Consider the following 56289-nt stretch of genomic DNA (forward strand, 5'->3'; position numbering starts at 1 on the left):
GGTTGAGGTAGAAGAGGCTCCAGCAGGCGATGTCCAAGAACGCCCAGGAGTACCCTTACGTCCCCAATGAACTCTTTCATGGCATCCTGGTCTGCTCGAGGTAGGCTTGCCTCTTGTGGGGTATTGGAATTTTGGATGGCATAACGTCCTGCCTTGCAGGCCATGTCATGCAGCAGTGATTCCAAGTACCTCACATGTGCTTTTGTGAGGTTGTCATCTTTGCTTGTGAATGCGACTAACTCGTTCCAGAACTCCTTCTCTTGTACGTGACTCTTGATTCGGTCGAAGACGTCTTCTGCTTCCCCGATGTACGCAGCGTCACGGCCATCGCTGTCAGACCCAAACAGGAAGTACACGCCAGGTCGTCTTGTCTCAGCCCATGCCTTCAACTCGGGAAATCGCACACGGGGGCAAGCGATCCCTTGTCCGGACCAGTTCACGATTTCACCATGTCGAATGCCAGTGGCAACCCCATCTGCCAGATAGATTCGTATACTCTTGCCCAAAGTGTTCAGCCTTTTGAAGATTCTTGCATTTGAATTTCTAGGATGCGTCCTAATATGGTAATTGTAACTGTTGAGGCCTGCGGACGTTGCTTTATCGTAGTCATTTGGGTCGCTGGGATCCCAGTCGGAGGCGCGCAAGACGCTAGCAGTAAGCTGGGTTTGTCAGCGGCATGAAGGGTCGCCAGATGCGGCCATTTTTTAGAAAAGATAGCGGTAAGGGACGAACAGCAGTTTTGTCTAGTGGAGGAGTAGCTTTGAGGAAAGCTGCTCTCTGATACGTCTAGAGCCTAAGTCCGTAAGCCTATATCGCCCATTTCCTAGTTGGACAATTTGCCGACATTCCGGTGACGCGAGTTTCTTGAGAGAATTTGTGATGGTTGAGGGGGCGCGTTTTGCGTGCTTTCCTAGTTCGGTGCGATCAAATCCTTCTTCGCCGCCGTAATGTAAGAGGATAAGGAGTTCTTCCTCTGCGCTCAGATCGGTGCGCTGCACTAGCAGCATACCCTCAAAGTCTCCGACGCTAGGGACATCAAACTGAAGCAATTCTCGGATAGTCCGCGCAACTGTTTCACGGTCGCCTTTCCAGAATAACCGTAGCGTTTCGTTCATTGCCCAGCGAACACATTCGATGACTAGTTTGGAGTCCATGTGGTTGGGCTGGTAGCTCGGGGAAATGTGTACTGCCCCACGCTGGCTGCGAAACTTGTAGATGGTTCGGAGTACATGAACTACGTGGATTACGTCGCGCCGGGGTTGAAGTTTGTGCTTATTTTGCTCATTTTCCAAATACTTGCAGCAGTCATCAAACTCCTTGTTCTGACTAAGGGTTCCAGAGTCAAGGTGGTAGTAAATGCGGGCAAGGATCTCGCAGAACTGCCCACCGTCGAGTTCCGCGGGTTCCCAGTCTCGTTGAATGTAGCGGCGCTCCGCCGAGACAAATTCGTCGAACAGTTGGGAACAGAGCAGATGGTCGAGTGGTGGGCTTAGTTCAGAGAGAAGGCGTGTCTTGTCGATCAAAGCCATTGCGTTGACTATACGTTACGTCCCAACGCATCTGCGATAAGCGTCTGAACGTGCTTGTTTCCCTCTTCGGTTAGGTACCATGCGGCCGGAGTCTTCGTCGTATCCTCGGACACGACCGACGGCCTCTTGAGTTTGAGGCGCCCCAAGTCTCGATTCACATTGGTGACAGTCACCGACTTTGCTTGACGAAAATGCTTGTTGAACGTCGCCGCTATACGCCGGCCAGAGAGTTCTTTCTCCGCAGTTTCTTGGGTGACAACGTAGAGTGTCCAGAGCGACTTATTGGCGGTGTTCCACGACTGGCTTGGAACACCGTACTTCGAAGAATCATGGCGCCAATCGACGGCGCCTCCATCGTCAACATCAATTACTCCGGGTACCACAGTTGTCCGGCGCTTCTTCGGTTTTTTGCGCACAGTGGGGTCGCTACTAACCTCCTGGGCGGTAAGGACAGTTGACGTCAGCGGCAACTCACTGTGAGATTCTCCATTGAGGATTGTTTCCGGTGGTTGCAGTAGGCCCTGCAACTGCCGCCCGAGGCTCTGGCTGATAGCTGGAACATCCTCCTTCGATCCCTCAATTTCCAACTCGAAACCCGTCAGCTTCATCTTGATCTTAATCTTCGACATAGTCCTGTCCCTTGAGTTGAGATAGATGTACCCGAGTATCGGAAAGCATACATCAAAATGACATGGGACCTTGCCAATCGAAATGAAGCGTACCTACGATGGGGAGCCGCGGATGATGTGGGGCTTATGTACCGGCTGGCTTAGACGCCCAAAGTCATGCGTGAACTTAATGAAAGGCCGCGGGAGCGGGCGGCAAGCTATCTATTTGAGGCAGTGGTGCAGTGATCCGACTATCTTTCATGAATGGCATACCCGGGATGTCGGCGAGCATCATAGTTGCCGTTCACGGCTACCGTAGGCGGCACAGCAGCGCAACCGTATGCCGGGAGGTGTGGCGGTGACCATCTCTATGCTGTTTTGCCCGACCGCCCCTCGCCGCCCACCATCCTGTCGAGCTGGTCGATGATGGCGGCCGCGGTGATCTCGCCCTTGGCCTTGTGCAGGGCCGCGTACAGCGGGCCGCGCAGCGCGGCGAGTTCGGCCGTGCCGGCGGCTTTCTCGACCTTGACCTGCAGCATGTAGCCGCGCAGGCCGAGATGATGGCCGATGACGTCCGTGTAGAAGTGATAGAGCTGCTGGTAGGTCGCGGGGCCGGCGTCGTCATTGCCGCCTACGCCGCGCGCGGCGTAGGCCGGGAACACGCTGCCGGCTGCTTCCGGTCCGGCGCGGCGCGCGGCGGCCGGGGCGGCCGGTGCGGCGATATCCGGCGGCGCGGTGGCGCCCGCGTGGATCAGCCCGGCCTCCAGCAGTGCCTCGATGGCTTCCGGGCCTACGCCCATGCCGCTGGTCTGCGCCAGCAGTTCGCTGCGCCGGCGCTCGCCGTTGACGATCAGCAGCAGCGCGCGCGTCCTGTGGTCCAGCTTGCGCGCGCGCGTGCGGATTTCGTCCTGGCCCTGCTCGGTCTTGTGGAACACCGGGTCGGTCATGTCTGCTCCCTTGTTATGCGCCGGCAGCGGCGAGCGGCGCGCTGTTCCCGGATTCGGCTCATGCTCGGCCGATTATCGCCACGTTGTTCGGGTGGCTGGCGCACCGCAAAAAAACGAGGCGCCAAACCGCTCTACAATGTGGAGCACCATAAAAGTAACAAAAATTTTGCAATCGCCTGTTCAACAACTGAAAACTGTGGCCATGCAACAACGAGACAAGCTCTTCATCAACGGTAAGTGGGTCGTGCCCCACGGCACCGGCCAGATCGACGTCATCCACTCCACCACCGAAGCCGTCATGGGCCGCATCCCCGAAGGGCATGCGCGCGACGCCGAGGACGCCATCCAGGCCGCCCGCGCCGCCTTCGACGCCTGGTCGGCCACGCCGCCGGCGGTGCGCGCCGGCTATATCCGCAAGATCGCGGACGGGCTCAAGGCGCGCAGCGAGGAACTGGCGCAACTGATCGCCGGCGAAGTCGGCATGCCGATCAAGCTCGCCCGCGCCATCCAGGTCGGCGGCCCGGTCTACAACTGGGCGCAGGCGGCCAAGCTGGTGGAGAACTTCACGTTCGAGGAAGAGGTCGGCAATTCGCTGGTGGTGCGCGAGCCGGTGGGCGTGGTGGGCGCCATCACGCCGTGGAACTACCCGCTCAACCAGATCACGCTGAAGGTGGCGCCGGCGCTGGCCGCCGGCTGCACCGTGGTGCTCAAGCCGTCCGAGGTGGCGCCGCTCAACGCCTTCGTGCTGGCCGAGGTGATCGAGGCCGCCGGCCTGCCGCCGGGCGTGTTCAACCTCGTGACCGGCTACGGCCCGGTGGTGGGCGAGGTGCTGGCCAGCCATCCGGAAGTGGACATGGTGTCGTTTACCGGCTCCACGCGCGCCGGCAAGCGCGTCTCCGAGCTGGGCGCGCAGAGCGTCAAGCGCGTGGCGCTGGAGCTCGGCGGCAAGTCGGCCTCGGTGATCCTCGACGACGCGGACCTGCCGGCCGCGGTCAAGGGCACCGTCAGTGCCTGTTTCCTCAACTCCGGGCAGACCTGCTCGGCCCATACCCGCATGCTGGTGCCGCGCGGCCGCTACGAGGAGGCCAAGGCCATCGCCAAGCAGGTGGCCGATGCCTTCACCGTGGGCGACCCGCTGCAGGAAACCACCCGCCTGGGCCCGCTGATCTCCGCCGCGCAGCGCGAGCGCGTGACCAGCTACATCCAGCGCGGCCTGAACGAGGGCGCCGAACTGGTGACGGGCGGCCCGGAAGCGCCCGCGGGGCTGGACAAGGGCTTCTTCGTCAAGCCGACCGTGCTCGGCAACGTCGACCCCCGGGCCACCGTGGCGCAGGAAGAGATCTTCGGCCCGGTGCTGTCGATCATCTGCTACGACACCGAGGAAGACGCCGTGCGCATCGCCAACGACAGCATCTACGGGCTGGGCGGCGGCGTGTGGTCGGGCGACGAAGCGCGCGCCATCCGCGTGGCGCGCCGCATCCGCACCGGCCAGGTCGACATCAACGGCGGGCCGTTCAACATGCAGGCGCCGTTCGGCGGCTACAAGCAGTCCGGCAACGGGCGCGAGGCCGGCAAGTACGGGCTCGAGGAATTCCTCGAGTACAAGGCGCTGCAGCTGAAGAAGCCGGCCGCCTGACGCGCGGCGGGCGTGGCGGCGGCGGGCGGGGTGGATCGTTCCGCGCGCCGCCGCTCGCCGCACCGCGGTCACGCAGGATGCCCGGCAAGCCCGGGCATTTTTCATGCGCGGGCGCTTCGGCGATAATGCGCAATCCCGCCGGCCCGCGCCGCGCGGAACCGGTCCGGTGCGGCGCGGGCCGGCCAGGAGCAAGCAGTACCGAGACAGCAGTACCGAGACAGCAGTACGGGACAAAAAACAGACAACACCGCGGGCGCATGCCGCCACGCGGGGGAGAGCGATCGATGCGCTGGTTCAAACGGCTGGCCTGGCTGGTACTGACGCTGGTGGCGCTGCTGCTGGCGGGCGCGCTGGGCGGGTATGCGTGGTACCGGCAGGCGTCGCAGCCGCAGACGGCGGGCACGCTGAGCCTGCCGGGGCTGCGCGAGCGCGTCTCCATCGTCCGCGATCGCCACGACGTGCCGCACATCAAGGCGGCCAATCCGCTCGACGCCTATTTCGCGCTTGGCTTCGTGCACGGGCAGGACCGCCTGTGGCAGTTGCAGATGAACAAACGCATCGCCTCGGGCCGGCTGGCCGAGATCCTCGGGCCGCCGGCGCTCGATACCGACCGCTTCCTGCGCACGCTCGGCGTGCGGCGCAACGCCGAGGCGATCCTGGCGCAGGCCACGCCCGAGACGCGCGCCGCGCTGCAGGCCTACGCGGACGGCGTCAACGCCTACATCGACACGCGCAAGGGCCCGCTGCCGCCCGAGTTCCTGCTCCTGCGCACCAGGCCGGAGCACTGGGAGCCGGCCGATACGCTGGCCTGGCAGACCATGATGGCCTGGGACCTGAGCGCCAACTGGACGCAGGAGACGCTGCGCATGCGGCTGGCGCAGGTGCTGCCGGTGGCGCGCATCAACGAGCTGCTGGCGCCGTATCCGGGCGAGCGCTCGCCGCGCACGATGGACTACGGCAGCCTCTACCGGCATCTCGCCCCGCTGGCCACGGCGATGGCGCGCGTCGAGCGGCAGGCGCCGCCCGGCTACGTGGAGGGCATGGGATCGAACAACTGGGTGGTGTCCGGCGCCCGCACGCGCTCGGGCAAGCCGCTGCTGGCCAACGATCCGCACCTGGGCCTGCAGGCGCCGGCGCTCTGGTACTTCGTCCACATGCAGGCGCCCGGGCTGGACGTGGCCGGCGCCTCGCTGCCGGGCATGCCGCTGGTGGTGCTGGGGCACAACCAGCGCATCGCGTGGGGTTTCACCAATACCGCGCCCGACGTGCAGGACCTGTACATCGAGCGCCTGCAGCCGGGCAGCGCGCAGCGCTACCAGACCCCGGACGGCTGGGCCGAGTTCAGGACCCGCAGCGAGACCATCCACGTGAAGGGCGCGCCCGACGTGACCCTGACCGTGCGCGAGACCCGCCACGGCCCGGTGATCTCCGACGCCGCCGAGCCCGTCGCCACGGCCGCCGCGCCGCTCGGCGCGCGGTACGTGGTGGCCTTCCAGTGGACCGCGCTGCGCGCCGACGACCGCACCTTCCAGGCCGGGCTCTTGCTCAACCGCGCCACCGACTGGGCCACGTTCCTGGCGGCCATGCGCGATTTCCACTCGCCCCAGCAGAGCATCGTCTATGCGGACGTGGACGGCAACATCGGCTTCATCGCCCCCGGCCGCGTGCCGCTGCGGCGCGCCGACAACGACCTCAAGGGGCTGGCGCCGGCGCCGGGCTGGGATGCGCGCTACGACTGGAACGGCTTCATCCCGTTCGAGCAGTTGCCGCGCAGCTTCAACCCGCCGGAGGGCGTCATCGCCACCGCCAACCAGAAGATCGTCGGCGACGACTACCCGTATTTCCTGACCAGCGAATGGACCGTGCCGTACCGCTACCAGCGCATCCGCACCATGCTGGACGCCACCGCGCGGCACACCCCGGACAGCTTCGGCGCGATCCAGAAGGACACGCTCTCGCTGGCCGTGCGCGACGCGCTGCCGCTGCTGCTGGCGGCCCCGGTCGCCAGCGATCCGGCGCTGCCCGAGCGCGAGCGCGCGCTGATCGCCGCGCTGCGCAAGTGGGATGGCGACATGCAGCCCCGGCTGGCCGAGCCGCTGGTGGCGACGGCGTGGCTGCGCGAACTGTCGCGCGTGCTGTTCGAGGACAAGGTGGGCGAGCCGCTGTTTGGCCGCATGTGGGAGCAGCGCAACGTGCAGCAGCCCATGCTCAACGTGCTGCGCAATCCGCGCGGCCTCGGCGCGTTCTGGTGCGACGACAGCACCACGCCGGCGCGGGAAGACTGCGACGACGCCATCGCCACGGCCTGGCGCCGCGCCATTGCCGACCTCGGCCAGCGCTACGGCGACAAGCCGGAGCGCTGGCGCTGGGGCAGCGCCCATGCCGCGCGCATGGAGCACAAGCCGTTCGGCAGGCAGCCCTACCTGGCCAGCCTGTTCAACGTCAAGGTGCCCAGCGGCGGCGACACCTACACCGTCAACGCGGGGCGCCACAACCTGCGCGACGAGGCGGCACCGTTCGAAAGCGTGCACGCGGCCAGCCTGCGCGCCATCTACGACCTCTCCGACCTGGCCGGCTCGCGTTTCATGGATTCGACCGGGCAGTCGGGCAACGTGATGTCCACGCACTACCGCGACTGGACCGACAAATGGGTCGCGGTGCAGTACATCACCCTGGCGCCGACGCGCCGGCAGGGCAACGAGGCATTCGACACGCTGGTGCTCAAGCCCGCCGGCGCGCGCTGACGGTGCGGTGCGGCGCGCGGAATATGTCATGGCGTGACCGTTTGCCCGGCATGCCCGGATGCCAGTAAGATCGAAGCTTTGCATCGACCGGACAGGCACGCCATGACCCAAGCCAGGTTCACCACCCATGTGATCCAGCACGTTGCGTTCGAGGACGCTGGCGTGCTGGGCGACGTCCTGCGCGAGCGCGGCCACGCGCTGTACGTGCTGCGCGCCGGCATCGACGACCTGAGCGTGGTCGGCGCGCATCCCGCCGACCTGCTGGTCGTGCTCGGCGGCCCGATCGGCGTGTACGAGAACGAGACCTATCCGTGGCTCGACGCCGAGATCGACGTCATCCGCGCGCGGCTCGCGGCGCGCCGGCCGGTGATCGGCGTCTGCCTGGGCGCGCAGCTGATCGCCCGCGCCAGCGGCGCGCGCGTCTATCCCGGCACGCGCGAGATCGGCTGGGCGCCGATCCGGCCCACCGAGGCAGGCCGCGCCTCCGCGCTGGCCGAGCTGGAGAGCGCCGACTGGAACGTGCTGCACTGGCACGGCGACACCTTCGACCTGCCCGCCGGCGCGCAACTGCTGGCTTCCACGGCGGCCGTGCCGCACCAGGCCTACGCCATCGACCGCCACGTGCTGGCGCTGCAGTTCCATCCCGAGGTGCGTCCGGCCGAGCTGGAAGGCTGGCTGGTCGGGCATACGGTCGAGCTTGGCAAGGCCGGCATCGACCCGCGCGAGATCCGCGCGCGCACGGCGCAGATCGGCACGGCGGTGGCCGCGGCCGGCCGCCGCATGTTCGCGCGCTGGCTGGAGGCGGCCGGGCTGTGAGCAGCGGGTTTGCCACGGCCATCGACAGCGTGCTGCTCGGCGCCGTGCGCCCGTTCGGGCCCGGGGCCGTGCCCAGCGGCATCGACAAGCAGCCGGCGCGCCGCGAGGTGGAGGACATGGAGCGCCGGCTGGCCGGCGGCTGAGCGGCGCGGCCTGTATGGCCAGTGTGGTCGGTGCGGCCGGCTCCGGGGCTACTCCGGGCGGAAGCGCCGCGCCGTGCCCTCGCGCGTGATGCGCTCCCACACCGCCTGCTTTTCCGCGTCGTCCATGAAGACCCAGTTGCTGACCTCCATCGCGGTGCGGCCGCAGCCCTGGCAGATTTCGTCGAACAAGGTCGAGCAGATGCCGATGCAGGGGCTGTCGGGCCGGTCGAACAGGCCTTCGTCGCGCTGGCCCTCGTCGCGCTGCGGCGTGGCGGCGGGGGAGCGCGCGGAAAGCGGGTTGGTGTCTGGCGGGTCTGACAGGTCTGACGGCATGCGGCGGCGAGGCGGGGCGGACGGGCGCACATTATAAACGGCGACCGGCCCGGCCCCGGCCCGCCCGGTGCCTGCGGCGCAACATCGCCGCGCGGAAGTTTGCCGCGCGGAAGTCCGCCGATTACCCGTCAGGTAATTGAGCGCCGGCGGCGCGCGGGTCTACGCTGCTCCTGTTGCCACGATCCCGATCCAGGAGAACACGATGCCGATTCTCGTTGCCGCCTTGTCCGGCGCGGGCGCCGCTGCCGCTGCCGGCTCCCATGCCGCCGCACCCGTCGACCCGCGTATCCGCCAGACCGTCGAGCAGGTCCTGATGGGCTCGCCCGTGGCCCGCGCGCTGGGCATCGCGCTGGACGTGCTGGCGGTGGACCACGTCGAGCTGCTGCTGCCGTTCAGCCCCGCCAACGTCACGGTCGGCGAGATCGTCCACGGCGGCGTGATCGCCACGCTGATCGACGTGGCCGGCGCGGCCGCGGCGGCCTCGGGCTGCGAGGCCGGCAGCATGCGCGGCGGCGCCACCGGTTCGCTCAACATCCAGTATCTCGAAGCGGCCAGGGCGGCCAGCCTGCGCGCGGTGGCCAGCGTGCTCCGGCGCGGGCGCCGGCAGGTGGTGAGCGAGGTGTCGGTCTACGCGGAAAGCGCCGACGAGGCCGAGCTCGTGGCCAGGGCGCTGATGAGCAGCGTGCTGTTCTAGCACGGCGCGCCGGCCGGCCGCGCCGCCTTCAATCCGGCCGCATGAGCGGGAATGCCTTGTAACGCAATTAACGGCCGATCTTTGCCGCCACCAATCCATGTTCCGCCGAGGCCTGGCGGCATGGCGGCCGCATCGGCTTCGAGGACTACCTGGCTTGCAAGGGGAGGGCTGGCATGAAGTGAAAAAACGGCTGGCGAGGTCGCGTGCGGCCAGCCAGCCGCGAGGGCGGGGCGTGCTCCGCCGCCGCCCGGAATGCCCGCGGCTACGCCGCGGCCGTCAATATTTCCACAGGATCTTCTGCAGTTCCTTGCTGTCGCTGGTCTTGGTCAGCGCCAGCGCCATCAGGATGCGGGCCTTCTGCGGCAGCTGGTCGTCCGTCACCAGCCAGTCGTACTTGTCGTCGGGCTGCTCGGCGTTGCGGATCACCACGCCGCTGCCGGTGCGCGACGCGCGCACGATCTGCACGCCCTTGGCGCGCGCGGCCTTGAGCGGCTCGACCATGTAGTCGCCCACGCTGCCGTTGCCGGTGGCGGCGTACACGATGGCCTTGGCGCCGTTCTTCACGGCGGCGTCGACCGCGCCCGGGTTCACGTTGCCGTAGGCGTAGACCACCGCCACTTCGGGCAGCTTGTCGAGCTTGTCGATGTCCCACTCGGTCTGCGTGGTATGCGGGCGCGCCGGCAGGCGGAAGTACAGCGTGCGGCCTTCCACCACGTAGCCCAGCGGGCCGAACGGCGAGCGGAAGGTTTCGGTCTTGAAGGTGTTGGTCTTGGTGACGTCGCGGCCGGTGTGGATCTCGTCGTTGAGCACGGCCAGCGTGCCCTTGCCGCGCGATTCGGGGCTGGACGCCACCAGCACCGCGTCGTACAGGTTGAGCGCGCCGTCGGCGCCGAGCGCGGTGCCCGGGCGCATCGAGCCGACCACCACCACGGGCTTGTCGCTCTTGAGCGTGAGGTTGAGGAAATAGCTGGTTTCCTCGATGGTGTCGGTGCCGTGCGTGATCACGATGCCGTCCACGTCCGGCTGCTTGAGCAGTTCGGAGACCCGCTTGCCGAGCTTGAGCAGGCGCTCGTTGTTGAAGCTCTCGGAGCCGATCTGGAACACCTGCTCGCCCTTGACGTTGGCGATCTTCGAGATCTCCGGCACCGAGGCGATGATCTTGTCCACCGGCACCACGGCCGACTGGTAAGCCGCGGTGTTGGTGGCCGCCGCGCCGGCGCCGGCAATGGTGCCGCCGGTGCCGATGATGACGATGTTGGCCTTGCGGGCCTCGGCCGGCGCGCTGGCCTGGGCCGGCGTGGCGGCGGACGGGGCGAGCTGGGCGTGGGCGGCGCCAGTGGTCAGGCTGGCGGCGAGCAGCAGGGTGCTGAGCGTGGTGAGACGGGCGAAACGCTTCATGATGTTCCTCATATAGGCACGACTGGGCAGCCCCTTTTGGGTGGCTGCGTCGTCTATCGGTCTACGCAATCCGCGCGGCGGCGCCTGTCTTACAGGCGGGGCCGCGGCGGACGAGAACTATACGAGAGGGGTCCTGAATGTGTCGACATTTACCGCTTTGGGGTTTTCCCGGGGGGTGTCTGGCGGGGAGGGCCGGCCAGACGGCATTGAGTCATCGCCTCGTTCCTGCCATGACGGCTACCCGCCTTGGCCGCGCGCGCATCGATGACCTCGACGCCTTGCTGCGGCAGCGGCCTTCGAGGGGCCGTGCGCCGGGGAAGAAGGCCGGCGCCAGCGAATGGCAAAGGCTCTCGCTTCGTGGCGAATCCTGCCTTCTCCCGCAAGCGGGAGAGGGGAGACCACAATCGGCAAGTTGACTCGTTGCCGGCAGCCTTTTGTCATTGATGGTTTGCTCCCCTCTCCCGCGAAGTGGGAGAGGGGCCGGGGGAGAGGGCAAGCGCCAGCAAATGGCGAAAGCCGTCCCCTCATCGAGCCCACCGGCGGCAGGCAGGACCTCCATGCCGCCGCAACCGGAACCGAGTCCCGCTGCGCCGTGCCGCCGGTTCCTCAGAACGTGTCGCCCGGCACGCGCACCCAGCCTTCCATCAGCACGCGCGCGCTGCGGCTCATGATGGCCTTGGTCACGGCCCATTCGCCGTCGACGAGGTTGGCTTCGGCGCCCACGCGCAGCGTGCCCGAGGGGTGGCCGAAGCGCACCGCGTTGCGTTCGCCGCCGCCGGCGGCGAGGTTGACCAGCGTGCCGGGGATCGCCGCGGCGGTGCCGATGGCCACGGCGGCGGTGCCCATCATGGCGTGGTGCAGCTTGCCCATCGACAGCGCGCGCACCAGCAGGTCGACGTCGCCGGCGCCGACCGGCTTGCCGCTGGAGGCAACGTAGCCGGCCGGCTTCGCCACGAAGGCCACCTTCGGCGTGTGCTGGCGCTTGGCCGCTTCGTCGACGTTCTTGATCAGGCCCATGCGCAGCGCGCCGTAGGCGCGGATGGTCTCGAACCTGGCCAGCGCGGCGGGGTCGCCGTTGATGTCGTCCTGCAGCTCGGTGCCGGTGTAGCCGATCTCTTCCGCGTTGAGGAAGATGGTCGGGATGCCGGCGTTGATCATGGTGGCCTTGAAGGTGCCCACGCCCGGCACCTCGAGGTCGTCGACGAGGTGGCCGGTCGGGAACATGGCGCCGCCGGCGCCTTCTTCCTCGGCGGCCGGGTCCATGAACTCGAGCTGGACTTCGGCGGCGGGGAAGGTCACGCCGTCGAGCTCGAAGTCGCCGGTTTCCTGCACGGCGCCATCGGTGATGGGCACGTGGCCGATGATGGTCTTGCCGATGTTGGCCTGCCAGATGCGCACGGTGGCCACGCCGTTTTGCGGGATGCGGCTCGGGTCGACCAGCCCGGCGCCGATGGCGAACGGGCCGACGGCGGCGGACAGGTTGCCGCAGTTGCCGCTCCAGTCGATGAACGGCTGGTCGATGGAGACCTGGCCGAACAGGTAGTCGACGTCGTGGCCGGGCCGGCTGCTTTTCGAGATGATGACGGTCTTGCTGGTGCTGGACGTTGCCGCGCCCATGCCGTCGATCTGCTTGCCGTAGGGGTCGGGGCTGCCGATCACGCGCATCAGCAGCTTGTCGCGCGCCGCGCCGGGGACCTGCGCGGCCGCGGGCAGGTCCTGCAGGCGGAAGAACACGCCTTTGCTGGTGCCGCCACGCAGGTAGGTGGCGGGAATCTTGATCTGGGGTACGTGGGCCATGAGATTTCGTCCTGGTGAGGCCGGGCGGCATGCCGCCCGGCGCGCGCTTATTGCCTCAGGCCGCGGCCTTAGACGATTCGAGGAAGTCCTGCGCGAAGCGCTGCAGCACGCCGCCGGCGTCGTAGATGGAGACTTCTTCCGCGGTGTCGAGGCGGCAGGTCACGGGCACTTCCACGCGCTCGCCGCTCTTGCGGCGGATGACCAGCGTAAGCTCCGCGCGCGGCTTGCGCGCGCCGATCACGTCGAAGGTCTCGGTGCCGTCGATGCCGAGCGTCAGGCGGTTGGTGCCGGGCTTGAACTCCAGCGGCAGCACGCCCATGCCGATCAGGTTGGTGCGGTGGATGCGCTCGAAGCCTTCGGCCACGATGACTTCCACGCCCGCCAGCCGCACGCCCTTGGCCGCCCAGTCGCGCGAGGAGCCCTGGCCGTAGTCCGCGCCGGCCACGATGATCAGCGGCTGCTTGCGGTCCATGTAGGTCTCGATCGCTTCCCACATGCGCACCACCTTGCCCTCGGGCTCGATGCGCGCCAGCGAACCCTTCTTGACCTTGCCGTCCACCACGGCCATCTCGTTGACCAGCGTGGGGTTGGCGAAGGTGGCGCGCTGCGCGGTGAGGTGGTCGCCGCGGTGCGTGGCGTAGGAGTTGAAGTCTTCCTCGGGCAGGCCCATCCTGGCCAGGTATTCGCCGGCCGCGCTGTCGAGCATGATGGCGTTCGACGGCGACAGGTGGTCGGTGGTGATGTTGTCGCCGAGCACCGCCAGCGGACGCAGGCCCTGGAGCGTGCGCTCGCCGGCCAGCGCGCCTTCCCAGTACGGCGGGCGGCGGATGTAGGTGCTCTGCGGGCGCCAGTCGTACAGCGGGCTGATCTGCTCGCCGCTGTCCACGGCGAAGTTGAACATCGGCTCGTAGACCTTGCGGAACTGCTCGGGCTTGACGCTCCTGGCCACGATGGCGTCGATTTCCTCGTCGCTCGGCCAGATGTCCTTGAGCCGCACCGGCTTGCCGTCGGCGTCGGTGCCCAGCACGTCCTGTTCGATGTCGAAGCGGATGGTGCCGGCGATGGCGTAGGCCACCACCAGCGGCGGCGAGGCCAGGAAGGCCTGCTTGGCGTACGGGTGGATGCGGCCGTCGAAGTTGCGGTTGCCCGAGAGCACGGCGGTGGCGTACAGGTCGCGCTCGATGATCTCCTTCTGGATCACCGGGTCGAGCGCGCCGGACATGCCGTTGCAGGTGGTGCAGGCGAACGCCACGATGCCGAAGCCGAGCCGCTCCAGGTCCGGCAGCAGGCCGGCTTCTTCCAGGTACAGCTGCACGGCCTTGGAGCCGGGCGCGAGCGAGCTCTTCACCCACGGCTTGCGGGTCAGCCCGCGCGCGTTGGCGTTGCGCGCCAGCAGCGCCGCGGCGATCACGTTGCGCGGGTTGCTGGTGTTGGTGCAACTGGTGATGGCGGCGATGATGACGGCGCCGTCGGGCATCTGGCCCGGCGTGTCTTCCCACTTGCCGGCGATGCCGCGCGCGGCCAGGTCGGAGGTCGGCAGCCGCTTGTGCGGGTTGGACGGGCCGGCCATGTTGCGCACCACGGTGGACAGGTCGAAGCGCAGCACGCGCTCGTATTCGGCGTGCTGCAGCGTGTCGGCCCACAGGCCCGCGGCCTTGGCGTAGGTTTCCACCAGCCTGACCTGCGCGTCGTCGCGGCCGGTCAGCTTCAGGTAGTCGATGGTCTGTCCGTCGATGAAGAACATCGCCGCGGTGGCGCCGTATTCGGGCGCCATGTTGGAGATGGTGGCGCGGTCGCCGAGCGTCAGGCTCGCGGCGCCTTCGCCGCGGAACTCCAGGTAGGCGCCGACCACCTTTTCCTTGCGCAGGAACTCGGTCAGCGCCAGCACGATGTCGGTGGCGGTGATGCCGGGCTGGCGCTTGCCGGAAAGCTCCACGCCGACGATGTCGGGCAGGCGCATCCACGAGGCGCGCCCCAGCATCACGTTCTCGGCTTCCAGCCCGCCCACGCCGACGGCGATCACGCCGAGCGCGTCGACGTGCGGCGTGTGGCTGTCGGTGCCGACCAGCGTGTCGGGGTAGGCCACGCCGTCCACGGCGTGGATCACCGGCGACATCCGCTCCAGGTTGATCTGGTGCATGATGCCGTTGCCCGGCGGGATCACCTCGACGTTCTTGAACGCCTTCTTGGTCCAGTTGATGAAGTCGAAGCGGTCTTCGTTGCGGCGGTCCTCGATGGCGCGGTTCTTGGCGAACGCATCGGGGTCGAAGCCGCCGCATTCCACGGCCAGCGAGTGGTCCACGATCAGCTGCACCGGCACCACCGGGTTGACCTTGGCCGGGTCGCCGCCCTGGGCGGTGATCGCGTCGCGCAGGCCGGCCAGGTCCACCAGCGCGGTCTGGCCGAGGATGTCATGGCAAACCACGCGCGCCGGGAACCACGGGAAATCGAGGTCGCGCCGGCGCTCGATGAGCTGCGCCAGCGAGGCGTCCAGCGTGGCCGGGTCGCAGCGGCGCACCAGGTTCTCGGCCAGCACGCGCGACGTGTACGGCAATTTGTCATAGGCGCCCGGCTGGATCGCCTCGACGGCGGCGCGCGCGTCGAAGAAATCCAGCTTGGTGCCCGGCAGCGGCTTGCGGTTTGCAGTGTTCATTTCGTAGGGAATAGAGAAAGTCATGATCCGGGGGCGGCGGCCGTGCTTTGCGGCCGCCGGCCCCCGCTCCCGCGGGCCGCGCTGCGCGCGGTCCCGGGAGCAGGCCGGCGGGCCGGTATTACTTGCGGTCCTTGATCGGCACGAACTTCAGGTTCTCCGGCCCGGTGTAGTTGGCGCTGGGGCGGATGATCTTGTTGTCGATGCGCTGCTCGATGATGTGCGCGGCCCAGCCGGAGGTACGCGCGATCACGAACAGCGGCGTGAACATGGCCGTGGGCACGCCCATCATGTGGTAGCTCACCGCGCTGAACCAGTCCAGGTTCGGGAACATCTTCTTGGCGTCCCACATGACCGTCTCCAGCCGCTCGGCGATGTCGAACATCTTCAGCGAGCCGGCGTCCTTCGACAGGCGCTTGGCCACGTCCTTGATGACCTGGTTGCGCGGGTCGCCCGTGGTGTACACCGGGTGGCCGAAGCCGATCACCACTTCCTTGTTCTCCACGCGGCGCTTGATGTCGGCCTCGGCCTCGGCCGGGTTGTCGTAGCGCTTCTGGATCTCGAAGGCCACCTCGTTGGCGCCGCCGTGCTTGGGGCCGCGCAGCGCGCCGATGGCGCCGGCGATCGACGAGTACATGTCCGAGCCGGTGCCGGCGATCACGCGCGCGGTGAAGGTCGAGGCGTTGAACTCGTGCTCGGCGTACAGGTTGAGCGAGGTCTGCATGGCGCGCTCCCACAGCGCCGAGGGCTTCTGGCCGTGCAGCAGGTGCAGGAAGTGGGCGCCGATGGAGTCGTCGTCGGTCTCGACCTCGATGCGGCGGCCGTTCTGGCTGTAGTGGTACCAGTACAGCAGCATGGAGCCGAGGCTGGCCATGAGGCGGTCGGCGATGTCGCGCGCGCCCGGGGTGTTGTGGTCGTCCTTCTCGGGCAGCACGGTGCCGAGCACGGACACGCCGGTGCGCATCACGTCCATCGGGTGGGCGCTGGCGGGCACCCATTCGAGGGCGGCCTTGACGTTGGCGGGCAGGCCGCGCAAGGCCTTGAGCTTGGCCTTGTAGGCGGCCAGTTCGGCGCGGGTGGGCAGCTTGCCGTGCACCAGCAGGTGGGCGATTTCCTCGAATTCGCAGGTCTCGGCGATGTCGAGGATGTCGTAGCCGCGGTAATGCAGGTCGTTGCCGGTGCGGCCGACCGTGCACAGCGCGGTGTTGCCGGCGGCCACGCCCGACAGGGCGACGGATTTCTTCGGTTTCGGGGTGGCGAGCGGTTGCGCTTCGGACATGTTGGAGGTCTCCTTGGGGAATGCCGTGTGCTGACTGACTGCGTATTGACGTTGCTGACGTTGCCGGCGCTGGCCGTGGCGGCGCGCACGCGGTGCGCGCGCCGCGGGGGCGGCCCGCGCGGCTTACTTGGACTTGCCTTGCGCGAACAGCGCGTCGAGCTTCTGCTCGAAGGCGTGGTAGCCGATGCTCTCATAGAGTTCGGCGCGCGTCTGCATGGTGTCGACCACGTTCTTCTGCGTGCCGTCGCGGCGGATCGCCGCGTAGACGTTCTCGGCGGCCTTGTTCATGGCGCGGAAGGCCGACAGCGGGTACAGCACCATCGCCACGCCGGTGCCGCCGAGTTCTTCGGTGGTGAACAGCGGGGTGGCGCCGAATTCGGTGATGTTGGCCAGCACCGGCACCTTCACCGCGTCGACGAACTTGCGGTACATGCCGAGGTCGGTCATGGCTTCCGGGAAGATCGCGTCGGCGCCGGCTTCCACGCAGGCCACGGCGCGTTCGATGGCCTTGTCCAGGCCTTCCACGGCGAGGGCGTCGGTGCGCGCCATGATGACGAAGTGCTCGTCGGTGCGCGCGTCCACGGCGGCCTTGATGCGGTCGACCATCTCGCCCTGCGAGACGATTTCCTTGCCCGGGCGGTGGCCGCAGCGCTTGGCGCCGACCTGGTCCTCGATGTGCATGGCGCCGGCGCCGAACTTGATCAGCGAGCGGGTGGTGCGCGCCACGTTGAAGGCCGAGGCGCCGAAGCCGGTGTCGACGTCGACCAGCAGCGGCACGTCGCACACGTCGGTGATGCGGCGGATGTCGGTCAGGACGTCGTCGAGGTTGGAGATGCCCAGGTCGGGCAGGCCCAGCGAGCCGGCGGCCACGCCGCCGCCCGACAGGTAGATCGCGCGGTAGCCGGCGCGCTTGGCCAGCAGGGCGTGGTTGGCGTTGATGGTGCCGACCACCTGCAGCGGGTGTTCGTCGGCCAGGGCCTGGCGGAAGCGGGCGCCGGCGGAGCGGGCGAGGTCGGAAGTCGAAAAGGTCATGATCTTCGCTTGTGAAGTGGACGGATACCCAGCGCAAGGGGTGTGCCAGGCGGATCGCCGCCGCGCGCCGCGCCGGCCCCGGCTCCGGCGCGCGGCGGCCAGCCCTTGATCCGCCTGACCTGGCGGCGCATGGCGGGCATCCTGCGCGGCGATTGTGATGCGGGCGCTATCTCCGTTGCATTTCAATAGTGAAATTGTTGCATTTCAATATTGAAATGCACGCCGGCCGCGCGCACAATCCCAAGATTAGTCCGCCCGCGGCGTTCTTGCTGCTTTCCCGCGCCGTTTTCCTTCACCAGTGTTTCCGCCGGATTTCCGCCGTCCATGAGTACCGTCCTCGCCGCGCCCGTCAACCCGCCCGCCGCCGGCACCGCGCGCCCGCGCATCTGGGCGGTCGGCATCAGCCGCCTGTCGCGCGCGTTCGCCGACCTGATTCCCGGCTACGCCGCGCAGGCGGACTTCCGCATCGTCGGCAAGGGTTTCGCCGCGGCCGCCAGCGCGATCGCGCGCGAGGCGCGCGAGGGCCGGCTCGACGCCGTGGTGGCGGGCGGCTCCAACGGCGCCTACCTGCGCCAGCACGTGGACGTGCCGGTGGTGCTGGTCAAGGTGACGGGCTTCGACGTGATGAGCGCGCTGTCGACCGCGCGCCGCATCTCGCCGCGCGTGGCGCTGGTCACGCACGCCGCGACCTATCCCGAGGTGGACGAGTTCGTGCGCACCTTCTCGCTGTCGATCCCGGCCTACACCTACCTGACCGAGGACGACGCCGCGGCGCGCGTGAAGGCGCTCAAGCAGGAGGGCGTGCAGGTGGTGGTGGGGCCGGGGCTGGTGACGGACCTGGCCGACCGCATCGGCCTGATCGGCGTGTTCCTGTACTCGGGCGTGTCGGTGCGCGGCGCGCTGGAGGACGTGATCGAGGCGGCCCGGCTGCGGCGCATCGAGTCCGGCCGGCGCGACTACGTCAACACCATCCTCGCGCATCTCAACGAGGGCGTGGCGGCGGTGGACGCGGAAGGGCGCATCCAGACCTACAACCCGGCGATGGAGCGCTTTCTCGGCATCGCGCCGCCGGCCGCGCTGGGGCGCAAGCTGCAGGCGCTGGCGCCCGCGCTGGCGCTGGACCACGTGATGCAGAGCGGCAGCAAGGAGCTCGAGGCCATCCACAAGCTCGGCGACAAGATGGTGGTGGTCAACCGCATCCCCATCGTCACCGACGCCGGCACCACCGGCGCGGTGCTGACGCTGCAGGACGCCAACGCCATCCACCGCGTGGACCGCAACCTGCGCTCGCGCAGCCGCGCGCGGCCGGCCGGGGTGCGCTACAGCCTGGACGACCTCGCCGGCGCCTCGCCCGTCATGCACAACCTGCGCGAGCTGGCGCGGCGCTATGCCGCGGTGGATTCCACCGTGCTGGTGGGCGGCGAGAGCGGCACCGGCAAGGAAGTGCTGGCGCAGGGCATGCACGACGCCAGCCCGCGCCGGGTGTTCCCGTTCGTTGCCGTCAATTGCGCGGCGTTCCCGGAAAGCCTGCTGGAAAGCGAGCTGTTCGGCTACGAGGAGGGCGCCTTCACCGGCGCGCGCCGCGGCGGCAAGGCCGGCCTGTTCGAGTCGGCCCACAACGGCACGCTGTTCCTCGACGAGGTGGGCGACATGCCGCCGGCGCTGCAGACCCGCCTGCTGCGCGTGCTGCAGGAAAAGCAGGTGCTGCCGATCGGCGGGCTCGACGCGGTGCCGGTCAACGTGCGCGTGATCGCCGCCACGCACCGCGACCTGGGCGAGCTGGTGCGGCAGGGCAGCTTCCGCCAGGACCTGTATTACCGCCTCAACATCCTGCGCATCGAGATGCCGCCGCTGCGCGAGCGCGCCGGCGACCTGCCCGAGCTGGCCGAGCTGCTGTACCGGCGCGCCCAGGAGCGCCTGGGCCAGGCCCGGCCGCAGCCGCTGCCGCAGGCGGTGCGCGAGCGGCTGTCGGGTTATGCGTGGCCGGGCAATATCCGCGAGCTGGAGAACGTGACCGAGCGCATCGCGGTGCTGGTGGTGGGCCGCACGCTGGCGCCGCGCGACCTGCTGGAAGAGCTGCAGGCGGCCGCGCCGGAGCTGTTCGGCGTGGCCGAGGCGCCCGCGCCGGATGGGGCGCCGCCGGCGCCGGGCAGCCAGTCGCTCGCCGGCGTGGCGCGCGCCAGCCAGGCCGGGCATATCCGCCACGTGCTGGCGCAATGCGGCGGCAACCGCGCCGAAGCCTGCCATCTGCTGGGGATCAGCGCCACGACCTTGTGGCGGCGCCTGAAGGAAGGCGGGAAATGACCGAGGCCGGCGCAATCTCGCGGCCGATATAGCCGCGGCCGACATAATCGCCGCCGACACAGTCGCGGCCCGCGCCCGGCCGCGCGCCTAGGCCGCGTTCAGCCAGCGCAGTTGGAGGTCGCCCTCGAGGAAATCCTGCCGGCTGGCATGGAAGTCGCGCACGTATTCGCTGTTCAGGTGCGATTCCAGCGCATGGCGGGAATTCCACTCCATGTAGAGCACGAACACCTCGGCATCCTCGGCGTCCTCGCCCACGTGGTAGCGCAGGCAGCCCGGCTCCTTGGCGCCGCGCGTGCGCAGCGCGTCGAGCCTGGCGCCGAGGACCTCGCGGCGCTCGGCCTTGGCGCGCGCGATACCGACAAGCGTGTACGTTCTGGACATGGTGTGACGGGCGAACAGGTGGCCGCGTATTGTAGCTTTGCGGCCCCCGCCAGGGCCGAATGCCTGAGGCGCAGGGGCGGATATTCGGGGTGCGCGGTTGACAAGGGGGCGGCTTTGGGTCTTGCCGCTCCTAAAGTTTTCCGGCGCGCCGCCGTTAAGCGGCCACGCCCCCATTTACCCTTCACCCGGAGAGCCGGCATGCTGAAACGCATCAAGACTCAACAGCTTCAAGTCGGCATGTTCGTCGCCAGGGTGGGCGGGCCGTGGCTGGAGCATCCTTTCTGGCGTTCGCGCTTCCCGGTGACGAGCCAGGAGCAGATCGACCAGATGATCGCCTCCAAGGTCGAGGAAGTGTGGATCGACCTGCTCAAGGGCAAGAGCGTGCCGCCGCCGTCGGCGGCGACCGGCTCGCTGACCGTCAACCCGGTGGCCGACGAGCCGCCGGGCGCGGTGCCGCAGTCGGGCGTGCCGCTGGAGGTGGAGCTGGTGCTGGCGCGCGACGTGATGCGCAACGGCAAGGCGGTGGTGGGCTCGATGTTTACCGACGCGCGCATGGGCCGCGCGCTGGAAGTGGAGGGCGCGCTGCTGCTGGTGGACTCGGTCTCCAATTCGCTGACCCGCCATTCGCAGGCGCTGATCGCGCTGGCGCGGCTCAAGGTGCGCGACGACTACACCTACCTGCATTCGTTCGCCGTCTGCGCGCTGATGATCGCGCTCGGGCGCACGCTCGGGCTGGACGCCGGCGAGGTGCAGCAGCTCGGCCTGGCGGGGCTGGTGCACGACATCGGCAAGGTCGCCATTCCCACCCACGTCCTGCACCGGGACGGCCCGCTGACCACGGCGGAGATGGAGGTCGTGCAGCGCCACCCCTCGATGGGCTACCGCATCCTCAACGAGGCCAGGCTCTACCGCAACATCCCGCTGGACGTCTGCATCCACCATCACGAGCGCATCGACGGGCGCGGTTATCCGTTCGGGCTGCGCGCCAGCGAGATCAGCGTGCACGCGAAGATCGCCGGGGTATGCGACACCTACGACGCGCTGACCTCCAACCGGCCCGGCCACCAGGCGTGGACGCCGGCGCGGGCGCTCGAATACATGGCGGTGCGGGTGGACACCCTGTTCGACCGCACCGTGTTCCAGGCCTTCACGCGCTCGATCGGCATCTACCCGCTGGGCACGGTGCTGCGCATGCGCTCGGGCCGGCTGGGCGTGGTCTGCGCGCAGAACGACAACGACCCGCTGCATCCGCGCGTCAAGCTGTTCTACTCGGTGAGCGAGGCCGCGCACATCGGCCCCGAAGAGATGGACCTGCGCGACACCGAGGACACCATCGTCAGCTTCGAGGACCCGGCGCAATGGGGCTTCCGCGACGAGCAGCTGCTGGAGCTGTGCGCGGTGGCCTCGGCCTGAGGCCGCGTCCGCCCGCCGCGCCCGCCCTGGCCGCCGCCGTCAGTCCGGCCACGCCGCCGCGACGATGCGCGCGGCATCTGCCGCGCCCGCGCTGATGCCCATCACCGCGCCCCATTCGGGGTCGAAGCGGCTGGCCAGGAAGGCCTGCGCGCTGGCCGCGCCGGCGTGCCGGAGCATCAGGCAGGCCTGGGCGGTCAGCACCAGCCGGGTGGTGGTGCGGCGCGCCTCGGCCTGCTGTTCTTCCGCCGGCAGGCGCAGCGCCTCGCGCAGCGCGGCCACGCTGGCCTCGATGCGCGGCTCGCCGGCGCCCATCGCGCTCATCTGCTCCAGCACGCGCAGGTAGTCGTCCGGGTTGCGGCCGATGGCGCGCAGCACGTCCAGGCACATCACGTTGCCCGAGCCTTCCCAGATCGAGTTGACCGGCGCATCGCGGAACAGGCGTCCCATCGGGCCGTCCTCGACGTAGCCGTTGCCGCCGAACACCTCCATCGCCTCGCCGGTCAGCTCTACCGCGCGCTTGCAGATCCAGAACTTCGAGGCCGGCGTGAGGATGCGGCGCCAGGCCAGCCGGGCGGGGTCGTCGGTGGCTTCGAACGCGGTGGCCAGGTCCATCGCCAGCAGCATCGCCGCCTCGGCCTCCAGCGCCATGTCGGCCAGCAGGCGGACCATCAGCGGCTGGCGCGCCAGCGGCCTGCCGAAGGCGCTGCGATGGCGCGCGTAGTGCAGCGCCTGCACGAAGGCCTGGCGCATGAAGCCGGCGCTGGACAGCGCGCAGTTCAGGCGGCTGTAGGTGGCCATCTCCAGGATGGTCGGAATGCCGCGGCCTTCCTCGCCCACCATGATGCCCCACGCATCGCGGAATTCCACCTCGCTGCTCGAGTTGGAGCGGTTGCCGACCTTGTCCTTCAGGCGCTGGATCTCGACCGGGTTCTTGCTGCCGTCGGGCCGCCAGCGCGGCACGAAGAAGCACGACGAGCCGGCTTCGGTATTGGCCAGCACGAGGTGGGCATCCGACATCGGCGACGAGAAGAACCACTTGTGCCCGGTGATCAGGTATTCGGCGCCGCGCCCCTCGCCGCGCGCGGGCAGCGCGCGCGTGGTGTTGGTGCGCACGTCGGAGCCGCCTTGCTTCTCGGTCATGCCCATGCCCACGTTGATCGACGGCTTGTCTCCGAGCGGGATGTCGCGCGGATCGTAGCCGCGCGCGAGCAGCTTGTCGCCGAGTTGCGCGAACAGCGCCGGCTCCTTGCGCAGCACCGGAATGCAGGCCTGCGTCATGTTGGTCGGGCACAGCGAGCCGGATTCGATCTGGCTGTGCATGTAGAGCGAGGCGGCGTAGGCGGTCCAGGCCGAGGGGCGCGTGTCGGCGAACGGCAGGTTGGCCAGCCCGCTGGCGCGCGCGATGGCCATGATCGCGTGCCAGCCCGGATGGAAGCGCACCTGGTCGATGCGCTCGCCGGCGCGCGAATGCGTGTGCAGCTCGGGGTGGTGGCGGTTGGCGTCCTCGGCGTGGCGGATGGTGTCTTCCGCGCCCAGCAGCGCGCCCTGGCGCGCGAGCTCGGCCTCGCTCCAGCCCGCGCCGGCGCGCTCCACGGCGCGGCGCAGGCCGGGATCGCTGGCGTAGAGGTCGTAGTCCTTGAGCTCCGGCACCTGGTTGGTGATGGCGTGGGTGGTCCAGTTCATGGCAAGCTGTCTCCTTGGTTTTTTTCCGCGCGGCGCCTGGCGCGCCCGCGCCCGGCTGCGTTGGAGACCATTCTAGGGACAACGCCCGGCCCTCATGTTCGGCTTTCGGAACCCCATGAACCTACCGCGCAAAGACCCGCCCAAGCCGCGCCGCAGGCCCGTGCAGTCACGCTCGTGGCAGACCTCGCTGGCCATCCAGGAAGCCTTTGTTCGGCTTTTGGCCGGGCAGGACTACGCCCAGGTGACCATCCGCGCCATCGTCGACCTGGCCGGCGTGGGGCTGGGCACGTTCTACGAATACTTCGGCAGCAAGGAGGAACTGGCGCGGGTCTGCCTGCACCTGCGCGCCAAGCGCATCGTGCTGGCGATGGACGCCTGCCTGGCCGGGCATCGCGGCGCGCCGCTGGCGGCGATCGTGGACGCGCTGGTCGCGGTCAACGTGGACCATCATCGCGAGACGCCCGAGCGCTGGGGGCCGGTCTACCTGCTGGAGCGGCATTACTCGGGGCGCGCCGCCTACCGGAAGATGTACGGGCGCTTCGTCGCGGTGTGGCGCCGCGCGCTGGCGGGCGCCGCGGACGCGCCATGCGCCGAGGTGGCGGAGGAGGCGGCGGTGACGCTGCAGGCCATCGTGTACGGCCTGATCGCCCATGCCTGCATCGACGAGGGCGCGGCGGTGGATTTCGCGCGGCTGCGGCGCAGGCTGCGCAATGCGGTGTCGGGCTACCTGGGGACGATGGGCGCGGGCTGACGCGCGGGCGCCGGAACGGAAAACGGCGCCAGTGGCGCCGTTTCTTCGTGCTGCGCGCGAGGCGCGATCCTTACTGGATCTTCGCCTTTTCCTTCAGCGACTTCATCATGGCCTGGAACTGCTCGCGCTGCCAGTTCTGGTCGCCCATCAGCATCTGCGTGAGCTGCGGCTTGACTTCGTCGAACGTGGGCACCTTGGCGTCGCGCACGTCGTCGAGCTGGATGATGTGCCAGCCGAACTGGGTCTTGACCGGGGTGTCGGTCATCTGGCCCTTCTGCAGCGCGGTCATCGCGGCCGAGAACTCGGGCACGTAGCTGCTGCTGTTGGCCCAGTCCAGGTCGCCGCCGTTGGCCGCCGAGCCCGGGTCCTTGGACGAGGCCTTGGCCATGTCCTCGAACTTGGCGCCGGCCTTGATCTTGGCGATGATGGCGCGCGCGTCGGCTTCCTTCTCGACCAGGATGTGGCGGGCGTGGTATTCCTTGCCGCTGCCGAACTGCGACTTGATCTTTTCATACTGCTTGCGCAGTTCTTCGTCGCTGGCGCCGTGGGTCTTGACGTAGTCCTCGAACACCGCGCCGGCCAGCACGTTGAGCTTGGCCTGTTCCAGCTGTTCCTGCAGGTCGTCGCGCTGGGTCAGGCCGCGCTTGTTGGCTTCCTGCAGCAGCAGCTCGCGGTCGATCAGCATGGTGCGGGCACGGTCGCGCAGTTCCGGGCTGGCCGGCTGGCCGGTGCCGGCGATGAGCTTGTCCAGCTTCGCCGAGGGGATCGCCTTGCCATTCACGACGGCGGCGTTCTGGGCCAGGGCGGGCAAGCTGCCAGCGGCAAGCACAGCCGCCAGGCTGAACGAGAGGACGGTGGTCTTCATGGAATCAGGTCTGAGAGTTGCTCGAGGAATCGCGGGAGGATTCGCGGGATTCAAGTTCTTGGTCGGTCAGCGCGGTAACGGCTAGCGCGTGGATTTGCGTGGGGAACAGTTCGCGCAGCGCATCATACACCATGCGGTGGCGCGCCACGCGGCTGCTGCCGGCAAAACGCCCGCTGACGATGGTCACGTGGTAGTGGCCGCCGCCGGAGGCCGCGCCGGCGTGGCCGGCGTGCTGCGCGCTGTCGTCGCGCACGGCGACGCTGGTGGGGGCAAGGGCTGCGCGCAGCAGCGCCTCGATATGTGCTGGATCGGCGGCCATCGGTCTTTGTCGGTCTCTGTGGTGGAGCGCGGGCGGGCCCGCGCCGGGTGGAGGCGGTGCGCGGCGCACCGCCGCGCCGTCATTCGGTGGGCGTTTCCTGCATGTGGCGCGACAGCCAGACGCTTTGCGCCAGGATGAACACCAGCATCAGCCCCATGCTGCCGAACAGCTTGAAATTGACCCAGGTGTCGGTGGAGAACTGGTAGGCCACGTAGAGATTGACCACGCCCATCACGGCGAAGAACGCGGCCCAGGCGGCATTGAGCTTGCCCCAGGCGCCGTCCGGCATGCTCACCTGCTTGCCGAGCATGGCGCGGATCAGGTTCTTGCGCCACAGCAGCGCGGACAGCGTCAGCGTGACGGCGAACAGCCAGTACAGCACGGTCGGCTTCCACTTGATGAAGGTCTCGTTGTGCAGCAGCAGCGTGGCGCCGCCGAACACCGAGATGATCGCCAGGCTGATCCACTGCATCGGATCGACCTTGCGGTGGCGCAGCCACACCCAGCCGATCTGCACCACGGTGGCGGCGATGGCCACCGCGGTGGCGGGAAAGATGCCCCACAGCTTGAAGGCGGCGAAGAACAGGATGACCGGGAACAGGTCGAACAGGAATTTCATGCGGACAGGATAGATCGACGCGAAGGTCGGGGCTGGGTTGGCGACGGACCGCCGCGCGGGCGGTCCGGGCTTAGCGCGGCGTATCCGGCGATGTCGGCGCTGTCGGCGCGGCATCACCCGCGTCGGTATCGGCATCGGCGGGATCGCGCTGGTCGAATTTTAGCGCAGCCGAGTTGATGCAGTAGCGCAAACCGGTGGGCGCGGGGCCATCCTCGAACACATGGCCCAGATGGCTGCCGCATTCCTTGCAGCGGACTTCCACGCGCACCATGCCGTGCGAGCGGTCGGTGTGCTCGTCGATCACCTCGCCGTTGATCGGGCGGAAGTAGCTGGGCCAGCCGCAGCCGGCGTCGAACTTGGTGCTGGCTTCGAACAGCGGCGTGCCGCAGCCGACGCAGCGGTAGGTGCCGCGTTCCCAGTGGTCCCAGTAGCGGCCGGTGAAGGGGCGTTCGGTGGCCGCTTCGCGGGCGACGCGGTATTCGATGTCGGAGAGTTGCGCGCGCCACTCGGCGTCGGTTTTTTGCGTGGTCATGCTCGGCTTCCTCATTCTGGCGGGCCGGGCGGCGGGGCAGGCTGCCTTGCCTGCCTCGCGCCGCCCGATGCCCTTGGTCGTATCGTGGCTGTCGAACCTTACAGTACTTGCGTGGCGGGCGCCTTGGCACCGGCCTTGCCGTCCCCGCTGGCCGGACGGCTCACGACGAACAGCTGACTTCGAGGCCCGCGGCCCAGTCCGGCGGCAGCGCGGCGTAGGCCTCGGCTTCGGGCTGCTCGTCGAAGGGACGCGACAGCACCGCCAGCAGGCGCTCCACCTCGCCGAAATCCTTGTCGCGCGCGCGCCGGATGGCGGTTTCCGCCAGGTGGTTGCGCAGCACGTATTTCGGGTTCACCGCCAGCATGGCGGCCGCGCGCGCGGCATCGTCGGACTGCTCGGCGCGCAGCCGGGCGCGGTAGGTGCCGGCCCAGGCATCCCACGCCGCGCGGTCCAGGAACAGGTCGCGCACCGGCGCGTCGCGGCTGCCGTCTGCCGACGATATGCGGGCGAGGTTGCGCCAGAACAAGGTGTAGTCCACGCGTTGTTCGTGCAGCAGCTGGAACAGGCTGGTCAGCAGCGGCTCGTCGTCCTCGTCGCGCCCGGCCGGCGGGCGCAGGCCGAGCTTGTCGCGGTAGCGCCGGAAGAACGCGGCGGCGTAGCGCGCGCGGAACGGGTCGAGCGCGGCGCGCGCGGCTTCCACCGCGGCTTCCTTCCCCGCTTCCTTGCCCTCGTCGCCATCGCCATCGCCTTCGCGCCACAGCGGCATCAGCGCCTGGGCCAGGCAGTGCAGGTTCCAGAACGCCACCTGCGGCTGCTGGCTGTAGGCGTAGCGGCCCTGCGAGTCGGTGTGGTTGCAGATGTGGTTGGCGTCGAACGCATCGAGAAAGCCGAACGGGCCGTAGTCGATGGTCAGGCCGAGGATCGACATGTTGTCGGTGTTCATCACGCCGTGGCAGAAGCCCACCGCCTGCCATTGCGCCATCAGGTCGGCGGTGCGCAGCGAGACCTCGCGCAGCAGCGCCTGGTAGGGCTGGGCGTCGTCGCGGCAGGCCGGCATGAAGCGGTCGATGACGAAGTCCGCCAGCTGCCGCAGCGCGCCGGTGTCCTCGCGCGCGGCGAAATGCTCGAAATGGCCGAAGCGGATGAAGGTCGGCGCCAAGCGCGCGACCACGGCGGCGGTCTCGACGGTCTCGCGCCGGATCGGGGCGTCCGAGCCGACGATGCTCATGGCGCGCGTGGTCGGGATGCCCAGCGCCGCCATCGCCTCGGAGCACAGGTATTCGCGGATGGACGAGCGCAGCACCGCGCGGCCGTCGGCCATGCGCGAATAGGGCGTCATGCCGGCGCCCTTGAGCTGGATCTCCAGCGGGCCGCCGGCGGTCTGCGCCTCGGCCAGGCGGATCGCGCGGCCGTCGCCGAGCTGGCCGGCCCAGACCCCGAACTGGTGGCCCGAGTAGACGCTGGCGAGCGGATCGGCCCACGCCGGCACCTGGTTGCCCGCGAAGGTCTCGATGAAGCTGCGCTGCGTTGCCGCCTGCGCGTCCCAGCCGAGCAGGGCGGCGGCCGACGCCGATACGCCGACCAGGTAGGGCGAAGGCAGCGGCGTGGGCGCCAGCCGCGTGAAGAAGCGCGGGTCCAGCGCGGCGAAGCCGGGCGCCGTGGCGAACGGCGCGGCTGCGGCGCCGCTCGCGGGTGGCGAGTCTGGCGGGGAGGGAACGGCGGTCGGCTCGGGAGAATTCACTGGGGGGCGTCGTTGTGAAGTGGCTGGGCGGCGCAGCGCCGGCTCGCCGGATTTCCCGCAAGTGCGCTTGCAGGCTAGGGAAAACGACATGTTGAGGTGCAACATGGCAGGCGTTATTGTACTTCCACGCCGCCATTTCCATCTGTGACCGCCGTGGCCGCCGCACGGTTTCCGCAAGTCCTTCTCCAGCCCCTGTAGCGCACGCACCAGCGCAGGGCGCGGACCGGGTTTTTCCCGTCCGTGGGGAGCGGGGCCGCGCGCGAGCCGAAACACCGGCCGATACGGCAGCGCACAACGGATTCCCATTGACGTTTCACCGAAGGATGGGAACAATCGGCCAAAAAATAGAACGGTTGTTCGCTTTTTTGGCGAATTCCTAAAACTACAGGAGACTATTTCATGGCATTGATGGGTCAAATGATGAGCGAACCCCTGCTCATTTCCTCCATCATCAAGCACGCCGCCCGTCACTACGGCAGCACGGAAATCGTCTCGCGACGGACCGAAGGCGACCTGCACCGCTACACCTACCGCGACTGCGAGCTGCGCGCCCGCAAGCTCGCCCAGGCCATCGCCGCGCTCGGCGTGCGCCGGGGCGAGCGGGTCGGCACGCTGGCCTGGAACGGCTATCGCCACCTGGAGATCTACTACGCCGTGTCGGGCTCGGGCGCGGTGTGCCACACCGTCAACCCGCGCCTGTTCCCGGAGCAGGTGGCCTACATCATCAACCACGCCGAGGACCAGTACGTGTTCTTCGACGCCACCTTCCTGCCGCTGGTCGAGGGCGTGGCGCCGCATTGCCCGGGCGTGAAGGGCTGGGTGATGATGAGCGACCGCGCGCACATGCCGGCCGACGCCAAGGTCGCGCTGCTGTGCTACGAGGACCTGGTCGACGCGCAGGACGGCGACTACACCTGGCCGCAGTTCGACGAGAACACCGCGTCCAGCCTCTGCTATACCTCCGGCACCACCGGCAACCCGAAGGGCGCGCTGTACTCGCACCGCTCCACGGTGCTGCATTCGTATGCGTCGGCGCTGCCGGACGCGCTGGGCTGCTCCGCGCAGGACGTGATCCTGCCGGTGGTGCCGATGTTCCACGTCAACGCCTGGGGCCTGCCGTACTCGGTGCCGCTGGTCGGCGCCAAGCTGGTGTTCCCGGGCGCCAAGCTGGACGGCGCCTCGCTGTACGAGCTGTTCGAGCAGGAGAAAGTGACCTTCTCCGCCGGCGTGCCCACGGTCTGGCTGGGCCTGCTGCAGTACGTGCAGGGCAACCACCTCAAGTTCTCCACGTTCCGCCGCACCGTGATCGGCGGCTCGGCCGCGCCGCCGGCCATGATCCGCGCGCTCAAGGCGCTGGGCGTGGAGACCATCCACGCCTGGGGCATGACCGAGATGTCGCCGCTGGGCACCTCGTGCAAGCTGCTGGCGCGCCACAACGACCTGCCGGAAGAGGAACAGCAGAAGATCCAGGAAAAGCAGGGCCGCGTGATCTACGGCGTGGACATGAAGATCGTGGACGGCGACGGCAACGAGCTGCCGTGGGACGGCAAGGCCTTCGGCGACCTGCACGTGCGCGGGCCCTGGGTGATCGAGCACTACTACCGCAGCGAGAACTCGCCGCTGGTGGACGGCTGGTTCCCGACCGGCGACGTGGCCACCATCGACGCCGACGGCTACATGCAGATCACCGACCGCAGCAAGGACGTGATCAAGTCCGGCGGCGAATGGATTTCCTCCATCGACATCGAGAACGTGGCTTCCGCCCACCCGGCGGTCCACATGGCGGCCTGCATCTCCTGCTACCACCCCAAGTGGGACGAGCGCCCGCTGCTGGTGGTGGTCAGGCGCCCCGGCGCCGAGGTCTCGCGCGAGGACCTGCTGAAGTTCTTCGAAGGCAAGGTCGCCAAGTGGTGGATTCCCGACGACGTCGCCTTCGTCGCCGAGATCCCGCTCACCGCCACCGGCAAGATGCAGAAGCTCCGGCTGCGCGAGCAGTTCAAGGACTACCGGCTGCCGTCGTCTGCCTGACCCCGAGGCGGCCGCAGAGCCGCCATCCGCAGGACAGGCCCGAAACGCGCCGAGGTCAGGGGAGAGGGCGCCGCCGCGGGCCGGCATCAACCGAAGCCAACAAAAAAACCGAAGGAGACAAGCATGATCAGATTGCGTCCGCTCGTGGCCGCCACGGCCGCCGTGGCGATGTTCGGGGCGATGGGTTCCGGGGTCGCGGCTGCCGAGACGGTGAAGATCGCCTTTATCGATCCGCTGTCCGGGCTGATGGCGCCGGTCGGCCAGAACCAGCTCAAGAGCTGGCAGTTCGTCGCCGACCTCGCCAACCAGAAGGACTGGGGCGGCGGCAACAAGTTCGAGGTGATCGGCTTCGACAACAAGCTCTCGCCGCAGGAAAGCCTGACCATCCTCAAGCAGGCGGTGGACCAGGGCATCCGCTACATCGTGCAGGGCAACGGCTCCTCGGTGGGCCTGGCGCTGGAGGACGCGGTGGCCAAGCACAACGAGCGCAATCCGGGCAAGGAAATCGTCTACCTGAACTACGCCGCGGTGGACCCGGACATGACCAACAGCAAGTGCAACTACTGGCATTTCCGGCTCGACGCCAACTCCGACATGAAGATGGAGGCGCTGACCACCTTCCTGGCCAAGGACCCCAACGTCAAGAAGGTCTACCTGATCAACCAGAACTACTCGTTCGGCCACCAGGTGGCGCGCGCCGCCAAGGACTACCTCAAGCGCAAGCGCCCGGACGTGCAGATCGTCGGCGACGACCTGCACCCGCTGGCCCAGGTCAAGGACTTCGCGCCCTACGCGGCCAAGATCAAGGCGTCCGGCGCCGACACCGTGATCACCGGCAACTGGGGCAGCGACCTGGCGCTGCTGATCAAGGCGGGCAAGGACGCCGGCCTGAACGCCAACTACTACACCTACTACGGCGCCACCACCGGCGTGCCCACGGCGATGGGCGCGTCCGGCGCCGAGCGCGTCAAGTACGTGGGCTACTACAACGCCAACAACAACGGCTTCAAGGGCTCGGAAGTCATCGAAGGCTTCAAGAAGAAGTACAACGACGACTTCTACGTGATGGCCGCGTACACCGGCATCGCCATGCTGGGCAAGGCGTTCAAGGAGACCAAATCGACCGATCCGGTCAAGGTGGCCAAGGCGCTCGAAGGCATCAAGGTCGAGAGCATGAACGGCACGACGGAGATGCGCGGCTCGGACCACCAGGTCCAGCAGTCGCTGGTGGTGGCCACCTGGACCAAGGTCGACGGCAAGGAAGTGAAGTACGACCAGGAGAACACGGGCTATGGCTGGAAGACCAATGCGCTGCTCGACCAGTACGTGGCCGCGCAGCCCACTTCCTGCCAGATGAAGCGCCCGTAGGCCCGCGTCCGGCGGACGGTGCGGCGGGTGGCGCGGCGGATGCCGGCGCGCCTTCCGATCCTGCATACTTCGGCCGGTCCGGCGCGGCTCCCGCCGTGCCGGGCGGGCGGCGCCCACCGGGGCGCGGCCCGTTGTGCCTTGTCACGGCCGGCAGGCGGCCGGCGGCCGCCTGGCTGGCCGGCGTCAGAATGAAGGACATGTTGTGGAATTCTTCGTCATCTCCCTCCTGAACGGCATCAGCTACGGGCTGCTGCTGTTCATGCTCTCTTCCGGGCTTACGCTGATCTTCAGCATGATGGGCGTGCTGAACTTCGCGCACGCCAGTTTCTACATGCTCGGCGCGTACTTCGCCTACACCATCGCCAGCAAGATCGGCTTCTGGCCGGCGCTGATCTTCGCGCCGCTGCTGGTGGCCGGCGCCGGCGCGCTGGTCGAGCGCTTCGGGCTGCGCACCGTGCACAAGTACGGGCACGTGGCCGAGCTGCTGTTTACCTTCGGCCTGGCCTACCTGATCGAGGAAGGCGTCAAGCTGGTGTGGGGCCTGGCCGCCGTGCCGTACCGCATCCCGGCCGAGCTGGACGGGCCGCTGTTCACGGTGTTCACCTCGTCCTTCCCCAAGTACCGCGCGTTCATGATGCTGGTGTCGCTGGCCATGCTGGTGGCGATCTACCTGGTGCTCACGCGCACCCGCATCGGGCTGGTGATCCAGGCCGCGCTCACGCACCCCGAGATGGTCGAGGCGCTCGGCCACAACGTGCCGCGCGTGTTCATGATGGTGTTCGGCGGCGGCGCCGCGCTGGCCGGGCTGGCCGGCGTGATCGGCGGCAACGCCTTCGTCACCGAGCCGTCGATGGCCGCGGCGGTCGGGTCGATCGTGTTCGTGGTGGCGGTGGTGGGCGGCATGGGGTCGCTGGTGGGCGCGTTCATCGCCTCGCTGCTGATCGGCGTGCTGCAGACCTTCGCCGTCACGCTCGACGCGTCGCTGGCCGGGCTGCTCGGCATGGTCGGCATGCACGTCACCGACAGCACGCCGCTGTCGTCGCTGTGGAATCTCACGGTGGCCCAGGTCGCGCCTGTGCTGCCGTATCTGTTGCTGGTGGTAATGCTGATCTTCCGCCCGCGTGGTCTGATGGGTACCCGGGAGGGCTGACGGCATGGAGACGACAATGCAACAACGCCGCGAGACGGCCGCGACCGGCCGCACCCTGCGCTACCGCCCGCTCAACCTCGCGCGCTGGCTGATCTGGGGCGGCACCGCGCTGCTGATGCTGGTGCTGCCGCTGGTGTTCTCGGGCGGCTTCGCCATCACGCTGATGTCGCAGATGGGCATCATGATCATTTTCGCGCTGTCCTACAACATGCTGCTCGGCCAGACCGGCATGCTGTCGTTCGGGCACGCGGTCTACGCGGGGCTGGGCGCCTTCATCGCCATCCACGTGCTCAACATGGCGGGCGCGGGCAAGGTGTGGCTGCCGGTGTCGCTGCTGCCCGTGGTGGGCGGGCTGGCCGGCGCCTTCTTCGGCGTGCTGTTCGGCTACGTCACCACCAAGAAGTCCGGCACCACCTTCGCCATGATCACGATGGGCATCGGCGAGATGGTGTTCGCCAGCTCGCTGATGTTCCCCGACTTCTTCGGCGGCGAGGGCGGCATCTCCACCAACCGCGTGGTGGGCGAGCCGGTGCTCGGCATCACCTTCGGCCCGGGCCGGCAGGTGTACTACCTGATCGCCGCCTGGTGCCTGCTGTCGATGGCGGCCATGTACGCGTGGACGCAGACGCCGCTGGGCCGCATCGCCAACGCCGTGCGCGACAACCCCGAGCGCGTGGAATTCATCGGCTACAACACCCAGCGCGTGCGCTACCTGGTGCTGATCCTGTCGGCGTTCTTCGCCGGCATCTCCGGCGCGCTGTCGGCCATCAACTTCGAGATCGTGTCGGCCGAGAACGTCAGCGCGGTGCGCTCCGGCGGCGTGCTGCTGGCGGCCTTCATCGGCGGCGCGGGCGTGTTCTTCGGGCCGGTGATCGGCGCCGTGGTGTTCATCCTGTTCGCGGTGGCGCTGTCGGATCTGACCAAGGCGTGGCTGCTCTACCTGGGCCTGTTCTTCGTGCTGATGGTCATGTTCGTGCCGGGCGGCATCGCCAGCCTGCTGATGATGCAGGTGCCGCTGCTCGCGCGCGGCAAGCTGCGCCGCATGCTGCCCGACTATGGCCGCGCTGCGGCCGCCGGGCTGGTGCTGCTGGCCGCGGTGATCCTCACCGTGGAGCTGGTCTACAAGGTGCAGGTCGACAGCGCCAACGGCACCGCCATGTCGCTGTTCGGCATCGGCTTCGACGCCGCCGCCGTGGCGCCGTGGCTGGTGGCCGCGGCATTGTGGGCGGGCGGGCTGCTGGCCTGCCGCGCCGCGCGTACGCGCGTGCGCGCCACCTGGGACAAGATACAAGCCGAAATGGCCGGAGGTGCGGTATGAGCGCGGCACTGGAACTGAACGACGTGCGCAAGAAATTCGGCCAGACCGAGATCATCCGGGGCGTCAACCTGACCATCCCCAAGGGCGAGCGCCACGCGCTGATCGGTCCCAACGGCGCCGGCAAGTCGACCACCTTCAACCTGATCTCCGGCCGCTTCGCGCCCAGCTCGGGCACGGTCAGGCTCAACGGGCAGGACATCGGCGGGCTGCAGCCGTTCGTCATCAACCGCATGGGGCTGTCGCGCAGCTTCCAGATCACCAACATCTTCCACCGCCTGTCGGTGTTCGAGAACCTGCGCTGCGCCGTGCTCTGGTCGCTCGGCTACAAATACTCGTTCTGGCACCGCCTGTCCGAGCTGCGCGACGCGCGCGAGCGCGCCGAGGAAGTGCTGGAACTGATCGGCCTGCACCACCGCCGCAACAACCAGGCCAGCCTGCTCACCTATGCCGAGCAGCGCGCGCTGGAGATCGGCATCACCATCGCCGGCGGCGCTGAAGTCATCCTGCTCGACGAACCCACCGCCGGCATGAGCCGCTCCGAGTCCGACCATGCCGTCGAACTGATCCGCCGCGTCACCGTGGGCAAGACCCTGGTGATGGTCGAGCACGACATGAGCGTGGTGTTCGGCCTCGCCGACCGCATCTCCGTGCTGGTCTACGGCGAGGTGATCGCCACCGATACGCCCGAAGCCATCCGCGCCAACCGCAAGGTCAAGGAAGCCTACCTCGGCACCACCCTCGACGAACCCGCCACCGAAGGAGCGCACTGATGGGCAAGCGCATGCTGGACGTGCAAGGGCTGCACGCCTACTACGGCAAGAGCCACATCCTCCACGGCGTGGACGCCCACATCGACGAAGGCGAGATCGTCGCGCTGCTCGGCCGTAACGGCGTGGGGCGCTCCACGATGGCCAAGGCCATTCTCGGCATGGTCAGGGCCGAAGGCTCGGTGCGCTTTCGCGACGAGGAGATCCTCGGCCGCCGCACCTTCGAGATCGCCCACCTCGGCGTGGGCTACGTGCCCGAGAACCGCGACATCTTCCCCACGCTCACGGTGCGCCAGAACCTGCTGCTGGGCGAAAAGCGCAACCCGCGCCAGCCCAGGCCGCGCTGGACCGTGCAGGACATGTACGACATGTTCCCCCGCCTCAAGGAACGCGAGCACACCGCCGCCGGCGTGCTCTCCGGCGGCGAACAGCAGATGCTCACGCTGTGCCGCACGCTGATGGGCGACCCCGACCTCGTGCTGATCGACGAGCCCACCGAAGGGCTGGCGCCGATGATCGTCACGCTGGTCGGCGACTACCTGAAGCGGCTCAAGGAGCGCGGCGTGTCGGTGCTGCTGATCGAGCAAAAACTGGCCATCGCGCTGGACATCTCGCAGCGCGTCTACGTGATGGGGCACGGCCACATCGTGTTCGAAGGCACGCCGCAGGACCTGAAGGCGAATGCGACGGTGCGCAAGGAGTGGCTGGAGGTGTAGGGCGGTTGGGGCATCTTGCTTGCGGCCTGTGTGCGTGGCGCGCATGTCATACCGGGATCCCCCCAGCTTGCTGGGGGGATTTGCTTTTTGGGGCGCTTGGGAGATGTCAGGGGCGAAATTGGCCCAGGTCAGCAGCGCCCGGCGGAATATCGTTCTGGAGCGGGAATGTGTTTCGCTTATCTGTGACGCGAAACCGGATAAATACTAATTCGAATGTGAATTTGGCGCGTGATCCAGGAATAATGAGCAGGTAATTGACGCGGGCGAATCAATAAAATAATGTCCGTCATTCCGGAAATAGAAAGGAGTGACGAATGTCCCGGCTATCCATGCCTCTCGTGCAGGACGCCCTCACGCAAATCGACGTCAACGAGAGCGGGGCGAGATACCGTGCCGGCCGCCCGTATTTCCGGGGGCTGCCGTCATGAGAGTGCGGCTTCGCATGGCGCTGCCGATGCTTGCGCTGCTGTCATCCGCATGCCCGGCAAAGGGCGAGCCGCCCGTCTCCCCGCAGGCAGCAACGCGCACGCATGCGCAAAACTACAAGGACATGGTTCTCGCGGCATGCGTGGCGCATGCCTACAAGGACGACAAGGGCGCGCCGGTCGATGCGGGAAGCAGCGCGAGCGCCTTGCGGGACTGGACTGTCTACGATATGGAGCAGAGCCCCGATGCGGTCCGGTCTCTGGTGGATGGCTACCTGTCGCGCGACTACACGAATCCGCTGGCCGAGGCGGAAATCAAGGGCATCCGGTTCGATTTCCTGAAATGCCTGGACATGTATCACGGCCCGGAACTGGATGCCCAGGCCAGGCGACTGGTGATCGATCCCGGGCGCGTCGACAGGCCGGGCAGCACTGCGCCGCCAAGACCGTGACCAGTCGACGATGAATCGGCAAAGACCCTCGGGCGCTTCTCTTCAACACAGAGAAGCGCCTCGTCATTTCCGGCAAGCCCGCCTTATTTCGCCTTCAGGAACTCGCTCACTTCCAGCAGCACCATCTCATTGTCGTCCGCCTTGTTGGGCTCGCGGCTGCTGGAGAACGGCAGGTTGTTGTCGTTGCCGACCACGATGTGGGTGGGGTCCACCACGTCGACGTTCTCGATGGTGAAGAACGGGAACTTGAGCACGCCGTCGTTGAGCGGCTTGCGCGCGAGCTTGTCGGGGTCGGCGATGTTGAGCAGGTCGATGTAGCCGATCTTGCGCAGCGGGCCGCCGGCGTTGGCGTCGGTCAGCTCGACCTTGTAGATGCGCTTGAACCTGGCGATGTCGGAGAAGCAGTCGTCGCGCTTCCGGCCTTCGGGGCAGGCCTTGTCCGCGGTGCCTTCGCCGTTGTCGCGCTCGATGATGAGGCCGGTGGTGGCGTCGATCATGTTGAAGTCGCCGATGGCGTTGCCGTTGGCTTCGAGCGGGTATTTCCACGAGCGGCCGGTCCACTTGCCGGCTTGCGTGTCGAACTCGAGCACGCGCAGCGCTTCCTTGCCGTCGACGCGCTCGTAGTCCTTGGCCTGGGCGTTCCACACCGGGCCTTCGAGCAGGGCGTAGAGCTTGCTGCCGTCCGGCGACGAGGCCATGCCTTCGAAGCCCTTGGAGCGCTTGACCTGGAAGTCGACCGCGCCGCCGGGCACGCCGGGCGTGGTCACGGCGGGGTGGTCGGGCGAGCGCGCCGGCTTGCCGTCGACCAGGGTCTCGAACACGGCGAGCACCTTGCCTTGCAGGTCGGCCTTGATCAGGAAGGGACCGAATTCGTCGCCGATCCACAGCGCGCCGCCGGCGAACTGGAAGCTCTCGGTGTCGAAGTCGGAGCCGGTCAGATAGCGCTGCTTCGTGCCTTCGTGGACGATGCGGAACGGCACTTTCTTGTCCGGGTCGTGCAGGAAGACGGTGCCCAGGCGCTGCAGCCTGCCGCCCTTGAAATCCACCTTGTAGTGGTTCAGGTAGAGCATGAAGTCGGGCGAGTTGGCCTTGCTGCCGGCGCCGTTGTCGGTCAGCACCCAGAAGCTGCCGTCGGCCATGTGCTTGATGCCGGAGTGGCCTTGCAGCGGCTGGCCCCTGAACGGCACGGACACGCCGGTGGGGCGGCCGTTCGACTTGCCTTCCACGCTGCCGAGCTTTTCCACGCGCTCGCCGGTGGTGAACTTGCCGCTGGCCTGCAGGTCCTGCGGCGCGTCCTTGGGCGCGGCGATGTAGCTCTGCGCGGGCAGGATGGCGTGGCCGGCGAGCGTGGCCGGATAGGCGGGCGCCGCGCTGGTCTGCGCTGCCGCGGGCAGCGCCCAGGCGGCGGCAGTGATGGCGATGACTGCGGTGACGTTCGCGGACGGAAGCATGCGCATACGGGCGGCGTGATCTGGTCGAAAGACCGCTACGATGCATGGCTCGCGTGACGGGCGCATGACAGTCACAGTTCTGTCGCCTGGCGCGGCCTTGCGTTTCCTTGGGTCTCCTTGCACCACCGGCGGTCTCTGCGCGCGGGTCTTGCCGGGGCGGCCGGACGGCATGTTCCCGCACCTGCTAAGGGTAAATCCGAGGGGGACAGGCAAACGCGCCCGCCGTGCCCGAAAGGCTTCGTCGGCGCCGCCGGAAAGTGCAGCGCGGAGCATGGCGCATGCCGCGCAACCCCGTCCGCGGGCGGCTTCGCGGGCAGGGCATGCATGGCGGTGAGAGCCGTCATGAAGGCGGCGCATGGCGGCCCGGCGAGGCCGCCAAATTAAAATTGAACGACCGTGCTTTTCTGTGTATGCTTGACCCGCTTGTGCCGGCGGGGGGCGGTTTTCCCGGTAGCCGGGGCCGGCGCCGGGGCGGACAATGGGGCCGCCGCGCGGGTCCGGGCGGTGCGGGCGCGACGCAGAAAAACATAATTCGAGAATTCGAATCCCGAGACAACTTCCAGTACAAAGGAACCAGCATGACAGCGCAGTATCAGGTTCAGGACGGCGTCGCCGTCATCACGCTCGACAATCCCCCCGTGAATGGCCTGGGCTACAGCACCCGGCTCGGCATCGTCGAAGGCTTGACCCGTGCGCTGGACGATGCGGGCGTCAAGGCCGTCGTCATCACCGGCGCCGGCAAGGCTTTCTCGGGCGGCGCCGACATCCGTGAATTCAACACCCCCAAGGCTACCCAGGAACCCACGCTGCACTCGGTGATCCGCGCGATCGAGGCCTCGTCCAAGCCGGTCGTCGCCGCCATCCATTCGGTGGCGATGGGCGGCGGCCTGGAGCTGGCGCTGGGCTGCAACTACCGCGTGGCGGCGAAGGGCGCGCAGATCGCGCTGCCGGAAGTCAAGCTGGGCCTGCTGCCCGGCGCCGGCGGCACGCAGCGCCTGCCGCGCCTGATCGGCCTGGAGGCCGCGCTGAACATGATCGTGTCGGGCAACCCCGTCCCGAGCGAGAAGTTCGCCGGCACCAGGCTGTTCGACGAGATCGTCGACGGCGACGTGCTGCCCGCCGCCGTGGCCTTCGCCCGGAACGTAGCGGCCGCGCCTGGCCCGTACCCCAAGGTGCGCGACCTGAAGGTCAAGCACGAGAACGCCGAGGGCTTCCTCGCCGTCGCCCGCAACACGGTGGCCGCCGTGGCCAAGAACTTCCCGGCGCCGCTCAAGTGCGTGGACGCCGTGGCGGCATCGCTCAAGCCGTTCGAGGCCGGCCTGAAGGCCGAGCGCGAAGGCTTCATGGCGCTGGTGACGACGCCGGAATCGCGCGCGCTGCGCCATGCCTTCTTCGGCGAGCGCGCCGCCAGCAAGATCCCCGACGTGCCCGGCGACACCCCGGTGCGCAAGATCGAGAAGGTCGCCGTGATCGGCGCCGGCACGATGGGCGGCGGCATCACCATGAACTTCCTCAACGCGGGCATTCCGGTCACGATGCTGGAAACCAAGCAGGAAGCGCTGGACCGCGGCGTGGCCACGATCCGCAAGAACTACGAGAACAGCGCCAAGAAGGGCAAGCTCACGCAGGAGAAGGTCGAGCAGCGCATGGGCCTGCTGGCCACCACGCTGTCCTATGACGACATCAAGGACGCGGACCTGGTGATCGAAGCCGTGTTCGAGGAAATGGGCGTCAAGGAAATCGTCTTCAAGAAGCTGGACGAAGTCGTCAGGCCGGGCGCGATCCTGGCGTCCAACACCTCCACGCTCGACGTCAACAAGATCGCCTCGTTCACCAAACGCCCGCAGGACGTGGTCGGCATGCACTTCTTCAGCCCGGCCAACGTGATGAAGCTGCTCGAAGTGGTGCGCGGCGAGAAGACCGGCAAGGACGTGCTGGCCACGGTGATGCAGGTTGCCAAGAAGATCAAGAAGACCGCGGTGGTGTCGGGCGTGTGCGACGGCTTCATCGGCAACCGCATGATCGAGCAGTACAGCCGCCAGGCCGGCTACCTGCTGGACGAAGGCGCGCTGCCCGAGCAGGTCGACAAGGCCATCGAGAAGTTCGGCTTCGCGATGGGCCCGTTCCGCATGGGCGACCTGGCCGGCAACGACATCGGCTGGGCCATCCGCAAGCGCCGCGCGGTGGACAAGCCGGACATCCAGTATTCCAAGACCGCCGACCTGCTGTGCGAGCTGGGCCGCTTCGGCCAGAAGACCGGCGCGGGCTGGTACGACTACAAGGCGGGCGACCGCAAGCCGTATCCGAACCAGCAGGTCAACGAGATGATCGTGCAGCATTCGAAGGACCTCGGCATCGCGCGCCGCAAGATTTCCGACGAGGAGATCGTCGAGCGCCTGGTGTTCGCGCTGGTCAACGAAGGCGCCAAGATCCTGGAAGAGGGCATCGCTTCGAAGGCCTCGGACATCGACATGGTCTACCTGACCGGCTACGGCTTCCCGCTGTTCCGCGGTGGCCCGATGCTGTACGCGGACCAGGTCGGCCTGTACAACGTGGCGCAGGCGATGAAGCGCTACGCCAAGGGCTACCACGGCGAAGCCTGGAAGGCCGCGCCGCTGCTGGAGAAGCTGGCGGCCGAAGGCAAGGGCTTCAACGACTGAGCCGGACGCGAGGGCAAGGGCAATGGCAAGGGCAACGCAGGGGCGGAAGCAACCATGAGCTACGGGGCGCAGGATTGCCTGCTGGTGATCGACGTGCAGAACGATTTCATGCCGGGCGGGGCGCTGGCCGTGCCGCGCGGCGACGAGGTCGTGCCGGTCATCAACCGGCTGGCGCAGGCGTTCGCGCACGTGGTGGTGACGCAGGACTGGCATCCGGCCGGCCATGCGTCGTTCGCCGCCAGCCACGCCGGCACGCAGCCGTTCCAGACCATCGCGCTGCCGTACGGCGAGCAGGTGCTGTGGCCCGTGCACTGCGTGCAGGACACGCCGGGCGCCGCGCTGCATGCGGGCCTGCGCGCGCCGCATGCCCGGCTGGTGATCCGCAAGGGCCACCACCGCGACGTGGACAGCTATTCCGCCTTCGTGGAGGCGGACCGCGCCACGGGCACCGGGCTGGCCGGCTACCTGCGCGAGCACGGCGTGCGCCGCGTGTTCTGCGCGGGCCTGGCGACCGACTACTGCGTGGCCTGGAGCGCGCTCGACGCGCGCGCCGCCGGCTTCGAGGCGGCCGTGATCGAGGACGCCTGCCGCGCCATCGACCTGGACGGCTCGCTGGCCCGCGCGTGGCAGGAGCTTGCCGCCGCCGGCGTGCAGCGCGTGCAGTCGGCCGACGTGCTCGCCGCCGCGCCCGCGCGCTAGACAAACCGGCTGGACAAACCGAACAACGCGCAGGCGCGGCCTGCGCAGATACCAAGAATCCGAGGAGCAACAAATGAACGAGGCAGTCATCGTATCCACCGCACGGACCGGCCTGGCCAAGAGCTGGAAGGGTTCGTTCAACATGACCCACGGCGCCACCCTGGGCGGCCACGCGGTCCAGCACGCCATCGCGCGCGCCCGGATCGACGCCGGCGAGGTGGAAGACGTGCTGATGGGCTGTGCCAACCCGGAAGGCGCCACCGGCGCCAACATCGCGCGCCAGATCGCGCTGCGCGCGGGCTGCCCCGTCACCGTGCCCGGCGCCACCGTCAACCGTTTCTGCTCGTCCGGCCTGCAGACCATCGCGATGGCCGCGCAGCGCGTGATCGCTGACGAAGGCGACATCTTCGTGGCCGGCGGCGTGGAGTCGATCTCCTGCGTGCAGCAGGAAATGAACCGCCACATGATCCAGGAAAGCTGGCTGACCAAGAACAAGCCGGAAATCTACTGGAACATGCTGCAGACCGCCGAGAACGTGGCCAAGCGCTACAACATCTCGAAGGAGCGCCAGGACGAATACGGCGTGCGCAGCCAGCAGCGCGCGTTCGCCGCGCTGGAAGCGGGCAAGTTCAACGACGAGATCGTGCCGATCACGGTGCTCGCGGGCGTGGCCGACAAGGCCACCGGCCAGCTGATGACCAAGGAGGTCACGGTCTCCACCGACGAAGGCATCCGCGGCGACACCACGCTCGAAGGCGTGGCCAAGATCCGCACCGCCGTGCCCGGCGGCGTGATCTCGGCCGGCAACGCCTCGCAGTTCTCCGACGGCGCCTCGGCGGCCGTGGTGATGAACGGCAAGGTGGCGGCGGCCAAGGGCCTGCAGCCGCTGGGCGTGTTCCGCGGCTTTGCCGTGGCCGGCTGCGAGCCCGACGAAATGGGCATCGGCCCGGTGTTCGCGGTGCCCAAGCTGCTCAAGCGCGCGGGCCTGAAGGTCGACGACATCGGCCTGTGGGAACTGAACGAAGCGTTTGCCGTGCAGGTGCTGTACTGCGCCGACAAGCTGGGCATCCCGATGGACCGCCTCAACGTCAACGGCGGCGCCATCGCGGTGGGCCATCCCTACGGCGTGTCGGGCGCGCGCCTGGTCGGCCACGCGCTGATCGAAGGCAAGCGCCGCGGCGTGAAGTACGTGGTGGTGACCATGTGCATCGGCGGCGGCCAGGGCGCGGCGGGGCTGTTCGAGGTCCTGTAAGAAACCGCTTGGCATTGCCGGCGGTTGGCTTCCCTCTCCCATTGCATGGGGGAGGGAAGCCAACACGCGGAGTGCGGTCGTTTTCGCGCGGTCTGACGCGCGTCCTTGGCCGCGCTGCCGCAAGAACAAGAAAAGCGGCGCGCCACGCAGCGCGCCGCCGTGGAGACAGCGACGCCGCGGGCCGGCATGCCCGCGGCGCGCATCATCGATTTTCGCTTCCAGACCAGGAGCCCGTTCCTGCCATGTCGCTGATCCTTTCCCGCCGTGACCTGAACTTCATGCTGTACGAGTGGCTCAAGGTCGAGGAACTGGCGCGCATCCCGCGCTATGCCGATCACTCGCGCGAGACCTTCGACGCCGCGCTCGATACCTGCGAGAAGATCGCCGCCGACCTGTTCGCGCCGCACAACAAGAAGAACGACCAGCACGAACCGCATTTCGACGGCGAGACCGTCACCATCATCCCCGAGGTCAAGGCCGCGCTGAAGGCCTTCTGCGAGGCCGGGCTGATGGCAGCCGGGCAGGACTACGGGATCGGCGGCATGCAGTTGCCGGTGGTGGTCGAGAAGGCCGGCTTCGCCTACTTCAAGGGTGCCAACGTCGGCACCAGCTCCTATCCGTTCCTGACCATCGGCAACGCCAACCTGCTGCTCGCGCACGGCACGCCGGCGCAGGTGGAGACCTTCGTCAAGCCGGAGATGGAAGGGCGCTTCTTCGGCACCATGTGCCTGTCCGAGCCGCAGGCCGGCTCGTCGCTGTCGGACATCACCACGCGCGCCGACCACGAGGGCGAATCGCCGCTGGGCGCGCAGTACCGCCTGCGCGGCAACAAGATGTGGATCTCGGCCGGCGAGCACGAGCTCTCCGACAATATCGTGCACCTCGTGCTGGCCAAGATCCCCGGCCCGGACGGCAAGCTGATTCCCGGCGTGAAGGGCATCTCGCTGTTCATCGTGCCGAAGTACCTGGTCAACGCCGACGGCAGCCTCGGCGAGCACAACGACGTGGTGCTGGCCGGCCTGAACCACAAGATGGGCTATCGCGGCACCACCAACTGCCTGCTGAACTTCGGCGAGGGCATGAAGTACCGGCCCGGCGGCAAGGCCGGCGCGATCGGCTACCTGGTGGGCGAGCCGCACAAGGGCCTGGCCTGCATGTTCCACATGATGAACGAGGCGCGCATCGGCGTGGGCCTGGGCGCGGTGATGCTGGGCTACACCGGCTACCTGCACGCGCTGGACTACGCGCGCAACCGCCCGCAGGGCCGCCCGGTCGGCCCCGGCGGCAAGGACCCGGCCAGCCCGCAGGTGCGGCTGGTCGAGCATGCCGACATCCGCCGCATGCTGCTGGCGCAGAAGAGTTACGTGGAAGGCGGGCTGGCGCTCAACCTGTATTGCGCGCAACTGGTCGACCAGGAGCGCGCCGCCGCGGGCGCCGAGCACGAACGGCTGGCGCTGCTGCTCGACATCCTCACGCCGATCGCCAAGAGCTGGCCGTCGCAATGGTGCCTGGAGGCCAACAGCCTGGCCATCCAGGTGCACGGCGGCTACGGCTACACGCGCGAGTACAACGTCGAGCAGTTCTACCGCGACAACCGCCTCAACCCGATCCACGAAGGCACGCACGGCATCCAGGGCCTGGACCTGCTGGGCCGCAAGGTGGTGATGAAGGACGGCGCGGCGTTCAAGGCGCTGGGCGCGGAAATCCAGGCCACCATCGGCCGCGCGCTGGCCGGCGGCGACGCCGGACTGGCCAGCCATGCGCGCGCGCTGGGCGCCGCCGTCGGGCGCGTGGCCGAGGTCACGCAGGCGCTGTGGGCGGCGGGAGACGCCAGCGTGACGCTGGCCAACGCGTCGGTCTACCTGGAGGCCTTCGGCCACGTGGTGGTGGCGTGGATCTGGCTGGAGCAGGCGCTACTGGCGCAGGCCGCGCTGGCCACCGCCGGCGGCGACGACGTGGCGTTCTACCGCGGCAAGCTGGCCGCGGCGGCGTACTTCTTCCGCTGGGAGCTGCCCAAGGCCGGCCCGCAGCTGGACCTGCTGGCGTCGCTGGACCGCACCACGCTGGACATGCAGGACGCCTGGTTCTGACGCTCCGGCGCCATACCGGGCAGGCAAGACGGACAAGACCCGCGCGCGCCGGCTGCGGCGCGCGCCACGACAGATCGGGAGACAACATGCACACCATCCAGCAACTGTTCGACCTCACGGGCAAGACCGCGCTGATCACCGGCGGCTCGCGCGGGCTCGGCCTGCAGATCGCCGAGGCGCTCGGCGAGCAGGGCGCGCGCCTGGTGCTGTCGGCGCGCAAGGCCGACGAGCTGCAGTCGGCCCAGGCGCATCTCAAGGCGCGCGGCATCGACGCCGAATGGATCGCCGCCGACGGCGCGCGCGACACGGACATTGCGCGCCTGGCCGACGAGGCGCTGGCGAGACTCGGCCACGTCGACATCCTCGTCAACAACGCCGGCGCCACCTGGGGCGCGCCCGCCGAGGACCATCCGGTGGAGGCCTGGGACAAGGTCATGAACCTCAACGTGCGCGGCCTGTTCCTGCTGTCGCAGCGCATCGGCAAGCTGTCGATGATCCCGCGCCGCTACGGCCGCATCATCAACGTGGCTTCCATCGCCGGGCTGGCGGGCAACCCGCCGGGGACGATGGAGACCATCGCCTACAACACCTCCAAGGGCGCGGTGGTCAATTTCACGCGCACGCTGGCGGCCGAGTGGGGCGAGCACAACATCACCGTCAATGCGCTGGCGCCGGGCTTTTTCCCCTCGAAGATGACGCAGGGCTCGCTCGACCGCCTGGGCGTGGACGCCATGTGCGCCGGCGTGCCGCTGCACCGCCTCGGCGACGACGAAGACCTGAAGGGCGCCGCGCTGTTGTTCGCCAGCGCGGCCGGCAAGCACATCACGGGCCAGGTGCTGGCGGTGGACGGGGGCGTCAGCGCGGTCTGAGCCATGCTTTAATGCAACCGGTGCGCGGCGGGCATGCCGCTTGCAGGTTTCCGCCGGCGCGCCGACCCCGTTTTCAGCCCTATTCACCATCCATGAACCAGACCAACGGCTTTCCCCTCAGGATTCCCTTCCTCGCCGCGCTCGGCGTGCAATGCAACCGCATGGACCGCGAAGGCAGCGAGATCGAACTGGCGCTCGAGGAGCGCCACCAGAACAGTTGGGACATGGCCCACGGCGGCGTGCTGATGACGCTGCTCGACGTGGCGATGGCGATTGCCGGGCGCGCGGCCGACGGCGACGGCCGCGGCGTGGTGACGATCGAGATGAAGACCACCTTCATGGCGCCGGGCCGCGGCAGGCTGATCGCGCGCGGCCAGTGCGTGCACCGCACCAGCACGATGGCGTTCTGCGAGGCGGAGATCGTCGACGGCGACGGCAAGACCGTGTCGCGCGGCTCGGGCACGTTCAAGTACGTCAGGCGCGTGCCGCCGCAGCGCGCCAGCAGCGCCGCCGCCGACACCGGCGCCGACGGCTGAGGCCGGCGCGCCAGGAGGGGGAGCAGGCAAACGATACCCAGACCGGCGGCAAACGCCGGCACGCAGCACCGATAAAGACAACAGAGAACGGAGACAAGATGCAGCCTGCACGGACCGCCGCCGCCGCGCGGCGCCTGAGACCGACCGCGCCTGCTGCGCTCGCCGCGCGCGCCGGCCGCACCGCGCGCCCGCCCTGTTGAAACAAGCCGCGCCGCCGGCGCGTTCCACCGACAACGAAGGGCGGCGCGCATCCGCCATCGCCCGTTTCACTGCAAGGAAACCATCATGTCGAATACCTTCAAGCGCATCGTGCTGGCCTCGCGTCCCGCCGGCGCGGTCACGCCCGGCAATTTCCGCCTCGAGGAAGTGCCGGTGCCGGAACTGGCGGACGGCCAGGTGCTGGTCCGCAACCACTACCTGTCGCTCGACCCGTACATGCGCGGGCGCATGAACGACAGCAAGTCCTACGCCGCGCCGCAGCCGCTGGACCAGGTGATGATCGGCGGCACGGTGGGCGAGGTGATCGCCTCGAAGAACGCGAAATACGCCGTGGGCGACAAGGTGGTGGGCATGTTCGGCTGGCAGGAGCTCGGCGTGAGCGACGGCGCCGGCATCCAGAAGGTCGACACCACGCGCATCCCGCTGTCGGCCTATCTCGGCTCGGTCGGCATGCCGGGCGTGACGGCCTGGTACGGCCTGAACAAGATCATCGCGCCCAAGGCCGGCCAGACCGTGGCGGTCAGCGCGGCGTCGGGCGCGGTCGGCAGCGTGGTGGGCCAGCTCGCCAAGCTCAAGGGCTGCCGCGTGGTGGGCTTTGCCGGCGGCAAGGACAAGTGCGACTACGTGACCGGCGAGCTGGGCTTCGACGCCTGCATCGACTACAAGGCCGCGCGCGACGGCAAGGAACTCTACGCCATGCTCAAGGAAGCCACGCCCGACGGCGTGGACGGCTATTTCGAGAACGTCGGCGGCGAGATCCTCGACACCGTGCTGGCGCGCATGAACGCCTTCGGCCGCATCGCCGTGTGCGGCATGATCGCCGGCTACGACGGCCAGCCGATGCCGCTGAAGAACCCGCAACTGATCCTGGTGTCGCGCCTGACCGTGGAAGGCTTCATCGTGTCCGAGCACATGGAACTGTGGCCGCAGGCGCTGCAGGAACTGGGCGCGGCGGTGGCGCAGGGCAAGCTCAAGTTCCGCGAGAGCATCGCGCAGGGCCTGGCCAGCGCGCCGGAAGCCTTCATGGGCCTGCTCAAGGGCAGGAATTTCGGCAAGCAGCTCGTCAAGCTGGTGTAGGCGCGCCAGGGCGCGGCCAGCCAACCACATAAGAAAGGAGACTCCCCATGAACGCACCGGCAGACCACACCAAGCCGCAGGACAACCCCGACGACATCGCCGCCGGCCTCTCCGAGGAGGTCAAGGCGCGGTACCGCATGTTGCCGCGCCCGCCGCAGTTCGACACGCCGGCCGCGGAGCGCCTGCACCGCAAGCAGCGCCTCGCGGCGGCGTTTCGCCTGTTCTCGAAGTTCGGCTTCGACGAGGGCGTGGCGGGCCACATCACCGCGCGCGATCCCGAGTTTCCCGATACGTTCTGGGTCAATCCGTTCGGCGTGCATTTCAGCCAGGTCAAGGTCTCCAACCTGATCCGCTGCGACCACCACGGCGACGTGGTGGAGGGCGCCCACCCGGTCAACGCCGCGGCCTTCGCCATCCACTCGCGCGTGCACCAGACCCGCACGGACGCCGTGGCCGCCGCGCACTCGCACAGCACGCACGGGCGCGCGTGGTCCACGCTGGGCCGCCCGCTCGACCCGCTCACGCAGGACGTGTGCGCGTTCTACAACGACCACGCGGTCTACGACGACTTCGGTGGCGTGGTGGTGGAGCTCGACGAAGGCCAGCGCATCGCCAACGCGCTCGGCGGCAACAAGGCGGCCATTCTGCAGAACCACGGCCTGCTGACCGTGGGCAAGACGGTGGACGAGGCCGCGTGGTGGTTCATCACGATGGAGCGCTCGTGCCAGGTGCAGCTGCTGGCCGAGGCCGCCGCCGCGCGCACCAACGCGCCGCTGAAGATGATCTCGGATGCCGCGGCGCGCCAGGCGTACTCGATCGTCGGCACCGCGCAGGCGGGCTGGTTCCAGTTCCAGCCGCTGTACGCGCGCATCGTCAAGGAACAGCCCGACCTGCTGGACTGACGGCAGCCGGCCACGGCAGGGCCGCCGGAACGACATGGCTACGACATAACGACGACATAACGACGACATCGCGGCGACATCGCGACGACACAGGACGAGAGGCGGACGACATGAAGCAATTCCAGGGCAAGGTGGCGGTGATCACGGGCGGCGCGTCCGGCTTCGGCAAGGAGTTCGCCAGGATCGGCGCCGGCCTCGGCATGAAGCTGGTGCTGGCCGACGTGCAGGAAGACGCGCTGGACGCCACCGTGGCCGAGTTCAAGGCGCAGGGCGTGCCGGCGATCGGCGTGCGCGTGGACGTGTCCCGGGCCGAGCAGGTGCAGGCGCTGGCCGATGCCGCCATCGCCACCTTCGGCCAGGTCAACCTGCTGTTCAACAACGCCGGCGTGGGCGCCGGCGGCCTGCTGTGGGAGAACACCGAGCGCGACTGGGACTGGGTGCTCGGCGTCAATCTCCACGGCGTCATCCACGGCGTGCGCATCTTCACGCCGCTGATGCTGGCCGCGGCGCGGAAGGACCCGTCGTTCGAAGGCCATATCGTCAACACGGCTTCGATGGCCGGCCTGCTGAGCCCGCCGGCGATGGGCGTGTACAACGTGTCCAAGCACGCGGTGGTGGCGCTGTCCGAGTCGCTGTACCAGGACCTGAGCCTGGTCAGCGAGCAGGTGCGCTGCTCGGTGCTGTGCCCGTATTTCGTGCCGACCGGCATCACCAGGTCGGGCCGCAACCGGCCCGCGGAGCTCGCCAACGAGGGGCCGCTCACGCGTTCGCAACTGGTGTCGCAGGCGATGTCGGACAAGGCGGTCAGCTCGGGCAAGGTCACGGCCGCCGAGGTCGCGCAGATCACCTTCGACGCGATCCGCGACAACGGCTTCTACATCTACTCGCATCCGCAGCAGCTCGATCCGGTGCGGCAGCGCTTCGGGGACATCATCGGCCAGCGCAACCCCGGCGACCCGTTCGCGGACAAGCCCGAGGTGCGCGCCGGGCTGGTGGCGGCGCTGCGCGGATAGGCGGCGCGCGGGCACGGTTCGTGCGTTACCCCACGCTGCCGCGTGCCCGACGCAGACAAACTCATCGCGGCAAGGGAGGAGAAACCATGTCCAAGGCTGCAGTCATCCGTCACCTGCAGTACGCCACCTTGCCCAACGGCACGCGCCTGCACTACGCCAGCGCGGGCGAGCGGGGCAGGCCGCTGGTGCTGTTCGTGCACGGCTTTCCGGAGTTCTGGTACGAGTGGGAAGCGCAGCTCGCCGAATTCGGCAAGACGCACTTCGCGGTGGCGCCGGACCTGCGCGGCTTCAACCTGTCGAGCAAGCCGGCCGAAGTCGAGGCCTACCGGCCGCGCCATATCGTCGAGGACCTGGTGCAACTGGTCAACGCGCTCGGGTATTCGCGCTGCGTGGTGGTGGCGCACGACTGGGGCGGGGCGATCTGCTGGAACCTCGCGATTCAGTTCCCGCAACTGGTCGAGCGCCTGGTCATCATCAATTCGCCGCATCCCTATGTGTTCGCCAAGGCGCTGCTCGGCAGCCCCGAGCAGCAGAAGGCCTCGGCCTACATGAACTGGCTGCGCCAGCCCGGCGCCGAGGAGGCGCTGGCGGCGGACGGCTTCGCCAGGCTGGAGCGCTTCCTCCACGGGCCGGACGGGCAGCCGGCGCCGTGGTTCGGCGGGGAGACGCGCGAGAAATACCACGCGGCGTGGTCGCAGCCCGGCGCCCGCGGCTCGCATCCGCTGACCGGCGGCGTGAACTACTACCGCGCCTCGCCCATGCACCCGCCCGGCCCCGGCGAGACGCCGCCCGACATCTCCAGGCTGGACCCGGCCGCCTTCACGGTGCGCGTGCCCACGCTGGTGATCTGGGGCGAGCGCGACACCGCGCTGCCCAGGAGCCTGCTGGACGGGCTCGGCCGGTTCGTGCCCGAGATGCGCCTCGAGCGCATTCCCGACGGCACGCACTGGGTGGTGCACGAGCAGCCCGAGCGCATCAACCTGCTGATCCGCAGCGCCTTGCCCTGACCGTCGCGGCGGCGCGCACCGGCTGCATGCCGGCCGGCGCGGCGGCGCTGGCCCGGTCGGCGCGCGCGCGACTGTGCATGGGCCGCGGCGGCGGCGCCTGCTACAGTGGCGCCGGTTCGCACAGCGCCGGCGCGCGCGGGGAAGGCACGGAATGAAGACCATCGGACTGATCGGCGGCATGAGCTGGGAATCCTCGGCCGAGTACTACCGGCTCATCAACCAGGACATGAAGCGGCGGCTCGGCGGCCACCACAACGCGCGCAGCGTGATGGTCACGGTCAGCTTCGAGCAGGTCAAGGCGCTCCAGCATGCCGGGCGCTGGGACGAGCTTGCCGAAAGCATGCGCGAGGCGGCGCTGCAGGTGCAGGCCGCCGGTGCGGATTTCGTCGTGCTGTGCACCAACACCATGCACCGCGTGGCGCCCGCCATCGAGGCGGCGCTCGACATCCCGTTCCTCCACATCGTCGATCCCACCGCGCAGGCGCTGCGCGCGGCCGGCATCGCGCGCGTGGGCCTGCTCGGCACCGCCTTCACGATGGAGCAGGATTTCTACCGCGGCCGCATGCTGGACCGGCACGGCATCGAAGCGCTGGTGCCCGGGCCCGAGGCGCGCGCGCTGGTGCATCGCGTGATCTACGACGAGCTGTGCCACGGCATCGTGCGCGACGACTCGCGCGACGCATACCGGCGCGTGGTCGACGACCTGCGGGCACAAGGCGCGGGCGGCGTGATCCTCGGCTGCACCGAAATCGCGCTGCTGATCGGGCAGGACGACGTGCCGCTGCCGGTCTTCGACACCACCGCGCTGCACGCGCAGGCCGCGGTAAGCCGGGCACTGGAAGGGGCGCTCGCGGCGAGTGCCGCGGCCGCCACGCCATAGCGCGGATCCCCCGGCGCGCGGCGCCACCCGTGGTTCATTCCTCTGGCCGATGCCATCTCCTCCGGACGGCTTATAGCCGCCGTCGGCCTTCGCGGCGAATCCGGCTTGGCATGGCGCCGGCCTCGCGCCATGCTGAACGGCACGGAAAGCACACAGGCCGGGGGAAGGTATGCATACCATCATCAGTCCCGTCGGGACGGAGATCACGATTCCAGAAAGTGCCGAAGAGGGCGCCAGCTATTTCACGCTGGACCAGCTGGCCCAGGCCCGGCGCTACTACGACGAGAACGGCTACACGGTGATCCGCGGCGTGGTCGAGCCGGCCACCTGCGACGCCATACGCAATGCGTTCGCCCGGACCGTGAAGCCGTATCCGGGCTACATCTACCGGCAGGCCACGGCCAATCCCGAGAAGAACCGGATCAACGAGTTCGGCTTCGTGATGAACCCGATCCTCAACCTCCAGTCGCTCGGCCAGCTCGATTTCGCGCCGCTGAAGTCGCTGGCGGTCAGGGTCTTCGCCAGCGACCCGATCCGCAAGATCGGGCGGGCGCTGCTCGACGAGGAGGTCAAGCTGGTGCAGAGCATGTACTTCGAGGGCAACTCGGAGACCTGGCCGCACCAGGACAGCTACTACCTCGACAGCGAGCGCATCGGCAGCATGGCCGGCAGCTGGTACGCGCTGGAGGACATCGACGCGGGCGCCGGGCGCTTCTTCGTGGTGCCGGGCAGCCACCGGCTCGACATGGTGCGCAACGGCAAGGACTTCGACGTGGCCTTCAACCACGACAAGTACAAGGGGCTGATCCGCAAGGTGATCGCCGAGAACGGGCTGCGCTTCGAGGCGCCCGCGCTGCGCAAGGGCGACGTGCTGTTCTGGCACTCGATGACCATCCACGGCAGCCTGCGCACCACGCGCCCGCAGTTCTCGCGCAACTCGCTGACCGCGCACTACATCCCGCAGTCGCACCGCTTCCTGCAGTTCCAGTCGCGCATCAAGCCGCTGAACCTCAAGCAGTTCGACGGCATGCAGTTCCATTGCCCCAAGGACATGGACAGCCTCGGCAGCCGCGTCGTGCTGGGCGTGGAGACGCGCTTCCCGGTCATGTTCCAGATGACCAAGAAGCTGGCGATCAAGGCGCTGGTGAGATAGCGCAGGCGCGGGGCTGTCGCGGCCGGCTGCCGCGAAGGCGCCGTGGCCGCCCGCGTTCAGCTCAGGCGCTGCCGGTACAGCTGGTAGTTCTCCTCGTCGAAGCAGACGAAGCTGACCTGCTCGATGCTGGGCGCCGCGGCCAGGGCCTGGCGCACCGCGTCGATGGCGATGTCGACGGCGCGCTCGCGCGGAAAGCCGTAGATGCCGGTGCTGATGTTGGGAAAGGCGATGGTGCGCAGCTTGTGCTGCGCGGCCAGCGCCACGCTGGCCTGGTAGGCGCTGGCGAGCAGCGCGTCTTCGTTGTGGCTGCCGCCTTCCCAGACCGGGCCGACCGCGTGGATCACGTAGGGCGCGGGCAGCAGGCCGCCGGTGGTGATGACCGCCTGTCCGGTCGGGCAGCCGCCGCGGGTCTCGCGGATGCCGCGGCAGGCGGCCATGATGGCGGGCCCGCCGGCGCCGTGGATGGCGCCGTCGACGCCGCCGCCGCCGAGCAGGCCGCTGTTGGCCGCGTTGACGATGGCGTCAACTTCCATGCGGGTGATATCTCCGTGCAAGACCTGCAGGTGTTCCCCTGTCATGACGTCTCTCCGTGCTGGTGGGATGAAGCTGGATGAGCCTGGATGAAACCGGATCTTCTCGGCGGTCCCGCGCCACGCATTGCCTTGCTCTCGCCGGCCCGCCGCCGTACTTACATGGATTGCTCCAGCATGCGCCGGTAGTCCGCCGCGCTGGCCTCCTTCGGGTTGGTCTTGTGGCAGTGGTCCACCAGCGCGCCGGCGATCACCTTGTCGAACATGTCCTCGGTCACGCCCATCTGCCGCAGGCCGGTGGGCAGGCCCAGGCGCGCGGTCATGTCGTGCACCGCCTGCGCCACGTCGGCGCCTTCGGGCAGGCCCATCGCGCGGCGCAGGCGCGCGTAGCGGTCCTCGCGCACCACGCTCGGCGCGTCGGCGTTGAAGCGCAGCACCGCCGGCATCACCACCGCGTTGAGCGTGCCGTGGTGCAGGCCGGTCTTGCCGTCGATCTTGAGGCCGCCGAGCGGATGCGACAGCGAATGCACGCAGCCCAGGCCCTTCTGGAACGCCATCGCGCCCTGCATGGAGGCGCTCATCATGTTCAGGCGCGCGTCGCGGTCCTGGCCGTCGCGGGTGGCGCGCTCGATATGCTTCCAGCCGCGCTCCAGGCCGTCCAGCGCGATGCCGTCGGCGGGCGGGTTGAAGGCCGGCGCCAGGAACGTCTCCACGCAATGCGCGATGGCGTCCATGCCGGTGGCGGCGGTCAGCCCCGCGGGCAGGCCGAGCGTGAGGCCGGGGTCGCAGATGGCGGAGCGGGGCAGCAGGTGCCACGAATGGAAGCCGAGCTTGCGGCCGTCCTCGAGGATGATGATGGCGCCGCGCGCCACTTCGCTGCCGGTGCCGGCGGTGGTGGGCACGGCGATCAGCGGCGCGGCGCGCTCGGTGATCTTCGCGCTGCCGCCTTCGATGGTGGCGTAGGTGGTCAGCTCGCCCGGGTGCGTGGCGAGGATGGCGATGCCCTTGGCGAGGTCGATGGAGGAGCCGCCGCCGACCGCCACCAGCCCGTCGCAGCCGCTCTCTCGGTACAGCGCGGCGGCCTTCTTGACCATCGCCTCGGTGGGGTTGGACGGGGTCTCGTCGAAGACCGCGTGCGGCAGGCCGGCGAGCGCGTCGATGGCCTGCCGCGCCACGCCGGCGGCGACCACGCCCTTGTCGGTCACCAGCAGCGGGCGGCGGATGCCGATGCGCGCGCACTCCGCCGGCAGCTGGCCGACGGCGCCGAAGTCGAGATGGATATGCGTCAGGTAGTAGATGAAGGCCATCTGGGTTGTCTCCGTCCGTGCGGTGTTGTATTTATCCGGCGATGACCGATGATCGCGCAAAAGCGGCCACCCTGGCCAGTCCCGCGGTAAATTTCCATTGTGTTGCTGCCGAAACATCCGGAATCATACTAAAATCGAACGACCGTTCACAATTTGAATTCCGGCTGCGCGCCGCTTCCGCGCCACCGTTTCCGTGCCGCCGGAAATCCGGCCCCGCCGGAGATTCACCCAGCCCGCATCGACCGCCCATGACCGCCGTTCCCGCCTCGCCCCAGGGGTTCGCCCAGTCCGCTCCCGCCGCGTCCGGCATCCCCCACACGCGCGGCACGCCCGGCATGCCCGCGGCCGCGCTCGATCCGCAGGTGGCGGCGCTGCTGGACCTGATCCGGCGCGTCAAGCGGCCCGGCATCCACGAGCTCGACCCGATCGACGCCAAGACCGCCTACGAGAAGAGCGCGCCCATCATGGACATCGCGCCGACGCCGGTGCACAGCGTGGAAAACCTGACGGTGGCGGCGCGCGACGGCTACGAGATCCCGCTGCGCCTGTACGCGCCGCGCGCGGCAAGCTGGGTCGAGCCGCTGCCGCTGCTGCTGTACTTCCACGGCGGCGGCTTCACCGTGGGCAGCGTCAATTCGCACGACCCGCTGTGCCGCCTGCTGTGCGCGCGGGGCGACTGCATGGTGCTGTCGGTGGACTACCGGCTCGGGCCGGTATGGCAGTTTCCCTACGCCGCCAACGATGCGTTCGACGTCATGCAGTGGATCTTCCACGAGGCCGCCCACCTCGGCGCGGACCCGGCCCGCATCGCGCTCGGCGGCGACAGCGCGGGCGGCACGCTCGCCGCCGCCTGCGCCGTGCACGCGCGCGACGCGGGGCTGGCGCCGGTGCTGCAGATGCTGATCTACCCCGGCACCTGCGCGCGCCAGGACACGCCTTCGCACCGCGCGCTGGCCGAGGGCTACCTGCTGACCGCGCCGATGATCCAGTGGTTTTTCTCGCAGTACCTCGACAGCGAGGCCAGCCGCGACGACTGGCGCTTCGCCCCGCTCGACGGCGGCGGCCACGGCGCCGACGTGCGCGGCTGCTGCCCGGCCTGGATCGCCGTGGCCGGCTACGACCCGCTGCACGACGAGGGCGTGGCCTACGCGGCCAAGCTGCGCGCCGCCGGCGTGCCCGCCGCGCTGGCCGACTACCCGGGCATGATCCACGATTTCTTCAAGCTGGGACGTTTCGTCCCGGCCGTGGCGGACGCCCACGCGGACGCCGTCGCCGCCTTGCGCGCCGCCTTCGGCAGCGGTTGAGCGCGGCCGCCGGCCGACACCGGCAGCCGGATCGAAGCGGTCGCAGAACCACCGATTCATGGCTTTATCCCAATGCGCCGCGGGCGTTCCGCCCGCGGCGGTAGTCGTAGCAACAGTAGAAACAGGAGACACAGACTCATGCAACGCCGCCAATTCCTCGCCCAAGCGGGCGTGTTCGCCGCTACCGTGGCAACCCTCGGCCTGGCCAGCGCGCCGGTCCAGGCGCAGGCGGACAATTTCCCGCAGCGGCCGGTGCGCCTCATCATCGGCTATACCGCGGGCGGCTCGACCGACCTGCCGTTCCGCGTGCTCGCGGAAAACGCCTCCAAGATCCTCGGCCAGCCCGTCATCATCGAGAACAAGCCCGGCGCGGGCGGCGTGCTGCCGGCCCAGTTGATGCAGTCGACCCAGCCCGACGGCTACACGCTGGCGCAGGTGGCCATGCCGGTCTACCGCTTGCCGTACACCACCAAGATCAACTGGGACCCGGTCAAGGACCTGAGCTACGTGATCAACCTGGCCGGCTATTCGTTCGGCCTGGTGGTGCCGGTGGATTCGCCGATCAAGACCATGCAGGACTACATGGCCTACGCGCGCGCCAACCCGGGTAAGCTGACCTACGGCTCGCCGGGTTCGATGACCACGCTGCACCTGACGATGGAAGAGCTGGCCATGAAGCAGAACGTGCAGTTCTCGCATATCCCGTACAAGGGCAACTCGGAATCGATGCAGGCGCTGCTGGGCGGCCACGTGATGTCGGTGGCCGACACGCCGGCGTGGGCGCCCTACGTGGAGTCCGGCAAGCTGCGCCTGCTGTCGACCTGGGGCGAGAAGCGCTCGGCGCGCTTCCCCAACGTGCCCACGCTCAAGGAACTCGGCTACGGCATCGTGCAGACTTCGCC

General features: G+C 68.4%; 50 protein-coding genes (2 of these 50 running past the window's edge). 30 read left to right on the forward strand and 20 right to left on the reverse strand.

Translation table 11 applies throughout. From position 1 onward, the window contains the following. Window positions 1–356: the beginning of a GIY-YIG nuclease family protein gene (locus AC3WXD_RS18555; RefSeq protein ID WP_492324390.1), read on the reverse strand. 418 nt of this gene lie to the left of the window's left edge; 356 of the gene's 774 nt are visible here — the first part of the coding sequence; the start codon lies at window positions 354–356; its stop codon lies beyond the left edge, outside the window. Window positions 357–1229: 873 nt separating this feature from the next. On the opposite strand from AC3WXD_RS18555, the gene AC3WXD_RS18560 reads away from it, so the two are divergent. Beyond that, entirely contained in the window at window positions 1230–1493 is a 264-nt protein-coding gene (locus tag AC3WXD_RS18560) for a hypothetical protein (protein WP_492324391.1), read from the forward strand. A 44-nt stretch (window positions 1494–1537) separates the two neighbouring features. Here AC3WXD_RS18560 and AC3WXD_RS18565 read toward each other — a convergent pair whose 3' ends face one another. Both AC3WXD_RS18565 and AC3WXD_RS18570 read right to left on the reverse strand, forming a co-directional pair. Then, entirely contained in the window at window positions 1538–2158 is a 621-nt protein-coding gene (locus tag AC3WXD_RS18565; protein ID WP_492324392.1) for a hypothetical protein, read from the reverse strand. Between the two features lie 347 nt (window positions 2159–2505). Continuing rightward, window positions 2506–3084, reverse strand: a complete 579-nt coding sequence (locus AC3WXD_RS18570) for a hypothetical protein (protein WP_492324393.1) — start codon at window positions 3082–3084, stop codon at window positions 2506–2508. Between the two features lie 202 nt (window positions 3085–3286). Here AC3WXD_RS18570 and AC3WXD_RS18575 point away from each other — a divergent pair, with 202 nt between their 5' ends. From AC3WXD_RS18575 to AC3WXD_RS18590, 4 genes are all read left to right on the forward strand, one after another. Then, window positions 3287–4720, forward strand: a complete 1434-nt coding sequence (locus AC3WXD_RS18575) for an aldehyde dehydrogenase family protein (protein WP_454731651.1) — start codon at window positions 3287–3289, stop codon at window positions 4718–4720. A 284-nt stretch (window positions 4721–5004) separates the two neighbouring features. Further along, window positions 5005–7464 carry a penicillin acylase family protein gene (locus AC3WXD_RS18580; protein ID WP_020201635.1) on the forward strand — a complete coding sequence of 820 codons (2460 nt, stop codon included), beginning with the start codon at window positions 5005–5007 and terminating at the stop codon, window positions 7462–7464. 102 nt (window positions 7465–7566) lie between these two features. Continuing rightward, on the forward strand, window positions 7567–8280 hold the full coding sequence (locus AC3WXD_RS18585) for a glutamine amidotransferase (RefSeq protein WP_020201634.1): 714 nt from the start codon (window positions 7567–7569) through the stop codon (window positions 8278–8280). After that, window positions 8277–8423, forward strand: coding sequence for a hypothetical protein (locus AC3WXD_RS18590; protein ID WP_020201633.1), 147 nt, complete (start codon window positions 8277–8279; stop codon window positions 8421–8423). Before AC3WXD_RS18585 ends, AC3WXD_RS18590 begins: the two co-directional genes overlap by 4 nt. Window positions 8424–8471: 48 nt before the next feature. On the opposite strand, the gene AC3WXD_RS18595 is transcribed toward AC3WXD_RS18590, so the two are convergent. Further along, window positions 8472–8756 carry a DUF1289 domain-containing protein gene (locus AC3WXD_RS18595; protein ID WP_020201632.1) on the reverse strand — a complete coding sequence of 95 codons (285 nt, stop codon included), beginning with the start codon at window positions 8754–8756 and terminating at the stop codon, window positions 8472–8474. Window positions 8757–8958: 202 nt separating this feature from the next. On the opposite strand from AC3WXD_RS18595, the gene AC3WXD_RS18600 reads away from it, so the two are divergent. Continuing rightward, on the forward strand, window positions 8959–9450 hold the full coding sequence (locus AC3WXD_RS18600) for a PaaI family thioesterase (RefSeq protein WP_020201631.1): 492 nt from the start codon (window positions 8959–8961) through the stop codon (window positions 9448–9450). Between the two features lie 276 nt (window positions 9451–9726). Here AC3WXD_RS18600 and AC3WXD_RS18605 read toward each other — a convergent pair whose 3' ends face one another. The 6 genes from AC3WXD_RS18605 to AC3WXD_RS18630 all read right to left on the reverse strand — a co-directional run bounded on the left by AC3WXD_RS18605 (window position 9727) and on the right by AC3WXD_RS18630 (window position 17932). Next, complete coding sequence (locus AC3WXD_RS18605; protein WP_020201630.1) at window positions 9727–10848, reverse strand: asparaginase; 1122 nt, start codon at window positions 10846–10848, stop codon at window positions 9727–9729. A gap of 606 nt (window positions 10849–11454) precedes the next feature. Next, entirely contained in the window at window positions 11455–12645 is a 1191-nt protein-coding gene (gene prpF / locus AC3WXD_RS18610) for a 2-methylaconitate cis-trans isomerase PrpF (RefSeq protein ID WP_020201629.1), read from the reverse strand. Window positions 12646–12700: 55 nt separating this feature from the next. Next, window positions 12701–15298, reverse strand: coding sequence for a Fe/S-dependent 2-methylisocitrate dehydratase AcnD (gene acnD, locus AC3WXD_RS18615; protein ID WP_492324468.1), 2598 nt, complete (start codon window positions 15296–15298; stop codon window positions 12701–12703). A 118-nt stretch (window positions 15299–15416) separates the two neighbouring features. Further along, window positions 15417–16574: a bifunctional 2-methylcitrate synthase/citrate synthase gene (gene prpC, locus AC3WXD_RS18620; RefSeq protein ID WP_020201627.1), complete on the reverse strand. Its 1158-nt coding sequence runs from the start codon at window positions 16572–16574 to the stop codon at window positions 15417–15419. 123 nt (window positions 16575–16697) lie between these two features. Continuing rightward, window positions 16698–17606 carry a methylisocitrate lyase gene (prpB, locus tag AC3WXD_RS18625; RefSeq protein ID WP_020201626.1) on the reverse strand — a complete coding sequence of 303 codons (909 nt, stop codon included), beginning with the start codon at window positions 17604–17606 and terminating at the stop codon, window positions 16698–16700. A 182-nt stretch (window positions 17607–17788) separates the two neighbouring features. Continuing rightward, a complete protein-coding gene (locus tag AC3WXD_RS18630; RefSeq protein ID WP_492324394.1) occupies window positions 17789–17932 on the reverse strand; it encodes a hypothetical protein in 144 nt (47 codons plus the stop codon). Between AC3WXD_RS18630 and prpR the strand changes: the two genes are divergently transcribed. Then, complete coding sequence (prpR, locus tag AC3WXD_RS18635) at window positions 17931–19910, forward strand: propionate catabolism operon regulatory protein PrpR (RefSeq protein ID WP_492324395.1); 1980 nt, start codon at window positions 17931–17933, stop codon at window positions 19908–19910. The genes AC3WXD_RS18630 and prpR overlap by 2 nt on opposite strands. An 87-nt stretch (window positions 19911–19997) precedes the next feature. Here the strand turns inward: prpR and AC3WXD_RS18640 are convergent, their stop codons facing one another. After that, complete coding sequence (locus AC3WXD_RS18640) at window positions 19998–20291, reverse strand: putative quinol monooxygenase (RefSeq protein ID WP_020201624.1); 294 nt, start codon at window positions 20289–20291, stop codon at window positions 19998–20000. Window positions 20292–20489: 198 nt separating this feature from the next. Between AC3WXD_RS18640 and AC3WXD_RS18645 the strand changes: the two genes are divergently transcribed. After that, window positions 20490–21704 carry a cyclic di-GMP phosphodiesterase gene (locus AC3WXD_RS18645; RefSeq protein WP_020201623.1) on the forward strand — a complete coding sequence of 405 codons (1215 nt, stop codon included), beginning with the start codon at window positions 20490–20492 and terminating at the stop codon, window positions 21702–21704. 39 nt (window positions 21705–21743) lie between these two features. Here AC3WXD_RS18645 and AC3WXD_RS18650 read toward each other — a convergent pair whose 3' ends face one another. Further along, complete coding sequence (locus tag AC3WXD_RS18650) at window positions 21744–23387, reverse strand: acyl-CoA dehydrogenase family protein (RefSeq protein WP_020201622.1); 1644 nt, start codon at window positions 23385–23387, stop codon at window positions 21744–21746. A 115-nt stretch (window positions 23388–23502) separates the two neighbouring features. Here AC3WXD_RS18650 and AC3WXD_RS18655 point away from each other — a divergent pair, with 115 nt between their 5' ends. After that, window positions 23503–24138, forward strand: coding sequence for a TetR/AcrR family transcriptional regulator (locus AC3WXD_RS18655; protein ID WP_231401569.1), 636 nt, complete (start codon window positions 23503–23505; stop codon window positions 24136–24138). Window positions 24139–24208: 70 nt separating this feature from the next. Here the strand turns inward: AC3WXD_RS18655 and AC3WXD_RS18660 are convergent, their stop codons facing one another. The 5 genes from AC3WXD_RS18660 to AC3WXD_RS18680 form a co-directional block, all read right to left on the reverse strand. Continuing rightward, entirely contained in the window at window positions 24209–25003 is a 795-nt protein-coding gene (locus AC3WXD_RS18660; RefSeq protein WP_020201620.1) for a peptidylprolyl isomerase, read from the reverse strand. 4 nt (window positions 25004–25007) lie between these two features. After that, window positions 25008–25322: a BolA family protein gene (locus AC3WXD_RS18665; RefSeq protein WP_020201619.1), complete on the reverse strand. Its 315-nt coding sequence runs from the start codon at window positions 25320–25322 to the stop codon at window positions 25008–25010. 79 nt (window positions 25323–25401) lie between these two features. After that, a complete protein-coding gene (locus tag AC3WXD_RS18670) occupies window positions 25402–25941 on the reverse strand; it encodes a septation protein A (protein WP_492324396.1) in 540 nt (179 codons plus the stop codon). 70 nt (window positions 25942–26011) lie between these two features. Beyond that, window positions 26012–26473 carry a peptide-methionine (R)-S-oxide reductase MsrB gene (gene msrB, locus AC3WXD_RS18675; protein WP_492324397.1) on the reverse strand — a complete coding sequence of 154 codons (462 nt, stop codon included), beginning with the start codon at window positions 26471–26473 and terminating at the stop codon, window positions 26012–26014. A gap of 160 nt (window positions 26474–26633) precedes the next feature. Continuing rightward, window positions 26634–28214 (reverse strand): protein adenylyltransferase SelO, encoded by a 1581-nt coding sequence (locus tag AC3WXD_RS18680; protein ID WP_020201616.1) that lies wholly within the window; start codon window positions 28212–28214, stop codon window positions 26634–26636. Window positions 28215–28613: 399 nt separating this feature from the next. Here AC3WXD_RS18680 and AC3WXD_RS18685 point away from each other — a divergent pair, with 399 nt between their 5' ends. From AC3WXD_RS18685 to AC3WXD_RS18715, 7 genes are all read left to right on the forward strand, one after another. Beyond that, window positions 28614–30242, forward strand: a complete 1629-nt coding sequence (locus AC3WXD_RS18685; protein ID WP_454731640.1) for a 3-(methylthio)propionyl-CoA ligase — start codon at window positions 28614–28616, stop codon at window positions 30240–30242. Window positions 30243–30365: 123 nt separating this feature from the next. Further along, entirely contained in the window at window positions 30366–31610 is a 1245-nt protein-coding gene (locus AC3WXD_RS18690; RefSeq protein ID WP_020201614.1) for a branched-chain amino acid ABC transporter substrate-binding protein, read from the forward strand. Between the two features lie 202 nt (window positions 31611–31812). Then, the gene (locus tag AC3WXD_RS18695; protein WP_492324398.1) at window positions 31813–32760 is read left to right on the forward strand and encodes a branched-chain amino acid ABC transporter permease; all 948 of its coding nucleotides are present in this window, start codon (window positions 31813–31815) and stop codon (window positions 32758–32760) included. A 4-nt stretch (window positions 32761–32764) separates the two neighbouring features. Beyond that, window positions 32765–34078, forward strand: coding sequence for a branched-chain amino acid ABC transporter permease (locus AC3WXD_RS18700; protein WP_492324399.1), 1314 nt, complete (start codon window positions 32765–32767; stop codon window positions 34076–34078). Then, window positions 34075–34848 (forward strand): ABC transporter ATP-binding protein, encoded by a 774-nt coding sequence (locus tag AC3WXD_RS18705; RefSeq protein WP_020201611.1) that lies wholly within the window; start codon window positions 34075–34077, stop codon window positions 34846–34848. Before AC3WXD_RS18700 ends, AC3WXD_RS18705 begins: the two co-directional genes overlap by 4 nt. Then, entirely contained in the window at window positions 34848–35561 is a 714-nt protein-coding gene (locus AC3WXD_RS18710; RefSeq protein ID WP_020201610.1) for an ABC transporter ATP-binding protein, read from the forward strand. Before AC3WXD_RS18705 ends, AC3WXD_RS18710 begins: the two co-directional genes overlap by 1 nt. Window positions 35562–36003: 442 nt before the next feature. Beyond that, a complete protein-coding gene (locus AC3WXD_RS18715) occupies window positions 36004–36438 on the forward strand; it encodes a type VI secretion system amidase immunity protein Tai4 (protein ID WP_492324400.1) in 435 nt (144 codons plus the stop codon). A gap of 83 nt (window positions 36439–36521) precedes the next feature. On the opposite strand, the gene AC3WXD_RS18720 is transcribed toward AC3WXD_RS18715, so the two are convergent. Beyond that, window positions 36522–37895 (reverse strand): esterase-like activity of phytase family protein, encoded by a 1374-nt coding sequence (locus AC3WXD_RS18720; protein WP_492324401.1) that lies wholly within the window; start codon window positions 37893–37895, stop codon window positions 36522–36524. 572 nt (window positions 37896–38467) lie between these two features. Here AC3WXD_RS18720 and AC3WXD_RS18725 point away from each other — a divergent pair. The 12 genes from AC3WXD_RS18725 to AC3WXD_RS18780 all read left to right on the forward strand — a co-directional run bounded on the left by AC3WXD_RS18725 (window position 38468) and on the right by AC3WXD_RS18780 (window position 52246). After that, the gene (locus AC3WXD_RS18725) at window positions 38468–40549 is read left to right on the forward strand and encodes a 3-hydroxyacyl-CoA dehydrogenase NAD-binding domain-containing protein (protein WP_020201606.1); all 2082 of its coding nucleotides are present in this window, start codon (window positions 38468–38470) and stop codon (window positions 40547–40549) included. A 54-nt stretch (window positions 40550–40603) separates the two neighbouring features. Then, window positions 40604–41248, forward strand: a complete 645-nt coding sequence (pncA, locus tag AC3WXD_RS18730; protein WP_492324402.1) for a bifunctional nicotinamidase/pyrazinamidase — start codon at window positions 40604–40606, stop codon at window positions 41246–41248. A 73-nt stretch (window positions 41249–41321) separates the two neighbouring features. Beyond that, complete coding sequence (locus AC3WXD_RS18735) at window positions 41322–42500, forward strand: acetyl-CoA C-acyltransferase (RefSeq protein WP_059412764.1); 1179 nt, start codon at window positions 41322–41324, stop codon at window positions 42498–42500. Between the two features lie 242 nt (window positions 42501–42742). After that, window positions 42743–44590: an acyl-CoA dehydrogenase gene (locus AC3WXD_RS18740; RefSeq protein WP_492324403.1), complete on the forward strand. Its 1848-nt coding sequence runs from the start codon at window positions 42743–42745 to the stop codon at window positions 44588–44590. Window positions 44591–44676: 86 nt separating this feature from the next. Next, window positions 44677–45459, forward strand: a complete 783-nt coding sequence (locus AC3WXD_RS18745) for an SDR family oxidoreductase (protein ID WP_454731634.1) — start codon at window positions 44677–44679, stop codon at window positions 45457–45459. Between the two features lie 92 nt (window positions 45460–45551). After that, on the forward strand, window positions 45552–45995 hold the full coding sequence (locus AC3WXD_RS18750; protein WP_492324404.1) for a PaaI family thioesterase: 444 nt from the start codon (window positions 45552–45554) through the stop codon (window positions 45993–45995). A gap of 285 nt (window positions 45996–46280) precedes the next feature. Continuing rightward, entirely contained in the window at window positions 46281–47291 is a 1011-nt protein-coding gene (locus tag AC3WXD_RS18755) for an NADP-dependent oxidoreductase (RefSeq protein ID WP_020201599.1), read from the forward strand. Between the two features lie 47 nt (window positions 47292–47338). Then, complete coding sequence (locus AC3WXD_RS18760; RefSeq protein WP_020201598.1) at window positions 47339–48193, forward strand: class II aldolase/adducin family protein; 855 nt, start codon at window positions 47339–47341, stop codon at window positions 48191–48193. A gap of 110 nt (window positions 48194–48303) precedes the next feature. Beyond that, window positions 48304–49206, forward strand: coding sequence for an SDR family oxidoreductase (locus AC3WXD_RS18765; protein ID WP_059412760.1), 903 nt, complete (start codon window positions 48304–48306; stop codon window positions 49204–49206). An 86-nt stretch (window positions 49207–49292) separates the two neighbouring features. Next, window positions 49293–50213: an alpha/beta fold hydrolase gene (locus AC3WXD_RS18770; RefSeq protein ID WP_492324405.1), complete on the forward strand. Its 921-nt coding sequence runs from the start codon at window positions 49293–49295 to the stop codon at window positions 50211–50213. A gap of 151 nt (window positions 50214–50364) precedes the next feature. Next, on the forward strand, window positions 50365–51093 hold the full coding sequence (locus tag AC3WXD_RS18775) for an aspartate/glutamate racemase family protein (protein ID WP_020201594.1): 729 nt from the start codon (window positions 50365–50367) through the stop codon (window positions 51091–51093). Window positions 51094–51262: 169 nt separating this feature from the next. After that, window positions 51263–52246, forward strand: a complete 984-nt coding sequence (locus AC3WXD_RS18780; RefSeq protein WP_059412758.1) for a phytanoyl-CoA dioxygenase family protein — start codon at window positions 51263–51265, stop codon at window positions 52244–52246. 56 nt (window positions 52247–52302) lie between these two features. Here AC3WXD_RS18780 and AC3WXD_RS18785 read toward each other — a convergent pair whose 3' ends face one another. After that, on the reverse strand, window positions 52303–52824 hold the full coding sequence (locus AC3WXD_RS18785) for an O-acetyl-ADP-ribose deacetylase (RefSeq protein ID WP_029043301.1): 522 nt from the start codon (window positions 52822–52824) through the stop codon (window positions 52303–52305). Between the two features lie 110 nt (window positions 52825–52934). Beyond that, the gene (gene gbd / locus AC3WXD_RS18790) at window positions 52935–54083 is read right to left on the reverse strand and encodes a 4-hydroxybutyrate dehydrogenase (protein ID WP_492324406.1); all 1149 of its coding nucleotides are present in this window, start codon (window positions 54081–54083) and stop codon (window positions 52935–52937) included. Between the two features lie 335 nt (window positions 54084–54418). Here gbd and AC3WXD_RS18795 point away from each other — a divergent pair, with 335 nt between their 5' ends. Continuing rightward, on the forward strand, window positions 54419–55387 hold the full coding sequence (locus AC3WXD_RS18795) for an alpha/beta hydrolase (RefSeq protein WP_492324469.1): 969 nt from the start codon (window positions 54419–54421) through the stop codon (window positions 55385–55387). A gap of 138 nt (window positions 55388–55525) precedes the next feature. After that, window positions 55526–56289, forward strand: partial view of a tripartite tricarboxylate transporter substrate binding protein gene (locus AC3WXD_RS18800; RefSeq protein ID WP_492324407.1) — the 5' portion only. The gene runs 223 nt beyond the window's last position; the window shows 764 of its 987 coding nt (coding positions 1–764); it begins with the start codon at window positions 55526–55528; its stop codon lies off the right edge, out of view.

The organism is Cupriavidus sp. FW216-B1, assembly GCF_058789195.1.

Bases quoted from the DNA above. Each gene is read 5' to 3' on its own strand.
- AC3WXD_RS18755 (WP_020201599.1), top strand. From the start codon at position 46,281: ATGTCGAATACCTTCAAGCGCATCGTGCTGGCCTCGCGTCCCGCCGGC.
- AC3WXD_RS18670 (WP_492324396.1), bottom strand. From the start codon at position 25,941: ATGAAATTCCTGTTCGACCTGTTCCCGGTCATCCTGTTCTTCGCCGCC.
- acnD (WP_492324468.1), bottom strand. From the start codon at position 15,298: ATGAACACTGCAAACCGCAAGCCGCTGCCGGGCACCAAGCTGGATTTC.
- AC3WXD_RS18760 (WP_020201598.1), top strand. From the start codon at position 47,339: ATGAACGCACCGGCAGACCACACCAAGCCGCAGGACAACCCCGACGAC.
- AC3WXD_RS18640 (WP_020201624.1), bottom strand. From the start codon at position 20,291: ATGTCCAGAACGTACACGCTTGTCGGTATCGCGCGCGCCAAGGCCGAG.
- AC3WXD_RS18720 (WP_492324401.1), bottom strand. From the start codon at position 37,895: ATGCGCATGCTTCCGTCCGCGAACGTCACCGCAGTCATCGCCATCACT.
- gbd (WP_492324406.1), bottom strand. From the start codon at position 54,083: ATGGCCTTCATCTACTACCTGACGCATATCCATCTCGACTTCGGCGCC.
- prpF (WP_020201629.1), bottom strand. From the start codon at position 12,645: ATGGCCCACGTACCCCAGATCAAGATTCCCGCCACCTACCTGCGTGGC.
- AC3WXD_RS18725 (WP_020201606.1), top strand. From the start codon at position 38,468: ATGACAGCGCAGTATCAGGTTCAGGACGGCGTCGCCGTCATCACGCTC.
- AC3WXD_RS18605 (WP_020201630.1), bottom strand. From the start codon at position 10,848: ATGAAGCGTTTCGCCCGTCTCACCACGCTCAGCACCCTGCTGCTCGCC.
- AC3WXD_RS18685 (WP_454731640.1), top strand. From the start codon at position 28,614: ATGGCATTGATGGGTCAAATGATGAGCGAACCCCTGCTCATTTCCTCC.
- AC3WXD_RS18580 (WP_020201635.1), top strand. From the start codon at position 5,005: ATGCGCTGGTTCAAACGGCTGGCCTGGCTGGTACTGACGCTGGTGGCG.
- AC3WXD_RS18585 (WP_020201634.1), top strand. From the start codon at position 7,567: ATGACCCAAGCCAGGTTCACCACCCATGTGATCCAGCACGTTGCGTTC.
- AC3WXD_RS18780 (WP_059412758.1), top strand. From the start codon at position 51,263: ATGCATACCATCATCAGTCCCGTCGGGACGGAGATCACGATTCCAGAA.
- AC3WXD_RS18665 (WP_020201619.1), bottom strand. From the start codon at position 25,322: ATGGCCGCCGATCCAGCACATATCGAGGCGCTGCTGCGCGCAGCCCTT.
- AC3WXD_RS18560 (WP_492324391.1), top strand. From the start codon at position 1,230: ATGAACTACGTGGATTACGTCGCGCCGGGGTTGAAGTTTGTGCTTATT.
- AC3WXD_RS18630 (WP_492324394.1), bottom strand. From the start codon at position 17,932: ATGGACGGCGGAAATCCGGCGGAAACACTGGTGAAGGAAAACGGCGCG.
- AC3WXD_RS18740 (WP_492324403.1), top strand. From the start codon at position 42,743: ATGTCGCTGATCCTTTCCCGCCGTGACCTGAACTTCATGCTGTACGAG.
- AC3WXD_RS18735 (WP_059412764.1), top strand. From the start codon at position 41,322: ATGAACGAGGCAGTCATCGTATCCACCGCACGGACCGGCCTGGCCAAG.
- AC3WXD_RS18795 (WP_492324469.1), top strand. From the start codon at position 54,419: ATGCCCGCGGCCGCGCTCGATCCGCAGGTGGCGGCGCTGCTGGACCTG.
- AC3WXD_RS18660 (WP_020201620.1), bottom strand. From the start codon at position 25,003: ATGAAGACCACCGTCCTCTCGTTCAGCCTGGCGGCTGTGCTTGCCGCT.
- AC3WXD_RS18705 (WP_020201611.1), top strand. From the start codon at position 34,075: ATGAGCGCGGCACTGGAACTGAACGACGTGCGCAAGAAATTCGGCCAG.
- AC3WXD_RS18745 (WP_454731634.1), top strand. From the start codon at position 44,677: ATGCACACCATCCAGCAACTGTTCGACCTCACGGGCAAGACCGCGCTG.
- pncA (WP_492324402.1), top strand. From the start codon at position 40,604: ATGAGCTACGGGGCGCAGGATTGCCTGCTGGTGATCGACGTGCAGAAC.
- AC3WXD_RS18595 (WP_020201632.1), bottom strand. From the start codon at position 8,756: ATGCCGTCAGACCTGTCAGACCCGCCAGACACCAACCCGCTTTCCGCG.
- prpR (WP_492324395.1), top strand. From the start codon at position 17,931: ATGAGTACCGTCCTCGCCGCGCCCGTCAACCCGCCCGCCGCCGGCACC.
- prpC (WP_020201627.1), bottom strand. From the start codon at position 16,574: ATGTCCGAAGCGCAACCGCTCGCCACCCCGAAACCGAAGAAATCCGTC.
- AC3WXD_RS18750 (WP_492324404.1), top strand. From the start codon at position 45,552: ATGAACCAGACCAACGGCTTTCCCCTCAGGATTCCCTTCCTCGCCGCG.
- AC3WXD_RS18570 (WP_492324393.1), bottom strand. From the start codon at position 3,084: ATGACCGACCCGGTGTTCCACAAGACCGAGCAGGGCCAGGACGAAATC.
- msrB (WP_492324397.1), bottom strand. From the start codon at position 26,473: ATGACCACGCAAAAAACCGACGCCGAGTGGCGCGCGCAACTCTCCGAC.
- AC3WXD_RS18700 (WP_492324399.1), top strand. From the start codon at position 32,765: ATGGAGACGACAATGCAACAACGCCGCGAGACGGCCGCGACCGGCCGC.
- AC3WXD_RS18785 (WP_029043301.1), bottom strand. From the start codon at position 52,824: ATGACAGGGGAACACCTGCAGGTCTTGCACGGAGATATCACCCGCATG.
- AC3WXD_RS18575 (WP_454731651.1), top strand. From the start codon at position 3,287: ATGCAACAACGAGACAAGCTCTTCATCAACGGTAAGTGGGTCGTGCCC.
- AC3WXD_RS18710 (WP_020201610.1), top strand. From the start codon at position 34,848: ATGGGCAAGCGCATGCTGGACGTGCAAGGGCTGCACGCCTACTACGGC.
- prpB (WP_020201626.1), bottom strand. From the start codon at position 17,606: ATGACCTTTTCGACTTCCGACCTCGCCCGCTCCGCCGGCGCCCGCTTC.
- AC3WXD_RS18565 (WP_492324392.1), bottom strand. From the start codon at position 2,158: ATGTCGAAGATTAAGATCAAGATGAAGCTGACGGGTTTCGAGTTGGAA.
- AC3WXD_RS18645 (WP_020201623.1), top strand. From the start codon at position 20,490: ATGCTGAAACGCATCAAGACTCAACAGCTTCAAGTCGGCATGTTCGTC.
- AC3WXD_RS18775 (WP_020201594.1), top strand. From the start codon at position 50,365: ATGAAGACCATCGGACTGATCGGCGGCATGAGCTGGGAATCCTCGGCC.
- AC3WXD_RS18770 (WP_492324405.1), top strand. From the start codon at position 49,293: ATGTCCAAGGCTGCAGTCATCCGTCACCTGCAGTACGCCACCTTGCCC.
- AC3WXD_RS18650 (WP_020201622.1), bottom strand. From the start codon at position 23,387: ATGAACTGGACCACCCACGCCATCACCAACCAGGTGCCGGAGCTCAAG.
- AC3WXD_RS18600 (WP_020201631.1), top strand. From the start codon at position 8,959: ATGCCGATTCTCGTTGCCGCCTTGTCCGGCGCGGGCGCCGCTGCCGCT.
- AC3WXD_RS18715 (WP_492324400.1), top strand. From the start codon at position 36,004: ATGGCGCTGCCGATGCTTGCGCTGCTGTCATCCGCATGCCCGGCAAAG.
- AC3WXD_RS18690 (WP_020201614.1), top strand. From the start codon at position 30,366: ATGATCAGATTGCGTCCGCTCGTGGCCGCCACGGCCGCCGTGGCGATG.
- AC3WXD_RS18655 (WP_231401569.1), top strand. From the start codon at position 23,503: ATGAACCTACCGCGCAAAGACCCGCCCAAGCCGCGCCGCAGGCCCGTG.
- AC3WXD_RS18765 (WP_059412760.1), top strand. From the start codon at position 48,304: ATGAAGCAATTCCAGGGCAAGGTGGCGGTGATCACGGGCGGCGCGTCC.